Here is a 57,671-nt window from a genome sequence, read left to right on the forward strand (position 1 = left end):
ATGCCGTTGTTGGCGTGGGAATTACCTAAGACTGATCCTGTTTCTAAGGATTTGGTGGTAACTCAGCAGGAAAAAGCGGGTGAACATCTTAATATGGGTTATATCCGTTTAAGTCCGTTCTCAGCCGATGCACGTCAAACGGTTCGTGAAATTTATCAGGACTTGGCTAAGTCAGCTTCGTTCAATGGAATCTTATTCCATGACGATGTCACTTTATCTGATTATGAAGATGCAAGCCCTGATGCTTTAAAAGCCTACGCAAAACAAGGTTTGCCAACAGATTTAGCAAAAATTCGTGAGAACGATCAAGACTTGCAGAAATGGACTGCGTATAAGACAAAATATTTAGATGATTTTGCAATGCAACTCGTTGATGACGTGAGACAATATGAGCCGTTCTTGGTGACTGCACGTAACTTATATGCGCAGGTGGCTTTAAAACCATATGCAGAAAACTGGTATTCACAATCGCTTGAAGAGTCATTAAAGCATTATGATTTTACAGCTATTATGGCAATGCCTTATATGGAGCAGGTCGATAATTCAGATCAGTTCTATAAAGACATGATTGATCGCGTGAAACAATATCCTAATGGCCTCAAGAAAACTGTTTTTGAATTACAGGCCACCGACTGGCGTAAAAATGAAAAGGTACCTTCAACTGAAATGGCAGCAACAATTCATTCACTGTATCAGCAAGGTGTAATGCATGTCGGATATTACCCTGATGACCCAATCAAAGATCACCCGGATGTTGACGTAATGCATAAAGCATTTGCTGAAAAATCATCTCGTCTTGTGCCGTAGTCGAGGCTGAAACATGACAATCTTTGCTGCAATATGGTCGCATGCCTTAAAATTCGTTTTTTACTATCCATTATTCATGTCGTATTTATGGATGATGGGTGCGATCATTTTCTATTGGAGAGAACGTCAGGCTCCGCCTTATGATCAACCCGCTCCATTGGAAAGTTATCCAAAAGTCGCTGTATTAGTTCCTTGTTTTAATGAAGGGGATAATGCAGAGGAAACCATTAGTCATGCTTTAAAACTGGACTATCCTCATTTTGAAGTCATCGCGATTAATGATGGTAGCTCAGATAATACAGGTGAAGTACTTGATCGTTTAGCAGAACAACATGAAAAATTACGTGTTGTTCATTTGGCGCAAAACCAAGGTAAAGCCATGGGGTTGCAAGCCGGAAGCTTAATGACCGATGCCGAGTTTTTAATTGGTATTGATGGTGATGCTTTACTTGATCCACATGCAGCAAAGTGGATGATTCGTCATTTCCTTGAAAATCCAACGGTTGCAGCTGTTACTGGAAACCCGCGTATCCGTACTCGCTCAACTTTATTAGGGCGTATTCAGGTCGGTGAGTTTTCTTCAATTGTGGGCATGATTAAACGTGCACAGCGTACTTTTGGTCGTTTGTTTACCGTGTCGGGTGTAATTACGGCTTTTCGTAAAAGTGCTGTTCACCAAGTCGATTATTGGTCACCAAATATGTTGACTGAAGATATCGATATTACTTGGAAGTTACAGCGTGCAGGTTGGGATATTGAGTTTGAACCGAATGCTTTGGTTTGGATTTTAATGCCTGAAACCCTCAATGGGTTGTGGAAACAACGTTTACGTTGGGCAATGGGTGGTGCACAAGTATTAATTAAAAATATTGATGTGTTCACTAAACCAAAATTGAATTTTTTATGGCCGTTAATGTTTGAGCTTTGCTTAACTTTAGTCTGGTCATATTTAATGCTAGCGATGGCTTTGTTGTGGTTGGTACATTTTATTTTACCAGTCCCTGCATTAGCTGTTGTGAGCTCCCCATTTTTACCGTATGGTACCGGTATTTTATTGGGGGCAACCTGTCTAATTCAGTTTGCTTTAAGCAAATGGATGGATAGTCGTTATGAACCGCATCTAGGAAAAAACTATTTCTGGATGATCTGGTATCCATTGGTCTTTTGGCTAATCACTATTTCAGCAACCATTGTGGCATTTCCAAAAGTCTTACGACGTGGAGATGAGAAACGAGCACGTTGGGTGAGCCCGGATCGGGGCATTCGCTAGAATGAAATGCAAGAGTCATGAGATTTTAAAGATCGTGCTGTATTGATGTCTGGGGAAAAACCACAGCACTTCGTTAGGTAAAGAGAGAAATGAAGACAGATTCGTTGATTATTGATTTACGCCGTCAATTACCATGGCATAAACGCTATGCTTCTACAACAAGCACAGCCATGATGTGGGCGGTTTGGTTGTTGTTGTGGCGTCCGTTCGTGTTTGTATGGCTATTGGTTGAACTACAAAAAACTCATTTGGTACACCGTTTATTTAGTGCCTTTGGTGTAGGAATTGAACATGGCCTTACCGCATTAATTGCTTGTGCAATTTGCTTATTGTTATGGAGCCATTTGCTACCAGAGCGCCGTGTGGGTGGCTGTGCACTTAAAGCAAAACAGACTGATGATTATGCGCGCTATTTTGATTTACCTGAACATGAAATTGAGCAGGGGCGTAGCCAAAAAATTACAGTCGTTCACCACGATGAATTAGGCAAAATCGTGAGAGTTGAATAACGATTAGCCATAAAATAAAGCCCACTTTAAGTGGGCTTTATTTTTTTCTAGGCTCATTTAGGTGTAACTATAGGTTTTAAGCTGTAGAGCGCAAAGTTTGAAAAGGTATTATTTACCTTTAAAAACCGGAGGCCTTTTTTGCAACATAGCAAAGACTCCTTCTTGTACATCTTCTGTGGTGAGTAAAGGCTGAAGATGGCCCTGTAATTGGCTAAATGAAGTTTGATAACCTTCATTCATAGCTTCACGGGCAGAGGCGAGAGTGGCTTTTACAGCAAGTGGGGCAGCTTGAGCAATATGTTCAGCCAGTTCTATTGCACGGTTGATTTGAGTACCTTCTGGGCATATCTCTGTAATCAGGTTCATATCAAAGGCAGCTTTTGCATCAAAAGAGTCACCGGTGAGTAAATAGCGCATGGCTTTGGCCCAACCCGCAGTTTGAGTAAAGCGTGCAGTTGCTCCACCAAAAGGTAAGATGCCACGTTGAACTTCCATTTGCGCAAACTGAGTATTTTCACTTGCTAAAGCAATGTCTGCGTTAAGAAATAGTTCTATACCAGCGGTATAACAATAGCCTTGTACTGCAACAATCAAAGGTTTACTCAGTTTTTGCCCAACTGTACCCCATGGGTTAATCTCATCATCTTTAAAATCAAAAACACCCGTAGCAAGTTTAGACTGTAACTCAACTAAATCTAAACCAGCCGTAAAATGGTCGCCATGAGCAAAGACAATTGCACAGCGTAGGGCATCATTATTTTCATATTCTGTCAGGGCTTGAGATAGGTCTTTGATCATGTGACTGTCAAAAGCATTGCGTTTTACTGCTCGATCTAGACCAATTAAAAAAATATGACCGCGAGTCTCACGGCTGACTTTTCCTGCTTGATTTGACATTTTTCCGATGTCCTTTATTTATCTTTAATAAGTTTTTAAACGATCGTTTAAAAACTATCAAATACAATTTATTGAATACTTAGTAAGCAAAAAATAAGGGATGATAGAAATAAAAAATAAGTTCTTACTTTATGGTGAATGTTGCCAATAATACTTAAAAGTAAAACCTGACAAATAAATTGTCAGGTTTTAAAAAATTATGCAGAGCGCCGTGAATACATCACTAGTCCTATGCATAACATGGTTAAACCTAAAATGAGATGTGAGCTGAGCTGTTCATGGTTGAACCATGTTCCCCAAAATGTAGCTAAGACTGGGGTGATAATGGTAATAAGGAGCACAGTAGTCGGTTGTAGTATCTTAATGAGTTGATAATAAAAAATCATGGCAAGCACCGATGAAAAAACTGCGCTGTAGAGTACTGCTAGCGAAATTTTCAGACTTGGAAATTCAGTGGGAAGATGTGACCAAAAGAAAGGTAACAAGCATACATAACCTAACCATGAGACAAGGGTAGCACCTGTCATTTGTGTAATGGGTGGGATATGTGCTCCGACAGATTTCACGGCGAACGTCGACAAGACATAAAACAGCATCGCAATCAGTTCTAACATAATACCGATGCGGTTGAGCTGAAAACCTGATGAAGACAGTCCTAAAGTAAAACTCATTCCGACAAGAGCAATACCGAGTCCGAGCCATTGCCATACTGAAAATCGTTCGCGTCCTAATAAAAAGGAGCTAATCAGTCCAGATACCAACGGAGAGGTGCCGTAAATAATTGAAATAATGGCAGAGGGAACTTTATCTGCACCCATGTAGCAAAAGGCCATAGAGCCAAATAAGCCAATGGCTCCAGCACAGTAACTTAAAACAGCTTTTTTACTAAAGATGAGCTTTAAGCGAAAAAATCTTAGACACAGCAAGGCGATTGGAATGGCCAAACTGAATCGAATAAATAATCCCCATGCCCAGTGAATTTCTTGTACTGTCCAGACAGCCGCGAGTGGAGTAAGCGACCAAATAATGACGACAGCAATAAATTGGCCGGCTGTAGCAAGGCGAGTCGGAGATGAAGATAATGCTACAGCCGGCTGAATCTGCGGGGTGGATATACTCTGTTGTTCAAATAATGGCTTCATATAAAGCTCCAGAAAGTTTGTTCTTTGGTGTTTTAAAAGGGCATAAAAAAAGCCGCGTTTTATGGCGGCTTGTTATGAAAATCAGTGGATATATTACAAATTAAATATCTCGATTTTCGCATCCAAAGCGCCAATTTGTCCAAAATAAGGACGTCGCCAATCGGCCATAGAGACATTGACCTCTAAGGCATATAATTGGTGAACCAGACATAGATGGGCTTTAGATAAAAACATGATAAGTATATTAAAATATAGATGATATTTTTATAACACAGAAATAGAAAAGTACAAATTATATTCAAGCATGAACTATAGATTTTTTGATTTCAAATTAGCAGTTTGCTTAAATTGATATTTTTCTCATAATACCCCGTCGAATTGATCTCTATAAGAAGCTGTTCTTATGTCACCTTTAGAAATTTTTGCAGTCTTGATTAGCCTAATTGGAGTTGGATTAACTGTTATTAGGAACATGTGGTGTTGGCTGTTTAATTTCTTTGCCTTTGTTTTATATGCTTATTTGTTCTACGAATTTAAGCTTTATGGTGAAACGATTTTGCAGTTCTTTTTCATGGTCGTAAATTTTTATGGTTTTTACTACTGGTTTAAGGGAAAGCAGCAAGATCATGACATTCGTATTGAACCGATTGCAGTTCAAAAAGCAATTTTTCAAATGATTATTGCAGCGGTAGGTGGCTTGCTCTTTGGATTGATTCTTAAAAACTTTACCGATGCAGCGGTGCCAATGCTCGACTCGCAGCTTGCCGCATTTAGTTTGCTCGCAACCTATTGGACCAGTCGCAAGCATATTGCGACTTGGGTACTTTGGGTTTTTGTCGATATTATTTACGTGGGCATGTTTATCTATAAAGATTTATTTTTAACAGCTGCGTTATATGCAGCATTTGTTTTAATGGCAGCTTATGGTTGGTATCAATGGGAAAAGGTTAAAAAGAAACAAAGTTTATCTTCTGAGCCGATTTAGTTTTGAGAATGGTCATGTTGTTGAGCTTAGATGGTTATAAACAGCAACAGTTTGATCAAATTGCTGCAAAAATAATGGCAGAGCCAGAAAAGTATTGTGAATTTAATTCAGTGTCAGATTTCTATAATGCTGAATGGCTCAAGGATTTTCCACAAGGCACTCAGGTGTCTGCTACAGGGTTAGATGACGGTGCTGAAGAGTTTTATGCGGTTGTACAATTTAAACAGCAGTATTTAAAGTTTGATATTAAAGAAAACCATTCGATAGTTATTTTTCAAGATATGAATGGGAACGTATTTAAGCGTAATTTTTAATTTGTGAAATAAAATTGCAAAAAAAAGCGACTTAACGTCGCTTTTTTTAATAAATAAATTTTGAAATTTTATTCGCTGTTTCAACGACTAGGCTTGCGATATCTTCTTTAAATGTTCTTTCATCATAGGTTGTAATTGGGCAACTCACAGAGATAACCGCGACCATTTTACCATTTGACTGTTTAAAGATAGGTGCCGCGCAGGCTGCCATATCATGATTATAATGACCCCAGCTCACCATCGTTTTTTGTGTTTTTACATAAACTAATCTTTGCAATAAGGTTTTTAAATTGGTTGGAGTCAGTTCAGAGAAACTGTCCCAATCGCTAAAATTGCGGTAACGCTGACGTACTTCTGTTTCAGGTAAATCAGATAAAAGCATTTGACCAATGACGGTTGCATGAGCAGGCCAGCGAGTTCCTAAACTAATGTTGCTCGTAAAGGTTCCCATCGACTGGATATTATTTACAAAGACAATATGAGTGCCTTCTAAAATTGAAAGATGTACCGCGAGTTTGGTTTGGTCACGTAGTTCTTTCATTAAAGGTGTCGATAAATCGAGTAATGAAAGTTTAGATAAACTGTTAAAACCAAGTTCCATAACTTTTGAATCGAGAGCGTAAGTTTTTTGAGATGCTTTTCTTAAATAGCCACAAGATTCGAGTGTATAGATCAGACGAAATGCACTAGAACGGTTCACTTCTAAAATTTCAGCAATTTCTGTAATGGTCATTTCTTGCGCTTGTTGGTTAAATGCTTGCAAGATAGCTAAACCCCGTACAAGTCCGGGAACTAAATATCGATCATCATTTTTTGTTGTTTCCGATTCTTGCGAATCTTCATCAATTGCTATGCTCATTCGTGTCATTTTCCTATAAATAAAACAAGGTTCAATTTGGGGCATGCTGCTTTATTTTATAACTATTGTAATTGTTAAAAATGCATAAAACAATTTTTATATTTAAAACTTTGTTTCCTTCTTGAAACGTAACAAAATATTTAAAATTTACTAAATAAATGAATTTTATATTTATTTTTACTTTGACAAAAAATGATCAAGGGGATTATGCTTAGCTTGTGTTTTGAAAATCAAATTATGTTTTGTATATAAAACAAAATGAGGACGCAAGGTATGAGTTGGATCTCAGTTTGTCAGCAGGGTGACATTAGCGAAGATGAGCCGAAAGCCATCGAAATTGAAGGAAAGAAAATAGGCGTATTTTTCGTCGATGAAAATTACTTTGCTATCGAAAATGTTTGCCCTCATGCATATGCCTTATTAACCGAAGGATTTATCGAAGATCAAACTGTTGAATGTCCATTGCACGAAGCAATTTTTGACATTCAGACAGGTGAGCTCAAAAGTGGACCCGGGTGTAGAAACCTATGTACTTACCCAGTTCGTGTTGAAGGACAGGATATTCAAATTCAACTCTAGTCCTCTCATGTACAAGGAAGCAGAACAATGAAGACATTTAATGAAAAGTTGGCAAGCTGGATTCATGCAATGCCAGCAACCGAAGCAGGCATCAACAATATTCAAGTTCCAGGTCAATCTGAATTGTTGGTTTGGCAAACACGTTATAAAGAACCAACCTTATACGAACAAGATTTTGTAAAGAACTTGATTCAGGCATTTTCTGCGGGCGCAACAGAGTTAGGTGACGTTGTTTCTGCACTTAATCAGCAGGGTTTCCGCTGTGAATCTGGTGATGAATGGACTTCTGCAAGCTTTACAGAAGAAATGCAACGTTTAGGTTATTGATTCAGGGAAGAATAAAATGAACGCAATCGTATCAACTTCACAAAGCGCTGAAGAATATTTAGAACTTGGTTTACGTGACCAATGGCATCCGGTTTTAGCAAGTTGGGAAGTCGCTGCTAATCCAGTCGGAATTACTCGTTTAGGCGAAAATATTGTGGTTTGGCGTGATGCCGAAGGTCAGGTTCATGCGCTTGAAGATCGCTGTCCACACCGCGGGGCTCGTCTTTCACTGGGTTGGAACTTGGGTGACCGAGTGGCTTGTTGGTATCACGGTGTTGAAGTTCGTGCTGACGGTGTAGTTGCTGATGTACCAGCGGTTCATGAATGTCCAATGACTGGTACTAAATGTTTAAAGAATTATCCGGTCATTGAGCAACATGGCGCGATCTTTATCTGGTTTGGTATTGATGTAAATGAACAGCCAAAACCGCTTGAGTTCCCAGAGCAACTTGCAAGTGAAGAGTGGAGTTCATTCCTTTGCCAAGCAGATTGGAAAGTAAACCATCAATACGCGATTGATAACGTGATGGATCCAATGCACGGGACCTATTTGCACTGTACTTCACACTCTATGGCAGATGGTGAGCGTACTGCAGAGATGAAGCATCGTACAACCGATAATGGCTTTGTTTTTGAAAAAGAAGGCCAAACAGGTGTGAACTTCGACTGGGTTGAATATGGTTCAACTGGTGCAAGCTGGTTACGTCTTTCTATCCCATACCGCAAACAATTTGGTCCGGGTGGTGAATTCTGGATTGTGGGTTATGCAACCCCAATTGATGCCAACAATACCCGTGTATTTTTCTGGCGCTGCCGTAAGGTGAGTGGCTGGCAACGTAATGTATGGCGCTTCTTATATCGCAATCATTTAGAACAGTTGCATTGGGATGTATTGGAACAAGATCGCATTATTTTAGAAAACCTTGCGCCAAATGCGCGTGAAAAAGAGTTCCTCTATCAACACGATGTGGGTCTTGCACGTTTACGCCGTTTAATGAAGAAAGAAGCTGAGAAGCAATTAAAGAAAATTGCTGCGCTAAATGCATCAAACCGTATCGAGATGCAGGAAGAAGCTCATGGCTAATGTAGCGTTGTTGCAAGGCAAAAAAGTTTTAGTGACTGGTGCTGCGCGTGGTTTAGGCCGAGATTTCGCTCAAGCCATTGCTGAGGCAGGTGCTGAAGTTGTGATGGCAGATATTTTGTCTGACTTGGTACAACAAGAAGCACAAGCTCTACAGAAACAAGGGCTAAATGTTCATGCAGTAACAGTTGACCTTGCCAATGCAGACTCTATTGAAAATGCGGTTGCAAAAAGTGTGGACATTTTACAAGGACTAGATGGCCTTGTGAACTGTGCAGCGCTGGCAACCAATGTCGGTGGAAAAAATATGATTGATTATGATCCTGAACTTTGGGATCGGGTCATGAATATTAATGTGAAAGGCACATGGCTCATCAGTAAGGCATGCGTTCCCCATCTAAAACAATCGGCTGCGGGCAAGATTATTAATGTTGCTTCCGATACAGCACTTTGGGGCGCACCGAACTTGATGGCTTATGTGGCAAGTAAAGGTGCAATTCTTGCCATGACACGTTCAATGGCAAGAGAGTTGGGGCAGTTCAATATCTGTGTCAACACATTGTCGCCGGGGTTAACTTTGGTTGAAGCAACCGAGTACGTGCCACAGGAACGTCACGATTTATATGTGAACGGAAGAGCGATTCAACGTCAGCAACTTCCACAAGATTTAAATGGAACAGCATTGTATCTACTGTCGGATTTGTCCTCTTTTGTGACAGGTCAAAATATTCCGGTCAATGGCGGTTTTGTCTTTAACTAAGGAGTAGTCAAATGATTACAGGGATCGAGATTTTAAAGTTTGGAGTTGAAGATAGAGCCGCTTCAAACAAGTTTTTGGCAGATTTTGGTTTAAGCCAAAGTACTTCGGATATTGAAGGCGCTGATCTTTACCAGACTCAAAACGGTAGCAAAATTTATTTATTTAATTGTGATGATGACCGTTTGCCTGCTGCCATTGAACAAGGTTCAACTTTACGTGAAGTCACGTGGGGCGTTGAAAGCACACAAGACCTCGAAGACTTAGCAGTACGTTTGGCTGATGTAGAAGGTTTTAAACGTTCTGAAAATACAGTTCAGTGTCTTGACCCAAATGGCATGACCATTCGTTTTGAACAAAGTTTTGTAAAAGAAGTACCAGAACTTAAAACGGAAGGTATTAACCAATACGGCAACATTCAACGTGTCAATGCAGCAAGTCCTGTCTATGAAAAAGGTCAGCCTGTTGCGATTGGGCATGTAGTGTTCTTCACACCAGATTTGGCAACAACTGAAAACTTCTATATTGAAAAAGTAGGCTTTCATTTATCGGATGCCTATAAAAATCGTGGTGCATTCTTGCGTTGCCGCGGTGAAGGTTATCACCATGATTTATTCTTGCTCAGTGTTCCAAATAAACCTGCTGGTTTAAATCACGTTGCGTTTGTCGTTCGTGATATTCATGAGGTGATTGGGGGCGGTTTAAATATGAATCGCTCGGAATGGTCAACTTTCATTGGGCCGGGACGTCATCCAATTTCTTCTGCTTATTTCTGGTACGTCAACTCACCATTAGGTGGTGCATTTGAATATTACACCAACGATGATTATTTGACCGAAGAATGGCAACCACGTGTAGAAGAACATCGTCTAGAGCTTTTCACCGAATGGGCGATTGAAGGTGGTCTTGATGACACAACCCGCCGTCAGGTGAAGCCTGTTTAACAGGGATTGCTTTACAAGGAAGATGGCTATGGAAAAGATCGTAATTGTAGGTGCCGGACAGGCAGCGGGTTGGGCAGTAAGTACCTTACGTCAAAATGGGTATGTGGGCGAAATTCACGTGGTTTCAAATGAAGATCAAGTGTTTTATGAGCGTCCGCCACTGTCTAAGCAAGTACTTTCAAAAGAAGCAACTTATGAAAGTTTGAATCTGTTCTCTCCTGAACAGGTTCAAGAGTTTAACGTTCAATGGCATAAACCGGAAATTGCAACAAAAGTCGACCGTGAGCAAAAACAGGTTCATTTAGAGAGTGGCCAGATTTTGCCATATGACAAATTGCTAATTGCAACCGGAAGCCGTGCACGTGTACCGGTCAATACATGGCAGTTTATTCCAAATGTTGTGACCTTACGCAATGTGCATGACTGTGAACGTTTGGCTGAAATTTTAAAGAATGCAAAAAATGTCGCTGTGATCGGCGGTGGCTGGATTGGTTTAGAAATTGCTGCAACTGCACGTAAGCAAGGTAAAGATGTTCATATTTTTGAATATGGCGATCGTTTATGCGCAAGAAGCGTGAGTCTGGAAGTTTCTGCATTTTTAAAAAATATGCATGAAACTCAAGGTACAAAAATTCACTTAGACAGCAAGAGTCTTCATTTAGTTGAAGCGCCTAACCAAAAAGTTGAAGTGGTGAACCATCCTCAAAATAGTCAGTTATTTGACTGTGTTGTAGTAGGTGCAGGCGCTGACATTGCCAAAGAGTTAGGTGTACACGCTGGTCTCGATGTGAAAGATGGCATTGTGGTGAATTGTTTTGGACAAACCTCAGATCAAAACATTTATGCCGCAGGCGATGTCGCGATTCATCCGGGTTTGGGCTACTGCATTCAGTCTTGGGCAAATGCACAAAATCAGGCGATTGCCGCAGCGAAATCGATGCTCGGAATTGAAACTGAATATAGTGATATTCCATGGCTTTGGTCTGATCAATATCACTTTAATATCCAGATTTTAGGAACGTATCAACCTGAAAAAACTAAAGAATTGGTCATTCGCCAAGGCGGTGAAGATCAGGTGAGCTATTTATATCTGGACCATGAAAATCGTTTGCTCAACATGATTGCCATTAATGACTCGAAGCTAGTCAAACTGGCAAAACGTTGGATGCAAGCCAATACCGTTTTAGATCCAAAACTGTTAGCAGATTCTGAATTTAATGTCATGAAGTTAAAACCGTAAACATTAAATCTGGTTCTCATTACCAAATCGAAGGAATGACACATGAGTAATGAAGAAAAAAGTGGATTAAAGCATTGGGTACCTGCTTTTGTCCTTATGGTGTGTGTGGTACTGGCGTTTTTCGACAAGATTAGTATTGCGGTTTTATTTTCAGATCCACATTTTCAAAGTGCAATGGGAATTGCTGAAGATAAGGCCAAGCTTGGATGGCTCATGACAAGTTTCTTACTTGCTTATGGTTTTTCATCAGTTTTTCTAAGCTTTTTGGGTGACATCTTTAACCCAAAGAAAATGCTGTTCTGGAGTGTGACCTCTTGGGGTTTACTCATGTTTTGCATGGGCTTCACCACCAGTTATTCAGGCATGTTGATTTTACGTGTACTGCTCGGTTTAGCAGAAGGTCCGCTATTTGCCTTGGCGTATACCATTGTTAAGCAGACTTATACAGACCATCAGCAGGCACGTGCTTCTACCATGTTCTTACTTGGAACGCCGATTGGTGCATTCCTTGGGTTCCCGATCACTGCCAATGTTTTAGCGCACCATGACTGGCATACCACGTTTTTTGTGATGGCTGGATTAACACTAATCGCGATTTTCAGCATTGTTTTCGGTTTACGTAACTTGCAGCTCAAGAAAACTGTCGAAATTGATGGTGAGAGTAAACGTACCAATTTCAAAGGTCATATTGCCAATACTAAATTGCTCTTAAGCAACAGCGCATTCTGGTTGGTGTGTCTATTTAACATTGCATTGATGACGTATTTGTGGGGCTTAAACAGTTGGGTTCCTTCTTATCTTATGCAAGACAAAGGATTCAATCTCAAAGAGTTTGGGATGTATTCAAGCTTTCCATTCATTGCCATGTTAATTGGCGAAATCATCGGTGCGTTCTTATCTGACAAGTTAGGCCGTCGAGCAATTCAAGTATTTAGCGGTTTATTACTCGCGGGCATCTTCATGTATGTGATGGTCATTATGACTGAGCCATTATTGATTATTGCTGCCATGTCTTTAAGCGCGATGGCGTGGGGCTTTGGAGTGGCCGCTGTATTTGCTCTTCTTGCAAAAGTAACGACCTCAAATGTAGGGGCGACTGCGGGTGGAATATTTAACGGGTTAGGTAATTTTGCAAGTGCAATTGCGCCTGTTCTTATCGGTTACATCGTGATGCAAACACACAGTTTTAATTTAGGAATTACCTTCTTGGCTGCTGTCGCTGTCATTGGGTCGTTGTTCTTGGTTCCTCTTTTAAAACGTTATTAATTCACTGTATAGGAGTTTAAGAAATGACTACACAACAATTCGAATCGTGGGCACAACCAGAAAATGCTTCATTAGAAGAGTGGTTAAACACGCGTATTGCTCGCTTTGAGACACGTAAATATGACTTTGATGCTTTGAAGTTCCAAGCAGATTACGACCCGAAATATCGCCGTGCACAAATGCGTTACATGGGTACGGGTGCAACAGGTGTTGCAAATGACGGTAACACCGTTCCGGCAGAAAACTTCACATTTTCAACCATGGTTCTGCCACCACAGTGTGAAGGCCCTTTGCATATTCACCACGATGTTGAAGAAGTGTTCTTTATGCTTCGCGGCGAAATTGATTTGTTCATTGAGCACAACGGCGAAAAATTTGAGACCCGTTTAAAAGAGCGTGACCTGATTTCAATTCCACCGGGAATTTACCGTGGTTTATTTAACCCAGGTCAAGAAGATGCCTTGATGTGTGTGATGTTGGGAACAGGTAAACCAACCATTCCGAACTATCCACCAGAGCATCCATTGTCTCAAATCAAACGTTAATAGTTTGATGAAGTGAATGAAAGGAAAGAATTGAAAATGATGACACTCATTGAAAAGTTAGCAGAATTTCCGGTGAAAATCGTGACTGTTCAAGGTCAGCAACAAGCTTATCGGGAAGCTGGTCAGGGCGAGTACCTTGTGCTGTTGCATGGCATTAGTTCAGGTTCTGCTTCATGGGTAAACCAACTTGAACTGTTGTCTCATCATTTTCATGTCATTGCCTGGGACGCACCAGGCTATGGCAAATCAGATGAACTTTTAACTGATCAACCCAATGCGATCGACTACGCAAAGCGTTTAGCTGCATTGTTTGATGTTTTAAAAATTGAAAAAGCAATTGTGGTCGGACACTCATTAGGTGCCTTACAGGCGAGTGCATTTGCTGCACTTTACCCAGAGCGAGTGGAACACTTGGTTGTCGCTAACTTAGCTCAAGGCTACCAACGCCACGATGAACAAACACAAATTCAGGTTTTTGAAAAAAGACCAAAAATGTTGAAAGAGTTAGGTGCTAAAGGCATGGCTGAAAGCCGTGGACCTCATTTGATTTATAGACAGGAACCACAAGCCTTAGCTTTAGTTTCAGAGGTGATGCAGCAGTTGACTCTACAGGGTTTTACCCATGCATCGTACTTACTGGCATATGACGAAATACGTAATTATTTAACCGATTTAAAAGTCCCGTGCACAGTGATTGCTGGGCAGCAAGATCAAATCACTCCTGCGTTAGGTATACAAGCGCTTGCTCAGGAATTGCAGTTGGAACAGCGCTTTGTCATAGAAGACGCAGGACATTTAAGTTATGTCGACCAACCGCAAGCATTTAACCAAATTATGTTGACGATTCAGGAACAATCGTAAGAGAGATTAAGGATTATGAGCTTCCAAGTTGAAGGAAAAGTTGCAGTTGTTACCGGTGGCTCATCTGGGATTGGGCTGGCTGCTGTTGAAATACTGGTTGCAGAGGGTGCAAAAGTAGCGTGGTGTGGTCGCGATGAAGAACGTTTAAATGCGTCTAAACACTATATTTTAGAAAAATTTCCGCATGCCAATATTTTTACTAAAGCATGTAATGTGTTGAAAAAAGAAGAAGTTCAGCAATTTGCCAAAGAGGTCAAACTCAATTTGGGCAATGTGGACATGCTCATTAACAATGCTGGGCAAGGGCGTGTTTCAAATTTTGAAAATACGCAAGATGAAGACTGGATGAAAGAAATCGAGCTGAAATATTTCAGTGTATTACATCCGGTACGGGCTTTTCTTGATGACTTAAAACAGTCGGCAAATGCCTCAATTACCAATGTGAACTCATTACTGGCATTGCAACCGGAACCGCACATGATTGCGACTTCATCTGCACGCGCTGCTTTATTGAATTTAACCCACTCTTTGGCCCATGAGTTTACGCAGTATGGCGTTCGTGTGAACTCGATTTTACTTGGAATGGTCGAATCTGCGCAGTGGAAACGACGTTATGAAACTCGCTCAGATTTAAATATGTCTTGGGAAGAGTGGACAGGCAATATCGCAAAAAATCGCGGTATCCCAATGCAACGTTTAGGTCGTCCAGAAGAACCTGCACTTGCTTTAGTTTTCTTGGCATCACCATTGGCATCTTACACCACAGGTTCGGCAATAGATGTCTCGGGTGGTTTTAATAAACATTTATAAATATCAGGTGCTGTCATGAAAAAGTTGATGATGATTGGTTTTGGCGCAATGGCAGCAGAAGTGTATGCCCACTTGCCTCAAGATCTGCAACTCAAATGGATTGTCGTGCCATCTCGCAGCATTGAAAAAGTGCAGTCACAAGTCTCTTCCGAGATTCAGGTGATTTCAGATATTGAGCAATGTGATGGTACGCCAGACTATGTCATTGAGGTGGCAGGTCAAGCAGCTGTGAAAGAGCATGCTCAAAAAGTTTTAGCGAAAGGCTGGACCCTTGGTTTGATCTCGGTGGGTACTTTAGCTGATAACGAGTTTTTGGTTCAGCTTAAGCAAACTGCCGAAAAAAATGATGCCCATCTGCATTTACTGGCAGGGGCTATTGCAGGTATTGACGGTATTTCTGCGGCTAAAGAAGGTGGCTTGCAAAAAGTCACTTACAAAGGCTGTAAAAGTCCAAAAAGCTGGAAGGGTAGTTATGCAGAGCAATTGGTGGATTTAGATCACGTTGCTGAACCTACGGTCTTTTTCACAGGAACTGCGCGTGAAGCCGCGACCAAATTTCCAGCCAATGCCAACGTTGCAGCAACCATTGCGCTTGCAGGGCTTGGAATGGATGAAACCATGGTTGAGTTAACTGTTGATCCAACCATCAACAAAAACAAACACACCATTGTGGCAGAAGGTGGCTTTGGACAAATGACCATTGAACTGGTGGGCGTGCCGTTACTAAGTAACCCAAAAACATCAACTTTGGCTGCGCTGAGCGTGATTCGTGCCTGTCGCAACAGTGTAGAAGCAATACAGATTTAAGAAGGATTTGATCATGGCAAAGGAAATTTATATTGCAGGTGAATGGCGATTAGGCCGTGGTGCAGTCATTCAGAGCCTGTTTCCGGCAGATCAGTCGGTAAACGCTGAGCTTTCAACAGCAACGCTTGAAGATGTAAATGAAGCAATTGAAAAAGCGGATCAGGCTTGGCGTCAACCGAACTGGAGAAACAGCTTGCCGCATGAGCGCGCATGTATTCTCTACAAAGTTGCAGACATTATTGAAGCGCGTGTCGATGAATTAGCAAAATTACAAACACGCGATAATGGTAAGCCTTTAACCGAAACTCGTGGTTTGGTGATGAGCGCTGCGGCGACTGCACGTTATGTTGCAGCGGCATGTGAAACAATGAATGATGAGCTCACCACTCAGCGTGCTTCAGACTTCATGACCATGAGTGTGCATGAACCTGTAGGCGTAGTAGCAGCTATTACGCCTTGGAACTCTCCAATTGCGAGTGAAGTTCAAAAGCTTGCTCCAGCTTTGGCAGCAGGAAATGCCGTGGTTTTAAAACCAGCTGAAGCGACTTCACTGATTGCTTTAGAGCTTGCCAAAATTTTTGAAGAGGCAGGTTTACCAAAAGGTCTACTCAGTGTGTTAGTGGGGCGTGGTTCTATAATTGGTGATGCAATTGCTCAACATCCATTGGTTCGTAAAATCTCTTTTACAGGTGGAACAACCACAGGGCGTCATTTGGCACATATTGCTGCAGATAAACTGATTACCACTTCACTTGAGTTGGGTGGAAAGTCACCAACCATCGTTTTGCCAGATGCAGACGTTGAACTGGCAGCTAAAGGTGTCGCGTACGGTATTTTTAGCTCGGCAGGCCAAGCGTGTATCGCAGGTTCTCGCTTGTTTATTCATAGCAGTCTTTACGATCAGTTTTTAACGCGTTTGGTTGAAATTACCAAAGGCTTACGTGTGGGCCATCCTGAACAGGCTGGTGTGCATTTAGGGCCACTAGTGAATGACAAGCATTTGCAGTCAGTTGACCGCTATGTGCAGCTTGCCAAAAGCGAAGGCGGTCAAGTTGTGATTGGTGGTGAGGCACTTACGACTGGTGACTATGCCAAAGGAAGTTATTACTTACCGACCATTATTACGGGCTTAAATAACAGTGCTCAAACTTGTCAGGAAGAAATTTTTGGCCCTGTTTTAGTCGTTATGAAATATGACAATGAGCAAGATTTAATTACCCAAGCCAATGACAGTTGTTTTGGTCTTGCCGCAGGTATCTGGACTGAAAGCTATCGTAAAGCTTGGCGCATCGCACGTGCATTAGAAGTAGGGACGGTATGGATTAATACCTACAAAAAGTTCTCGATTAGTGCGCCGTTTGGTGGCTTTAAAGACAGTGGTATCGGGCGCGAAAAAGGCCGTTTGGGCATTTTATCGTACATGCAACAAAAGAGTATTTATATGGGGCTGAATGAACAGCCTAACCCTTGGTGCGATTAATAAATTCAAGGACTGAAAACAAATTTTGAGGAATAGACATGACTGAACGTGTAAATGTAGGCGAAGCAATCGCAAGAGTTTTAGAAGCGCACCAAGTTGATAGTATGTATGGTGTTATTTCCATCCACAATTTACCTATTGCCGATGCAGTAGGACGCCGTGAAAAAATGCGCTTTGTCGCAGCCCGTGGTGAGGCTGGTGCGGTCACTATGGCAGATGCGCACTCGCGTTTTAAAGGCATAGGTGTAGCGTTGACTAGTACCGGTGCTGGTGCTGGTAATGCGGTGGGTTCATTGATTGAAGCAATGAATGCGGGTAGCCCTGTATTGCATTTAACAGGTCAGGTTGAGCGTGAATATCTCGATCGTGATGCAAGTTTCATCCATGAAACTAAAGACCAACTTACGTTTTTACGTGCATCAAGCAAAGCGGCATTTCGCATTACCAGTCCAGACAATGCTGTTGGTGTGATTCGTGAAGCCATCCGTGTTGCAACGACTGTTCCAATGGGACCTGTCAGTGTCGAGCTACCAATTGATGTGCAGGCAGCAGAAATTGATTTACCACTTAACTTGGGGCCAGTGAAAGCACTTGAATTGCCTCAGGCGGAACAAGCTGAAATTGATCTTCTTGTGAATGAAATCAAAAAAGCAAAACGTCCAATTTTCTGGATTGGTGGTGGAACTTTAAACAGTGTTGCTGAAGTTAAAGCAATTGCAGATTTAGGTATTCCGGTTGTGTCGTCTACGCACGGCCGCGGTGTTTTGGCAGATGATCACCCACGTAGTTTAGGTGCTTTCCATAACTCGGTAGGTGTTGAGCAGTTATTAAAAGATGCTGACTTAATGGTTGTTGTGGGTTCCCGTTTACGTAGTAATGAAACTAAAACCTATTCGGTTGAGTTTCCTGAAAATATTATTCAGGTTGATGCTAACCCTGTGGCTCAGCAACGTAATTACAAAATCCGCAACTTCATTTGTGGCGATGCTAAAGATGTCTTAACACGTGTGTTAGAACAGCTCCAAGGAACTTCAAAAGTTGATGCTGACTACGATGCTGCTGTAGTGGCTGCTAAACAAGCTGCAATTGATGCACTGCGTAAACAAATCGACCAATACGCTTTGATTTGTGATCACTTGCGTGCAGCTTTACCGCAAGACGGTATTTTTGTACGAGACATCACCATGTCGGGCAGTACATGGGGCAGCCGTTTATTCCCTGTACAAGCACCAAACCAAAATATCCATTCACTTGCGGGGGCAATTGGTTTAGGTCTTGCAACAGCAATCGGTGCCTCAGTTGCTAACCCTGACAAAAAAGTAATTGGTTTGGTCGGCGATGGCGGCTTAATGCTTGGCATTGGTGAGATTGCAACCATGGTGCAAGAAAACACCAACATGGTTCTCATGATTATGAATGATGGTGGTTATGGCGTAATGCGTGGCATTCAAAATAACTACTTTGGTGGTCGTCAATATTTTAATGAATTGCATACACCTGACTATAAACTTCTTGGCGAATCAATGGGTGTGAAGAGCTGGAAAGTGGGTAGTGCAGATGAGTTTAAAACGGTTATTCAAGAGGCTGTCGCTTTTGAAGGACCAACTGTGATTGAGCTCGATATGAACTCGATTGGACCATTAAACTTCGCGGGTCCACCACAAAAGAAACTGTATTAACTAGTTTGGATGGTTTAGTACATATGCGATGGGAGCTGCTAAGCCATCCTTTTTTTAGATAAAATTTTTTGTCTAAAAAACAATAAAAACTAAGTTTTACAGGTAAAACAAATAAAGTTCCAGCAGGACGCTGGAACTCAATCAAGGATGTAGAGATGAAAAAGACTTCATTGATCATGGCATTCATTGCACCGCTTACGCTGGGGGTAAGCGTCAATGCATTTGCAAAAGACTCATTGCTTGAATGGAAAAGTGATGACGGCACCGACTCATTAAAATTAGGTGGGGTGGTTCGGTTAAATCAACGCTATGAAGATTGGGAAGGGCCAAACCGTGGTTTTGGTAAGCTCCATTTTGATATTTTCAGGGTAGATCTCAAAGGAAAGTTTGATGATGCCTACATCAATGCCAGTTATATGTTTCAAGACCAACAGAAAACGTCCATTGAGAAAGCATATGTTGGATATAACCTAGATGCGAATAACAGCATTGAAGCGGGTCTGGTTTATAAGCCTTTCACGATTTATCCATACCCACAAAATGGCTGGACCTATCACATTCCATTCTTTTTAGGTTATGGCAATAACATTGCACCGGGGATTAACTGGAATTATCACGACAAAGATTGGGATTTAAAACTCGGTTATTACCCGCAAATGTTAGAGACGAATTTGCGTTATTCACCTGAAAGTGCAACTTATGATGACTTGGCAGGAAATGCATTTCCATCTCAAAAAGCCTATCAAAATGAAAAGCGTAATCAGGTGAATACCCGCATTGTTCGCAAGTTAGAAACTGATTTCGGTAAGCAAGAGTTTGGTGTTTCTGGGGCGATTGCACAGTTACATAACAAAGTGACCGATAAAGACGGCAAATATTATGCAGTTGGTTTGCACACCGAAAACAACTACAAACGCTTTAATTTACAAAGCTCGGTCATTCACTATCAGTACGATGCTAAAAATCCAGATGGTGTAAATAGTGATATGACTTTGATGGGAGCAAACGGCCTTACACCTGCTTATTTCATTGCTTCAGAAGGTACGATTGCCAGTTTAAACCTTGCCTATACTTTGCCTGTCACCAATATGGGTAAGCTAAAATCCATTAAGTTTTATAATGACTATAGTTACCTCGATAAAAAACGTGATGATTGGTCCGACTCGCAAATGAACACCACAGGTATGATGTTTATTGCTTCACCATTTATGGTTTGGGCAGATTATACGTGGGGTAAAAACTCCAACATCATTGGTGGCTCTACAAACTCAACAGGTTATACCTCTGCAACTTCGCCAAACAGCGATAAATGGTTATACCGTATTAACTTTAATATCGGCTTTACTTTCTAAAGTAAGCAGCAATAAAAAACCACGCAATCGGCGTGGTTTTTTATTTAATAATTTAAAGCGTTTAATATCTGTTTTTTTCAAACTTATTCCAAAATATAAAAGCAGTCACAAAGGCTAAAATAGTCAGCGCGAAAATATAATACATCGCACCAATATCACTATATTGACTGAGCCAATGAACTAAAGGCAGGGTCATACCACCAACAATTGCATACGATAAATTATAAGAAAATGAAATGCCCGAGAAGCGCACAGGCGCGGGAAACATTTTAACCATACTGCTCGATACCATGCCGACAGTACCAGAGCATAGACCTAACAACATATATAAACCAAAAATGGTTGAATGTGCGGCATGTCCTAAACTGTTATAAAAAACTGCTGCTGTGAGTGCTACTGCAAGCGCACCGACCATCATCACTTTGCCACAGCCAAAACGGTCAGCAAAATAGCCTGCCAAAATACAGCCAACCATTTGCATGACAATGGCTGCACTTTGCATTTCAAAAGTCTGTGCGCGCTCAAAGCCAAATGAACCAATCAATAAATTCGGCATGGCTAAAATCACCACCACCACACAGCCAGTTAAAAACCACGTAAATAACATACCAATCGCAACGGCTGTTTTATGCGTTTTTAAGACTTGTTTTACAGGCATTTCTTTTGAAATTTCTTTACGTGCCTGCATGGCTTTAAACACTGGGGTTTCTTTTAAATAGGTCCTTAAATAAAGTGCAACCAGACCAAAAATACCGCCTGCAATAAAGGGTATACGCCAAGCCCAGTCATGGATTTGTCCTTCACTAAAATTCAGTGAAATCCATAAAGACATCAGTGCACCTAGTAAAATTCCTAAAGACAGTCCAGCGGTGAGTAAACCATTTGCCAGACCAATTTTTCTTTCAGGGACGTGTTCAGATACAAAGGTCCATGCAGCTGGAATTTCACCTCCAATTGCAATCCCTTGTACCACTCGCATAAGCAATAAAAGTAGCGGTGCCAAATACCCAATATTTTCAAAGGTGGGCAAAATCCCTATAAATAGGGTAGGCAGCGCCATCAGCAAAATAGAAAGCGAAAATAGTTTTTTGCGCCCGACCAGATCACCAAAATGGGCCATGACAACCCCGCCTAAGGGCCTAAAAAAGTAACCTGCTGCGAAAATGCCGTAAGTGTTAAGCATGGCCCAAAAAGGACTAAGCGTACTTGGGAAAAACAGGTCAGAAATGATTTTGGCGTAAAACACATAAATCACGAAGTCGTAAAACTCTAAAGCACCGCCCAATGAAGAAAGGGCAAGGGTTCGTTTATCTTCTTTATTAAGATAGTTCGCATCCTGCAAAGTTAAGTCCTGATCCATTTTTTACTTAATTGTTGTAATTGAAGTTTGGATATTAATGGAAAAGTGAAGTAAAAGTAAATGGAGGAAATTTGTTCTATTGTTCAAGTACGGACTAGGCTAAGTAATATAAAAGCTTTAAAACAAAAAATGCATTAGATGAAACAAAAACAGATGTAGGAATGACTTTTCTTTTGGGCTATTCAGCGACACAATAAAACTTGTCATATCGAGCTTAATGAGAGATTCAAAGGATGAGTGTAGTTTTACCAGTCGCAAAGCGTGGTGAAGATATCTTAAAACTGATTGCGGCTCCTGTCTCGGCAAATGAGTTAAACAGTGATTGGCTTTATCAGTTGGCAGCCGCTATGCAAGCAACAATGCTTGAGCGTAATGGAGTAGGGATTGCCGCACCGCAAGTTTATATCTCTAAACGAGTCATTATTGTGGCATCTCGACCAAATCCACGTTATCCCGATGCACTTGAAATGGATGCTGTGGTGATGGTAAATCCTGAAATTTTAGAATTTTCGAGTGAAACGCTTTTGGGTGAAGAAGGTTGTTTAAGTGTGCCAGATGAGCGTGGACAAGTTGAACGTGCAGAAATGGTCAAGGTTAAATATCTAACACTTAAAGGGGAGATGGTTGAAACAATTTTTCATGGTTTTCCAGCTCGCATTGTTCAACATGAAGTCGATCATTTAAATGGAATCTTGTTTGTAGAAAGAATAAGCTAATCTTCAGTTTAAAGTTTTGAAAAACCTATAATGAGCTTGAAATGAATAAGACATAGCAATTACAATACTTATATCGTGATTTTTATTTCACTAAAAAATTATAATTTTAATATTATCAGCAGGTTGTGCTGAAAAAATGATCGAAAGTGTAAATCTCCTCATTTAAGGTTACTGACCATGAAAACCCCTCTCCCAGATTATTTGGCAAATGTGATAGAAGCCTGTGAGGTAGATAATAGCGGACATCTAGCTGACTATATTCCAGAGTTAGCAAATGCAAATCCAGATCGATTAGCTTTAGCCATGTCTACAGTAGATGGTGAAATTTATTCGATTGGAGATGATAATGTTGAATTCACCATCCAGTCGATTTCTAAACCATTCGTATACGCCTATGTTTTACAACAGCTTGGCATTGATGCAGTACTTGCGAAAGTAGGGGTAGAGCCTTCGGGGGAAGCCTTCAATGAAATTTCATTGGGTAAAGATGGTCGTCCGAAAAACCCGATGATTAACTCTGGCGCAATTACTGTACATTCCTTGATTCAGGTCAAGCATGGTTTACATAGTGCAGAAATTCTACGCCGTTTTATGAGCGAGCTTGCAGGCCGCGAATTAAGTTTTGATGAGTCTGTTTATGATTCGGAAGTCAAAACAGCCTACCGTAATCTTTCGATCGGTTATATGTTGCGGACTGTCGGAATTTTAGAAACTGACCCTGTAGATATCGTGAATGGTTACATTCGTCAATGTGCGATCATGGTTACGGTTAAAGATCTAGTCCGTATGGGCAGTGTACTTGCCAATGGCGGGGTCGACCCTAAAACTGGAAAGCGTTTGTTAAACCGATCTGTGGTTAGACAAGTACTCAGTGTCATGATGAGCTGTGGCATGTATGATGCCGCGGGTGACTGGCTGTCGACTGTAGGTATTCCTGCTAAGAGTGGCGTAGCAGGTGGTATTTTGGGTGTTCTACCAGGGCAGGTCAGTATTGCTGCTTTCTCTCCTCGTTTAGATGAGCATGGTCATAGTATTCGAGGTATCGATATTTTAGAGCGATTATCTCGTGACATGGGATTACATCTCATGGAAGGTACACCTTCTGCACAAACCATTGTACAAAGTCATTACCGCACAGGAAAAGACGCATCATTAAGTGTGTATGTACTTCGAGGTGTATTGAAATTTACCGAAGCTGAAATGTTGTTGCGCATTTTACAAGATGAGACAACTGATCAAAGCACAATCGTTATTGATTTAACTCAGATTTCACTGATCCACGATGTGGGTAAACGTATGTTCTTAGAAGGTGTAGATCGTCTGATTGATGATGGCCATACCCTTGTTTTAGTGGACCCTGAACAACGATTAGATCATGCCAGAACAGCGAAAGATCGTGAGTTGCATGTCTACCACGATTTTGATGATTTGCTCGAAAAGCATGAGATTCGCACTAAAAAAAAGACTTATAGCGACATCGCGGCACTTCTAAATTGCTGAGGTGTTTTTCCTAGGTGTCGCTTAAACATCGCACTGAACGCGCTGGGGTTTGTGTACCCCAGCGACTCTGAAACTTGAGCAATAGATTCACCATTCGCAATTTTACTTAACGCAAGTGCAATATGCATTTGCTGGACCCATGCCCGATACGATAGCCCTGTTTCTTTTTGGAACATGCGCATTAGGGTTCTAGAACTCGCACCAATCTCGTCAGCCCAATCTGTTAAGTCTTTTGAATGGTCAGGAGTATGTAATAACTCTTGGCAAATTTTTAATAACCGTTTGTCTTTCGGCCAAGGAATCTGGATAGGCAATAAATTGGCACGATGAATTTCTTCAAAAATCAAAATTTGTAAAGAACGGGAAAGTTCTTGAGATGTCGCTGTATTTGGCGTGTTTTCTCGCTCAATTTCATTTAAACGAATCAAAAGCTCATGCAACAGGTTGCTTACCCGAATAATAAAGCAATTCTGACCCATTAGAGCGGCTGCATTTACTTCAACCAACGCCGTATTTAACTTCACGTGACTTAGTGAAATCACACTGTGCTCGACATGAGCAGGAATCCATAAGGCACACATGGGCGGCACAATCCAGACATTGTTGGGTGTAAACACCTGAATGTTTCCTGTGGATGCATACAAAAACTGCGCACGTGTATGTGTATGGGTAGGGGTGATTTCTCGGTAAGAATGCTCAGAAGATAGTCCAATCACAAGTTCAGACAAATCAGACTGAATAAGAGAATCGGACATAAACTATCCTAAAAATTGTCACTTATACAATGATTATTGGAAGATAACTTTATAAGCGACAATTTACAATAAGCATCTTACTTAGAATATTGGAGTTTTTCAGGTATGACGTCTTCAATACAATTGAAAGATGGTATTGCCAATACCGTTGCAAATGATCAGCCTCAAGGAATGATTATTAAAATTGTAGGCGCCGTGGCGGTCGCACATTTACTGAATGATTTGATTCAAGCTGTGCTACCCGCTATTTATCCAATGCTAAAAGCAAACTTTTCGCTGAGTTTTGCTCAAGTTGGCCTGATTTCGTTTGTATATCAAATTACAGGTTCACTGCTTCAGCCTTGGATTGGACTTTATACCGATAAACATCCAAAACCGTATCTTCTACCACTCGGAATGATGGTCACATTCTGTGGCATTATCTTGTTGGCATTTTCACCAAGCTTTGCAGTGTTGTTGTGTGCATCTGCACTTATTGGGGTAGGCTCGGCAACTTTTCACCCTGAAGCTTCGCGGGTGGCACGAATGGCATCGGGTGGGCGCTTTGGTACGGCGCAGTCGACTTTTCAGGTGGGCGGAAATACGGGTACTGCCATTGGCCCGTTATTAGCAGCGTTACTAATTGTACCGTTTGGACAGCATGCAGTTGCGGGCTTAGTGATATTTGCACTTTTAGCGATTTGGGTTTTATTTGGGGTAAGCCGTTGGACGGTGAATCATGCTAAAAATCAGGTAGCTGCACGTGCAACTCAAGCACATACTAAATTGCATGGCCGTAAGCTGATCATTGCTTTGAGCACAATTAGTTTATTGATGTTTGCTAAATTTACCTACATTGCCAGCATTAGTAACTACTTTACTTTTTATCTTATTCAAAAGTTCCATATCAGCATCCAGACCGCCCAATTGCATTTATTTGCCTTTTTAGCAGCTGTTGCTTTAGGTACATTTGCTGGTGGCCCAATTGGTGACAAAATTGGCCGTAAAGCTGTTATCTGGGTTTCATTTGTTGGTATGGCGCCGTTTGCATTAATGATGCCGTATGCAAACTTATTTTGGACAACAGTTTTCTCAATTATTGCAGGTTTGGTGTTGTCGTCTGCTTTTGCTGCAATGGTGGTTTACGCACAAGAAGCTGTTCCGGGCCGTGTGGGTATGATTGCAGGTTTAATGTTTGGTCTTATGTTTGGGGTAAGTGGTATTGCCGCAGCAGGGTTAGGGCATTTAGCAGATGTTAATGGTATTGAGTGGGTATTTGGTTTATGTTCATTCTTGCCATTACTTGGGTTTGCCACCGCATTTTTACCAAACACAAAAGTTAAATAAATGAAAAGACTCTCAGTCATATTCGGCTGAGAGTCTTTTTAGATAACTATAGTTCCAAGTAAAAAGACTATTTCTGAATACCAAACTTAAATACGGTGACACTGTTATAAGTTTGATTTGGGTTCAAACGTGTAGAAGGGAAAGTTGGTTGATTCGGGCTATCTGGAAAGTGCTGCGTTTCTAATGCCAGCGCGTCTGCCTGTCGATAAAGCACCCCATTTGCGCCAACAATATTTCCTAATAAATGATTCGCTGTATACATTTGAATACTTGGTTCAGTGGTTAAGACTTGCATTGTTCGTTTAGATTTTGGATCAACCACATGAGCTGCAAGATTTAATTTCCCTTGAGACTTTTGATTAATTACCCAAGTTTGGTCATAGCCATATCCATAGGCCAATTGCTGATTATTCGCTCGAATATCTTTCACAATCGCCTTAGGCGTCCGAAAATCAAAAGGTGTACCTGCAACCGAAGCTATTTCACCTGTTGGTAAAGAGTTTTGATCGGTTACCAATATACGGTCTGCATTGAGTTGTACCACATGATCTAGTACACCATAAGGGTTATTGCCAGCGCCTGACAAATTGAAATAACTGTGGTTGGTTAGATTGACGACTGTAGGCTGATCAGTTTTGGCCTTATATTCAATTTGGAATTCATTTCGATCTGAAAGACTGTAGATCACTTCTACATCTAATTTTCCGGGAAAACCTTGATCTCCATTTGGACTAGTTAACTTCAGAGAAGCTTTAACGGTTTCACCTTTAGAAACGAGGGGCTTAACTTGCCAAATACGTTTATCAAAACCCGGATTACCGCTATGCAATGAATTCGGTCCATTATTCTTTTCAAGATTATACGTTTTTCCATCTAAGCTAAATTTAGCATTACCAATACGGTTAGCATAACGACCAATTAATCCGCCAAAATGAATCCCTTCCTTGGTATCAGTGACTTCATAGCCTTTTAGATCATCAAAGCCCAAAACGATATTGTTTTTTTTACCTTGTGCATCGGGAGTCAAAATCTGTGTAATTACACCACCGAAACTGATAAATGATACGGAGATACCATTGTTATTACTCATGGTGTATAGATCAACTTTTTGACCGTCTTGAGTTGTACCATATGGCTTTACATTTAATGTTGCTGCATTTGCAAGTTGTGCAAAGCTATAAATCGTAACACCTAAAATTGCTAATTTTTTCATGCTTATACTCTATTTTTTAATAGTAAGACTGGATGAATATAAGATTGATTTTTCATCTTTTTAAAGAAGTTTTTATTATAGATAGTGTTAATAACAATGGAGCTGTTAATGCTAAATATTGAAAAAACTGGTTCAATTTACGCTTATAAAGAAATTAATCTTATGAGCAAAATTCGACGGTAAGTTATTTTTATGAATCATCCCGACTCGGTTTTAAAATTTTCGCTTGGTCTTAATGGCTTATCATTTGATATAAACAACCAACACGTTCAACTCCAACAAGGCTTAGGGTTTATTAATTCAAAAAGTATTCGTCATGGCATTGTTGATGAGCTTGCTATCGAAAAGATGATTTATCTTATTGAGGAAATCATCGAGTCTCAGCCACTTAGAAATTTAAATATAAGTAGTGTAGCTGTTACGTCTGATGCTGCTATGACACAACTCAGTGATTTATTTTTTAGTACTAGAAAGCAAATCAGCCGTATCGAGCTTGAGCATGGATTCAATGATTTTATTGAGCGTTTAAGCTACTACACAAGCCAAGTAGCTCCAGATCAGCTTTATGTTTTTACCTACTTTGTATTTGTTCGAGAGATGATGCATCACTTAAGAGTTAAGGAAATTCAAATCGTTTAAGAAATGACTTTCTCAATCTGCCAACTCATCATGAATCCAGTTTAAAAATAGCTCAATTTTAGGAATAAATTGATGTGTTCGCGGATACACCAAATGATGAGCAGAAATAGGAATTGATAGCTCATCTGCGAAAACTCTAACCAACTTTCCAGATTCTAAGTAATTTTGAGTGAGTAAATTACTTTCCAAAACAAATCCTAGTCCGTGTGTGGCTGCCTCAAGTGACATATAAGAGCGGTCAAAACTCAAAGTGTAGGGAAACTCAGGAATACTTAGACCCTGATGGGCAAACCATTGTGGCCAAGTAACCAAGGTTGAGCGCGATAAAATCAGTTCTTTTTTTAATAAATCTTGAGGTTTATTTACTGGACTACGTTCAAGTAGTTTGGGGGATGCAAGTACTTCTAGCTTTTCATTACGAATCGTTCTGATTTCTACGCCTGTCCAGTTGGGCAAACCATGACGGATATCAATGTCAATCTTGTCACGGGTAAAGTGCAAATTTTCATATGAACATGACAAGTTGACCTGAATCATTGGGAACTTTTCTTTAAATGATTCAAGGCGTGGCAATAACCAAAGCAAACCAAAACTTGGAGATGAATGAATGTATAAACTGTCTTTCGGGCTTTTATCGGCAGCTTTTTCAGTGGCTAACATCAGGTTATGCAAAATGGTCGTGACATCTTGAAAATAGCGTTCGCCAGAAGGAGTCAGCGTCACACCACGGGCACCACGAATAAATAAACTCTGCCCAATCATTTCTTCAAGCTTAGCAATTTGGTGACTCACTGCTGATGGCGTGAGATTTAAATTCTCGGCTGCCTTGGCAACATTGCCGAAACGGGCGGTTTGTTCAAAAGCCTGTAATGTTTTAATTGAAGGCATCTGATTGAAATTGTTTTCACTGCTATCCATGAAATGATCCGTTTTTATCCCTAAAAGTTATTTAAAAATAGCATAGGCATGAATTTTTTTCATGCCTTGTTGAATTCGAGCTGATTGCTGGTCTTGGTAAAAAAAGAGATTCTAAGTCAGAACTCAGGATATAAAGCGTAAAAGAGGATTGAACATGTTACTACAAGGAAAAGTGGCATTAATTACCGGTGCAGCATCAGAACGTGGAATTGGGCGAGCAACTGCAGAAATCTTTGCACAACAAGGTGCTAAAGTCATTATTGTTGATTTAGATCTTACTCAAAGCCAAAACGCGGCAAAGGCAATTGGTGAAGGACATTTAGGTCTTGCTGCAAATGTTGCAAATGAAGAACAGGTCAAAGCAGCTGTTGAACAAGCACTACAGCACTACGGCAAGATTGATATTTTAATTAACAATGCAGGGATTACTCAGCCAGTTAAAACACTCGATATTCAGCGCAATGACTATGACCGTATTTTAGATGTTAGCCTGCGCGGAACACTGATTATGTCTCAAGCTGTTATTCCATCCATGAAAGCAAATGGTGGTGGAAGCATTGTGTGCTTATCTTCAGTTTCAGCGCAACGCGGCGGTGGTATTTTTGGCGGGCCACATTATAGCGCTGCCAAAGCAGGGGTATTAGGTCTGGCAAAAGCGATGGCTCGTGAGTTTGGTCCCGACCAAATTCGTGTAAATTCACTTACTCCGGGTCTAATCCATACTGATATTACTGGCGGTTTAATGAATGATGACCGCCGTCACGACATTCTTGCTGGTATTCCACTAGGGCGTTTAGGCAAAGCGCAAGACGTTGCAAATGCAGCATTATTTTTGGCAAGTGATCTGTCAGCTTACTTAACTGGCGTAACACTCGATGTAAATGGTGGCATGCTGATTCATTAAGGCTTGTCATTTAAAAACTAAAAATAGAATGATGGTCACAAGAGGATACTGTGGCCAAATGTAAAGGGATTCGCATGATGGATACAGTATTTTCATCTGAAGTAGATACGGTGGTTCGTAAATCTGCCTATCGAAAAATTGCATTTCGGCTCATGCCATTTTTAATGCTTTGTTATTTTTGTGCCTATTTAGATCGAGTAAATGTGGGTTTTGCCAAGCTCCAGATGATGAGCGATTTACAGTTTAGTGAAGCTGTATATGGGTTAGGCGCAGGGATTTTCTTTATTGGTTATTTTCTTTGTGAAGTACCAAGCAACATCGTACTCCATAAGGTAGGGGCAAGACGTTGGATTGCCCGTATCATGATTACTTGGGGCATTTTGTCAGGTTGTTTTGCCTTTGTTCAAACCGAATGGCAATTTTACACCTTACGTTTTCTGCTCGGTGTTGCTGAAGCTGGTTTGGCTCCGGGCTTGTTGCTTTACCTCACTTATTGGTTCCCGTCTTACCGCCGTGCACGTATGACAGTTCTTTGGTTTATCGCGATTCCAATTTCGGGAATGATTGGTGGGCCACTTTCAGGCTTAATCATGGACCGAATGAGCGGTGTACATGGTTGGTTTGGCTGGCAGTGGATGTTTCTTATTGAAGCCATTCCTACTGTACTTGTTGGCCTATTGGTACTCGCTGTTTTAAAAGATTCAGTTCAAGACGCCAACTGGTTAACCCAAGATGAAAAAAACTTGGTGAAGCAAGAGCTTGCTCAAGATAACCAGCACAAAGAAGGTCATGCGAGCGTTAAAGAGTTTGTCGCAGATAAACGCTTATGGTTACTGGCGGGCATCTATTTTTGTGTAGTGATGGGCCAATACGCTATTACCTTTTGGCTACCAACTCTTATTCGCAACTCAGGCATTAGTGACAACTGGCATATCGGTTTGCTCACCAGCCTGCCTTATATGTGTGCCATTGTGGTAATGATTTTGGCAGGGCGTAGCGGTGATCATTTTCAAGAACGCCGCTGGCACTTAATTATCCCGATGTGTGCAGGCGCTATAGCACTCACATTTGCGACCTTATTCGCTTCAAATCTAACGCTCTCTTTAATTTGCCTTTGCATCGCAGCTTCAGGTGTGCTGACGGCATCTTCTTTATTCTGGATGTTACCGACCAACTTTTTAGGTGGTGTTTCCGCAGCGGCAGGTATTGCCGCAGTTAATAGCTTCGCCAACCTCGCAGGCTTCTGCTCGCCTTATTTAATTGGTTGGATCACCACCAACACTGGTTCAAATGCAATCGGCATGTTCTTAATCACAGCAGTATTAATTTTCGGTGCCAGTCTGGTTCTGCGTGTTCCAGCAAAACTGGTCAATCGTTAATAAGGAAATAGTAAATGACAATGTTAAATGTTGATAAAGCAGGCCAAATTGCCGAGTTGCAACAACGTGCCTACCACATTCGCCAACATGCTTTACGTATGGGGCAAGTACAAGGTCAAGGTTATGTCGGACAAGCTTTAGGTGCCGCAGATCTACTGGCCGTATCTTATTTCCATGCAATGAAATATCAGCCAGAAAACCCTGAGTGGGAAGGCCGTGACCGTTTTTATCTTTCTATTGGGCACTATGCGATTGCACTTTATGCAGCCTTAATTGAAGCAAAAATTATCCCGCTTGAAGAACTTGAAACTTATGGAGCTGATGACAGTCGTCTACCAATGTCGGGCATGGCTTCATATACACCGGGCATGGAAATTACAGGTGGCTCATTGGGTCATGGTCTTGGAATTGCAGTCGGTGCATGTCTAGGGCTGAAACAGAAAAAGTCGGATGCTTTTGTCTATAACTTACTGTCCGATGGAGAGCTAAATGAAGGCTCAACATGGGAAGCCGTGATGTCTGCTTCGCATTGGAAACTAGATAACTTGATTGCGATTATTGATGTGAATAATCAGCAGGCAGATGGGCACTCAAGCGAAATTTTAGCGTTTGAGCCGATTGTAGACCGTTGGCAGTCTTTTGGTTGGTACACGCAGCGCGTAGATGGCAACGATATGGAAGCTTTGCTTGAGGCATTTGATCAAGCACGAAACCATGAGGGAGTATGCCCACGCGTCATTATTTGTGACACCAAAATGGGTAAAGGCGTGTCGTTTTTAGAAAGCCGCGAAAAAACACACTTCATTCGTGTTGATGAACATGAATGGGATGACGCTTTAAATATTTTGACCCACTACGGACAGTAAGGAATACACCATGAGCCAGTTAGCCAATCCTCCTAAGAAAAAACTAACCACTTCGGCAATGATTGCTTCTATTGCTGCCGAGGGACAACCGACCAAACCTGCACCATTTGGACATGCACTGAATGCCTTGGCAAACGAGCGTGACGATATTGTGGGGTTGTCAGCAGATTTATCCAAATACACTGACCTACATATTTTTGCTAAAGAAAATCCAGACAAATTTTTCCAAATGGGTATGGCAGAACAACTTTTGATGAGTGCAGCAGCAGGACTTGCTCGTGAAGGATTTGTTCCTTTTGCAACAACTTATGCCGTATTTGCATCACGCCGTGCCTACGATTTTATTTGTATGGCAATTGCGGAAGATAACCTGAATGTCAAAATTGTAGCAGCTCTTCCGGGATTAACCACAGGCTACGGCCCAAGTCATCAGGCAACGGATGATATTGCGATTTTTCGTGCAATGCCGAACCTCATGATCATTGACCCTTGTGATGCCTTGGAAATCGAACAAGCGATTCCTCAAATTGCCGCTCATAATGGTCCTGTATATATGCGTCTATTGCGTGGGCAGGTTCCATTAGTACTCGATAAATACAATTACCAGTTTAAATTGGGTAAGGCACAGGTGATTAAGCCGGGTAAAGACTTACTCATCATTTCGACTGGCTTATTGACCATGCGTGCACTTGAGGCAGCCGAAGAGCTTGAAAAAGAGGGCATTGAGGTTTCAGTGTTGCATGTGCCTACAATTAAACCTTTAGATGAACAAACTATTTTGGATGAAGTCGCTAAAGGTGGCCGACCTGTTTTAACTGCTGAAAATCACTCAGTCATTGGTGGGTTAGGGGAAGCTGTCGGGTCATTACTTCTAAGAAATGGACAACATCTCCGTTTTGACATGATTGGTTTACCAGATGCATTTTTAGATGCAGGAGCATTACCAACTTTGCATGATCGCTATGGTATTTCAACTCAAGCAGTTAAAGATAAGATTAAGGCACATTTGAAGTAAAAAGATTAAATTTTCAAATTGAAAAGGGCGTGATGGAATTTCCTTCACGCCCTCTTTTTTAAACAGGGTTATTTAAAAACTTAAACAATCGAATCATCTAAATTCGGCCCTAACCAGCGTTTTGCCTCATCAAGTGTCCAACCTTTACGTTTTGCATAATCTTCAAGTTGGTCTTGAGAGATTTTGCCCACGTTAAAATATTCACTTTGTGGATGAGAATAATAAAAACCACTGACTGAAGATGGTGGCATCATTGCAAAGTGTTCAGTCAGTTTAGTGCCGATTTTGTCGGTAGAGCCTAACCAGTCAAACAACACTGCTTTTTCAGAGTGCTCTGGGCAAGCTGGGTAACCCGGTGCAGGGCGAATACCGACATATTTCTCTTTAATCAGCTCTTCATTGCTAAGCTGTTCATCAGCTTTATAGCCCCAGAACTCTTTACGAATGCGTTCATGTAAGTGTTCTGCAAAAGCTTCAGCAAAACGGTCAGCTAATGATTGAACTAAAATTGCAGAGTAGTCATCACCTTTGGCTTTGTATTCATTTGCCAATTCTTCTGCACCAAAAATCGATACAGTGAATCCGCCTAAGTAATCTTGTTGCTCACGGTCAGCGCGAATGTAATCTGCCAAAGACAAGTTTGGTTTACCTGTGACTTTGTCAGATTGTTGACGTAAGTGTTCAAAAGTATGTGTAACATTTTGACCCGCTTCATCAAATACACTCACTGTGTCAGCATCTGTGCGCTGAGCAGGGAACATACCAAATACAGCACGTGCATCAAAAAGGTTGTTGTCGATAATATCTTTCAACATTGCTTGAGCTTGGTTGTACAAATCTGTTGCAGCTTCACCAACCACTTCATCTTCTAAAATTTTCGGGAACTTACCTGCCAAGCTCCAAGAAATGAAGAATGGTGTCCAGTCAAAATATTCTACAAGTGTTGCAAGTGGGTAATTGGTTAAGACCTGTGTTCCCAAAAGATTTGGTTTTGCGGGAACATAACTCTCATCAATTTTAAAGCCATTTTTAACAGACTCTGCATAAGTCAGCTTGGCAGCTTTAGGCTGTTTGTTAGCTAAGCGTTCACGAATTTTGACATATTCAGCACGGTGCTCTGCAATAAAGTTTCCACGCATTTCTTTTGAAAGCAGGGTAGTTGCAACACCCACCGCACGTGATGCATCGGCAACATAAATCACCGCATCGTTTTGGTACTGAGGATCAATTTTTACTGCTGTATGTGCTTTTGAAGTTGTTGCACCACCAATCAATAAAGGAATGTTAAAACCTTTACGTTGCATCTCTTTTGCAACAAATACCATTTCATCTAAAGATGGGGTAATCAGACCTGATAACCCGATGATGTCACATTTTTCATCAATTGCAGTTTGTAAGATTTTCTCGCAAGGCACCATCACGCCAAGGTCAACAATGTCGTAACCATTACAGCCCAGTACAACACCCACAATATTTTTACCAATATCGTGCACGTCGCCCTTAACCGTTGCCATCAGGACTTTACCTTTAGATTGGCTACCTGTTTTTTCAGCTTCAATGTACGGGTTGAGCCAAGCCACAGCTTGCTTCATAACACGTGCAGATTTCACAACCTGTGGTAAGAACATTTTGCCTGAACCGAACAAGTCACCAACAACGTTCATACCGTCCATCAAAGCGCCTTCGATTACATCTAAAGGACGTTTGGCTTTTAGACGGGCTTCTTCGGTATCTTCATCGATGTATGTGGTAATACCTTTGACTAATGCGTATTCAAGACGTTTTTCTACAGGTTCGTTACGCCATTCAAGGTTTTCTGCTTCGCGTTGAGCACCACTATGTCCACGGAACTTTTCAGCCACTTCAAGTAGTTTTTCGGTCGCAAGTTGACCAGATTCACCTTGGTTCTGGTTTAAAACAACATCTTCAACTGCATCTTTGAGTTCTTTTGGAATATCGTCATAAATGGCCATTTGACCAGCATTTACAATACCCATAGTCATGCCTTGTTTAATGGCATGGTACAAGAACACAGAGTGAATCGCTTCACGAACAGGCTCATTTCCACGGAACGAGAACGAAACGTTCGATACACCGCCAGAAATCATGGCATGAGGTAAGTTCTGTTTAATCCAACCTGTGGCTTCAATAAAATCGACGCCATAGTTATTGTGTTCTTCAATACCAGTTGCCACCGCAAACACGTTCGGGTCAAAAATAATATCTTCAGCAGGGAAGCCTACATCGTTAACCAAAACGTCATAAGAACGTTTACAGATTTCGCGTTTACGCTCAGCAGTGTCGGCCTGACCAGTTTCATCAAAGGCCATCACAATAATTGCAGCACCATATTGGCGACACAGGCGAGCTTTTTCGACAAACTCGTCATAACCTTCTTTTAACGAAATCGAGTTAACAACAGGTTTACCTTGTACACATTTTAAGCCTGCTTCAATGATTTCCCATTTTGATGAGTCAATCATGATTGGCACACGTGAAATATCTGGCTCAGAGGCCACAAGGTTTAGGAAATGTACCATCGCATTTTGCGAATCGAGCATCCCTTCATCCATATTAATGTCGATAATCTGAGCACCAGCTTCCACTTGTTGCTGTGCAACTTCTAAAGCTTCGGCAAAGTTTTCTTCACGAATTAAGCGTAAGAATTTTTTTGAACCAGTAACGTTAGTACGTTCACCCACGTTAACGAACAATGAGTCATCATAAATATTAAATGGTTCTAAACCACTTAAGCGGCAAGCTGGCTTAGTTTCAGGAATTTGACGTGGTGCAATGTCTTTTACAGCATTTGCAATAGCACGAATATGGTCTGGTGTCGTACCACAGCAACCGCCGGTAATATTGATTAAACCACTTTCTGCAAATTCTTTTAAGAAAGCAGCAGTTTGTTCTGGTGTTTCATCATATTCACCAAAAGCATTTGGTAAGCCAGCATTTGGATGAGCAGAAATAAATGTATCAGCAACATCAGACACGGTTTTAACATGAGGACGCATGGCATCTGCACCAAGGGCACAGTTGAAGCCAATTGAAAGTAAGTCACCATGGCGTACAGAGTTCCAAAACGCTTCAGCAGTTTGACCTGTTAAGGTACGACCTGAGGCATCGGTAATGGTCCCTGAAATCATGAGTGGTAATTCATGACCAATTTGCTTAAAGACTTCTTTCACCGCAAAAATTGCAGCTTTACAGTTTAATGTATCAAAAACGGTTTCAATCAGAATGATATCTGCACCGCCTTCAATCAGCGCATGAGTTGCCTCAATATAGTTTTCTTTTAGCTCATCAAAAGTGATGTTACGAAAGGCAGGGTCATTTACATTAGGCGAAATTGAACAGGTACGCGATGTTGGACCGAGTACACCTGCTACAAAACGCGGTTTATCTGGAGTCGAATATTTTTCACAAGCTGCTTTAGCTAAACGTGCTGCTTCACGGTTAATCTCTGGAACAAGATCTTCCATGTGGTAGTCAGACATTGAAACACGCGTGCCGTTAAAGCTGTTGGTTTCAATAATGTCTGCGCCTGCATCAAGATAAGCTTCATGAATACCTTGAATGATTTCGGGTTGAGTTAGCACAAGAAGGTCATTGTTACCTTTTAAGTCATGTGCCCAATCAGCAAAACGCTCACCACGGTAGTCGGCTTCTTCTAATTTATGGCGTTGAATCATGGTACCCATTGCACCATCAATAATTAGAATGCGTTTAGCAAGAAGCGCTTTTAGGGTGGCAAGCGTAGACATAGAAAACCCCGATCTTTTATATGAATTTAAAAATGCGGCGCTATTGTAACAGAATAGTTGCGCATTTGATGAGCTATAACGACCCGTCATTCACTTGTAATAGATTCATTAAAAAACGGCTTTTATGACAAATGAAGACTGTTTTTTCATCAAATATTCATAAAATGATCATGATATTGAAATATTTCATCTCCAATATTCCGTTTTATGACAATTGTGCTGTTTAAAAAACAAGCATTCGAGTGATTTTTTATATATTTTTGCTTTAAAAATAGTCATAAATAAGGAAGATGTAAATTGATTTAAATTATTGTATTTTAATAAAAAAATAAATTTTATAGAGGAAAGGTGCATCAAATGAGGTCAAAATATGAAAAATTGACTTCATCAGGCGCTGCTTTGTCATATAATTGTCATAATTTAATTTAAGAATACAGAGGATTTTTTTATCCTCTTACCGTCTGCATGAATTCTAATCTACCCCCTGTTTCGGATTCAAAACTTGCGGCAAACCTGCAAGTCAAATCGACGAATGTGCATGTCCCGACACCTAAGTTTTTTATGCCGGTGTTTCTGACGATTATTGTTGCAACACTTATTTATATTGGATTTCAGGTGAGTGCTGATTTAGCACATGTACCACCTTTGAGTCTTTATTCGGTTATCCTTTTATCTACTGCACTCTTGATTGCTTTAGGCTTTGAGTTTGTAAATGGCTTCCACGATACTGCAAATGCAGTAGCAACAGTGATTTACACCAATGCTTTACCTGCACCAGTTGCAGTCATGTGGGCAGGTTTTTGTAATTTTCTTGGGGTAATGGTTGCAAGCGGCGCAGTCGCTTACGGCATTATTGCATTGTTGCCTGTTGAACTGATTATGAACATGGGTAGCGGTGCAGGTTTCGCAATGGTTTTTGCGCTCCTTATTGCTGCAATTCTCTGGAACTTAGGTACTTGGTTCTTGGGTATTCCTGCTTCTAGTTCTCATACCTTGATTGGTTCAATCTTGGGTGTGGGCATTATGAACCATCTGTTGAGTGCATCGACTGGCGTAACCACCAGTGGTGTTGATATGGATCAGGTGATTAAAGTCGGTAAGGCATTATTATTTTCGCCTTTAATTGGTTTTGCTTTTGCAGCGATTGTTTTCTTGTTGGTTAAAACTGTTTTTAAACGCCAATTAGAATTATTCCAACCGCCAGAAGGTAATAAACCACCACCAGCAATCATTCGTGCAATTTTAATCTTTACCTGTACAGGTGTAAGTTTTGCACATGGTTCTAATGACGGTCAAAAAGGTATGGGTCTCATCATGCTGATTTTGGTTGGTCTGGTGCCGTTGGCTTATTCATTAAATAAAAACCTTGATACACAACAAGTTCAATCATTCCATCAGCTTTCTTCTCAAACTGCCGTATTTTTGAATCAAAATCAGCCAGAATTAACCGATGAAAAAGCGCGTGTTATTCTGACTAAATATATTCAAACTAAAGAGCAAACTCCAGAAGTAGTGCCTGCATTGGCAAGCATGACTGACCACTTGGGTGAGCGAGTTTCTAGCTATAACAACTTAAAAGACATTCCAGAAGCTGCAATTAGCGAAATTCGTAATGACATGTATTTAAGTACAACCTCGTTTAAGCGTTTGGATAAAGCGAATGCATTACCAAAAATGGATCAGTCACAAGAAAAACTTGTGAAAGAATACCGTAGTAGCTTAGATTCATTCTTACAATACATTCCAACTTGGGTGAAAGTAGCAGTTGCTTTGGCACTTGGCTTAGGCACCATGGTAGGTTGGAAACGTATTGTTGTGACTGTAGGTGAGCGTATTGGTAAGCATCATATGACTTATGGTCAGGGGATGTCTGCTGAGCTTGTAGCAATGAGTACAATTGCAGCTGCTGACGGTTTAGGTATGCCTGTTTCAACAACACACGTTTTAAATAGTGCTGTTGCAGGTACCATGGTCGCGAATAGATCAGGCTTAAACTTCAATACAGTTAAAACAATTTTATCTGCATGGGTATTTACACTTCCTGCAACAATCTGTTTATCAGGCGGTTTGTACTGGTTATTCTTACAGTTTGTATAAAAGCATTTAAAACATTAAAGCCACTGTACACAGTGGCTTTTTTATTTGTTTCTTTTTTAAGTTCAGTCTATTTTCATGTACATTCAATTATAAATTAACAAGTCGTTATAAGGCGTCAAACAGCTTTAAAAGCTGGGCTTAAAACTTTGATATCAGGATAGATTATGGATGCTGTTAAAATAGATCAGCTAAAACAACAATTCCCACTTATTGAGACACTGCAAGCCTATCAAGAGATATTTTGGTTTACACCTCATCGCTATCCTTTAATAGAGGCTTTAGAAAAAGTTGGACTCACAGCAGACGATGTAAGTGACGCGGAAGCAAGACTAGCGCGTTTCGCACCTTATTTAGCAAAAGTGTTTCCTGAAACTCAAGCACAACATGGAAAAATTGAATCAGATATCGTTGAAATTGCGAACATGAAACAAGCACTTTCTTCAACACAAAAAGTGCAACTGAGTGGAGCATTCTGGCTAAAAAAAGATAGTCATTTACCTATTTCTGGTTCAATTAAAGCGCGTGGTGGTATTTATGAAGTCTTGGCTCACGCTGAAAAATTGGCGATTGAGGCAGGGCTTCTCAAGTTTGAAGACGATTACACTAAACTCGACCAAGACGCATTTCGAACGTTTTTTTCTAAGTATCAAATTGCAGTAGGTTCTACAGGTAACTTAGGGCTTTCTATCGGCATTATGAGCGCCAAACTGGGTTTTAGAGTCACAGTCCATATGTCTGCCGATGCGAGACAGTGGAAGAAAGACAAACTACGTTCACTAGGCGTCAATGTTGTGGAATATGCCAGTGACTATGGCGTAGCGGTTGAAGAGGGAAGAAAAGCCGCAGAGCAAGACCCACACTGTTTTTTCATTGATGATGAAAACTCAAAAACATTATTTTTAGGCTATGCAGTTGCAGGAATACGCCTAAAACAGCAATTTAAGCAAAAACAGATTAAAGTTGATGCTGAACAACCATTATTTGTTTATTTGCCGTGCGGCGTCGGTGGTGGCCCAGGTGGCGTGAGTTTTGGGTTGAAACTGGCTTTTGGTGAGCACGTACATTGTATTTTTGCTGAACCCACACATTCGCCTTGCATGTTACTTGGTGTACACACTGGTTTGCATGATCAAATTTCCGTGAATGATATTGGCCTCGATAACGTAACTGCCGCAGATGGGCTTGCAGTAGGACGTGCTTCAGGTTTTGTTGGACGTGCTATGCAACAGTTAATTGATGGCTATTACACCATTAACGATGAACGTTTGTATGAACTAATAGCACTTCTAAATCAAACTGAAAATATTCAGCTTGAGCCTTCTGCTGTGGCAGGAATGATGGGTCCATATTATGTTCAGACGAGTCCTGATTATTTGGCTTTACATCAACTATCAGCTGATAAATTAAAACAGGCAAATCATGTGGTATGGGCGACAGGAGGCGGTATGGTTCCACCTGTTGAAATGCAAAAATATCTATCACACTTTCAAAATAAATAGAAAAACTCAGAAAAAAGCCCAATTCTAGAATTGGGCTTTAATTAAATTATTTTCTAGATGATTTTCCAAAAGGTAGTTTTTCGGTTGCAAAGCCATAGATTGCAGCAAAAGGCAGGGCAGTTCTTGCTAAATAAGCAACACGCCATAAGCCGCCGTGATTAGCACCTTCCATCATGAGTTCAAGCGGATGGTCTAGTTCAGTTTCAGGATTTGCCACAGAAGACTCATTTCTTAAGTCATGAATCCAGAGTGCCGCCATAATGGCATTGGTCGTTTCAGGGCTAAATGCTTCTACATCAAAAAGCTCTGCACCATTAAAAGCTGCTTTCAATAATGGATTTTTAGTCACAGAGTGAGTCGTTGTAGATGGAGCAATATTAATACTTACGTGTTGCCCTTGATGACGGGCCAAAATAGCACGCCATTGTTGAATGCGTTTTGCCAAAGCATAGTTTGGGCCTTGTTCAACCACTAGACAGTCGGCAATACCATAAGTTTTTCCATTTTCACAATCAATCAGGTCTTGATATGGCGCTTGGAAAAAACGATTTAAGGAAAGTGTAGAAACACCTTTCACCGCCATTTTTTGTAGTTTTGTGCGTGATTTAAATTTTTGTTGTGCAGCTTTTGCTACTTCTTTAGGAACTGCATAAACATCGGTTGGCGTACACATAAACATAAGGCTCGTATCAGACTTATGCTCGCTCACATATTGCATAATGCTATCCATTGCCATGGATACACGAACATGCTTTTCACCATCTAAATAGGCGATTGCGGCCAAATCTAACTTTTGTGGAAACTGAACTAGCCACTGTGCAATTTCTGGTAATTGAGTCAATAAATTTGCACCCAATTTATCTCTTAATTCAGAAACTTTTGCTGATGAATCAACTTGTTCAACGCTTGGAGCAATCAGAGTTGCGTTTCCTTTTTGAATCGTATGTAAAATTTTGCCCCAGACACGTGGGTTTGGTAAGTCGACAGCAATAATATTCGCTTTCCACTTCGCTAACCAAGGTAGAGGACCAGCTTCTGAAGCCGCACCAAACAACACCATGGTACGGTCAGATAAATCAAACCATTCTGGGTGTGCAGTAGCTTCACGCAAAGCTTTTGCATGACTTGGTTCAATAATACCGGCCTCTTCCCAACTTTGAATTTGGTCTAGTAAGCTTTGTCCACTGAGCTTTTGCCCTTTGTAAGGAACATACCATTCTGGAGCTGCATCACTTTCACCTTTAAGTTTTACTGTATGAAGGGGTGTAGATGAAGCAATATGAACTGCATCTTTTAAAAGATAATGTTTACTATCACGGTAATAGTCAAAAATATGGTGAGCTTTATGCAAACCTTGCTTAGCAATAGTAATTGGGTTGCTACTATTTGAAATTCCTTGCTTAACAAGCGCTTTAAAATAAATAGGGTAGTTTTTTCGCCAGTTTTTTTCATTCAACACTTGTTGCGCGGTTTTATTATCTACAACAGATAAAGCCTCTGACAAAATCTCTTGGCCTGTAAGAGATGTGCTTTGTTTTTTTGTTGAGGCATGTACTGGAAATTGTAGACCTTCGACTTGACTTGTGCTGGACATAAAATATCTCGTTATAAGACTGGGTTAATATACAGATGTATACATTATCTATGCCAATGAAAGGAAACGAGTGGCAATAACTGACAAAATAATATTGAATATTTATGTGATGAAACTTGAAAGAGCGATTTATTATGATAAATCCATCTCATTTTGGCCTTAATTTTTTTCACATTTTTAGAACATTTTTATAGACTTACGTTACATAAATGATTATTTTGTATTAAGCAAATACATCAGTTTTAACCTGAAGGTAAAATGTTCAAAATGTATCAATAATACAGATGCAGAAATGATTAAAAACTAGACTTTTTTCTTAAAGGATAAGAGAAGTCAGACGGAATAAGAAAGAATTGGGGTGAAACTAGATAGAAGACAACGTAAGATTGTCTTTTAAAAATCTTGGGGATATGGTGATTTTTTTACACCATAATTTTCTAGTTTCATCCCATCTATTTTTGGGTTGGAACCCACTATTTTTGTACTCAGCTTATCATTCAATCAAACTCTATTTCTTTAACGTAACTTCAAAATTACTTTAAGAATGGAGTGATTCTAACAGCGTCCTTTTTTAGCTTGTCCTGGTGGGCAAAAGTCTCCCGGATGATTGTGATAAGGTGAATCTGGATCAATCACAATACTACCTTCAGGTGTATGGACTGCACAGGCTGATAGTGACATTGTGAAAATTGCTGCTGCACAAAGAAGTAAAGTTTTCATCTTGTTCTCACTTTTTTATCATTCTCACTTGTACTATAAAAACATTTTGATTATTTTTCGATCTAATTTTGGTTAAAAAACATCTTTAATAAATCTAATTAAGAAGAAATTAAGGAGACCGTAAAATAGTTCGAAATCCAACATGCGTTGCAGCTAAATCAAAATCCTGAGGGTAGCGGCTACTGCTACGATAACGGGAACAATAATTTTGTGCACAAAGAAAAGATCCGCCTTTAATTACATACTCAGTACTCGCAATTTGTTGTTGTCTTAAATCAGAATAATTTCCCATATGTTGGTCATGAGCACCTTGATACGGAGAAGATGTCCATTCCCATACATTTCCAATCGTATCAAATAGTTTGAAATTATTTGCCGCAAAACATCCAACGGGTGCTACATCTTTAAAGTGATCTTGATTTAGGTTTTGAAAAGGGAATTCACCTTGCCAGTAATTTGCTTGTGGATGTTGGTGTTCATCGGTAGGCGCTTGATGTAAGGGCGTATCAGTTTTTGAGTTGGCTTTAGCTGCATATTCCCATTCTAGTTCCGTTGGTAAATCATGTCCGAGCCAGACTGCATAATGTTCAGCATCATTTTTACTCACATATCGCACAGGCTCATTCGAATTGGCTACAGCACCATTACTGCCATTGGGGGTTTTCCATGTATACCCTGATTTTAACTGCCACCATTGCTGTGGATGTTGAGGGTCTGGTGAAAAAACAGCAGCCTGCTTTTGTTTTTCGGCATCGGTAATGTAACCCGTTGCTTTTACGAAACTTGCAAATTGAGCAACGGTAACTTCAGTCTGATCAATCCAGAATCCTTTGACTTCTCGTTGTTTTTTTCCAAAATTAAGTTCATCGGGATAGGCTTTCTCAGAACCAAAATTAAAATTCCCATCGGCAATTAAAACCATTCCAGCTGTAGGCAGTTTGAGCCAACCTTGAGGTAGTCCAGAGTAGTTTTTACACTTTTCAATAGAACCTAGGTCAGCTAAAGACGTCGGCTGTTGATGCGAGGGTGCTGATTCAGAAACTTTTGAAGATTGGCTACAGCCTGTCATAAAAGACAGGCTGATTGCGGTAACTAAAAATAGTTTTAATCTCATTTGGCGTTATATTCCTGCACACCATTTTTCTCAGTATATTTTTGATAAACTGATAATAGTTCTTGAACTTTTGCTGGGTAAAGCTGTGCAACATTGTGATTTTCTCCACGATCAGTGGCAATGTTATACAACTCCCAAGTGCCTGTGCCTAACTCAGGGCGTCCTTGAACTGCAATTTTCCATTCACCTTGTTTTGCATATTTGCTGCCATGTAATTCATCGGCAAAACTAAAATTAACAGGGCGAATAGTAGTGGTTTTATTTTCAAGTAAAGGCTTCCATGAAATCCCTGATGGCGTATTAATGGTTCGACCATTGTATTGGCCTTGAGGTACTGGAATATGAGCATATTCTAATAAGGTTGGGAAAACATCGAGTACAGATGCAAAGCTATTATTGGTTTCTTCTGCTTTTTTCTGGTTCGGTAATTTCACAATAGCAGGAGCAGTAGTTGCACCTTCACCAGCTGTATCTTTCCATAAGTGGAAAGGTGCCGCACTGACCTCGGCCCAACGTGGTCCAATATAGTGATATGAAGATGGTGTTCCCACATTTGCTACAGAGTTATCAAAACCAGATTCACTACCATATCCGCCACGTACAAAACCTTCAGCACCGTTATCGGAAACAAAGAAAATTAAAGTGTTGTCATAAAGATTATTTTGTTTGAGGTATTGAATAATGCGGCCGACGTTAGCATCGAGGTTTTCTACCATGCCTGCGTAGATTTCCATTTTACGGGCTTCGAGTGCCTTTTGCTCGGCTGTTAACTCATACCATTTTCCATATTTTTGTGGGGCATTTTGTGTTGCAATGGGTTCCGCTGCCTCAAAGTTTGCAGGGATAATTCCAAGCTGTTTTTGCTTAGCAATACGTGCGTTACGTATAGCATCGTAACCGACATCATAAATTCCGCGATATTTTTCACGGTATTCAGTAGGTGCTTGAATTGGCCAGTGGGGCGCCGTATAGGCAGCATAAGCAAAGAACGGTTTGCCACTATTTTTGCCTGAGTCTAAGTAGCTTAGTAATTTATCGGTAAAATAATTTGTCGAGAAAAAGTCATCAGGCAAAGTTGAAACAGGAATAACCTGACCATCTTCTGTATAAGTTGAATTTCGTTTAAACGCACTTGGCGCTTGCTTAAAGTGGTGATCTAAACCTTGTAATAAAGTAAATGAATGATCGAAACCTTTTGCATATGCATTGGTTTCTGGAGTTAGCCCTAAATGCCATTTACCACTAATGTACGTGCGGTAACCATTATCTTTAAGTACTTGTGCGATAGATAGAGAGTGTTCATTTAAATATCCCTCGTAGCCTGGTTGTCCTTTCAAATGTTCTGGTGTGAGTTCAGCCATTGCTCCAATACCAGCTAAATGATGATCAGTACCAGAAATGAGTTGAGAGCGTGTCGGAGAACAGGTCGGGGCAGTATGATAATCTGTTAAAAGGCGGCCTTCTTGAGCCAAACTATCAATATTAGGCGTGTGAATTTCACCACCAAAAGCCCCTAAATCTGAATAGCCTAAGTCATCAGCCATAATAAATAAGATATTCGGTTGCTTAGGTGTGCTTACAACATTTTCTTGATTATCGTTGTCATTACATCCAGCTAAAGATAAGCTAAATAAAGCAATGGAAAGGCTAGATAAAATTGCTTTGTACTTCATTGTATCATCTGAATTATTAAAAGAATTGGCATGAGTTTAATCAGATGGTTTTTGCAATCAAAACAACGAATTGATCAAAGAAAATCAGAAAAAAGACTGAGAATTTATAGTGATAAATTAATGAGAAAAAAAGAAAAGCCCACAACGGGCCTTTCTTTAATTTATTTTGTTTAGAAAGGAAGGCGAGTAAGTTGGTCTAAGAAATGCGGAATCACTTTTGGTTCAAGTAAAATTGTTACGATGATTCCGTAAGCCGCACCCCATAAATGAGCACTATGATTAATATGGCTATTACCACGTTTACCAGCCCAAATACTGTATGCCACATATAAAATTGCAAAAATAATAGCGGGTACAGGAATGAAAAATACGAAAATCAGCTTCCACGGCTGGAATAGGATATAAGCAAATAACACTGCCGAAACAGCACCTGAGGCTCCTAGGCTTGCCCAGTTCGCATCATTTTTATGCTGTAAATAGCTCGGTAAAATCGCGAAGATTAGGCCCCCTAAGTAAAACAACACAAAACCCATGTCGTAGAAATATTGGCGATAAAAACTTTCAATAATACTGCCAAAGAAAAACAGGGTAATCATGTTGAAAAGTAGATGTGTTCCATCGGCATGGATAAAGCCATGAGTAATGAAGCGATCAATCTGTCCACGTTGCATTGCAGGTGGCCAAAAAATCAGCCGGTTCATCACGTTTTGGTTGCTAAAAGCAATTAAAGAGATAATGACCGTAATAATAATAAGAGTAACTGTATGGTTAAATGGCAAATGCAACATAAGAAATATTTAAAAAATGATCAATACTGGCTCAATAATGCCATTAAAAACTTAAGTTGAAACCCTGTTGTGTATAAATCCGACAAATTTAGTTGATTTTTTTTAAATCCACCTCATCTTCGGTTAATATAAAGGCATCAGCTTGAGGAATATTGTTATGTCGACTGAGAACACCAACACTGCTGTTGCAGAAGAAATTCCAAACCTTTTGATTACACCATCTGCACAAGAGTATTTGCACGATTTATTAACGAAGCAAAATACTCCGGGAATTGGCGTTCGAGTTTTTGTTGAACATCCGGGTACGCCACGTGCAGAATGTTGTATGGCATATAGTGCACCAGAAGAAGTGATCCCAACGGATTATAAACAGGACTATCCTGATTTTCCTGCGTATATTGATGCGCCATCTATTCCTTATCTTTTAGATGCTGTAATCGATTACAACAAGGACCGTTTTGGTGGTCAGCTTACCTTCCGTGCTCCAAATTCTAAAGTTCCACGTGTTGGTCCAGATGCTTCGATTGAAGAACGTATTACTTACATTCTTCAAGCAGAAATTAACCCAGGTCTTGCAGGACATGGCGGAAATTGTAGTTTGGTAGAAGTACAAGATGACCCAGAACACGGTTTAACTGCTGTATTAAAATTTGGTGGTGGTTGCCAAGGCTGTTCGGCAATTGACGTTACCTTGAAACAGGGCGTTGAAACTACTTTAAGAGAGCAGATTCCTGAGCTTCAACGTGTGGTCGACCAAACAGACCATACACAAGCTGAAGGTGCTTATTTCAAATAATCGAATTGTTTGAAAAGTAAAATAAAAAAGCCTCGCAATGAGGTTTTTTTATTATTCAATATAAATAATGATAATTATTATCAATATCATTTGTAATTTTATTTATGTTTGTTACAATACCGAACTTAAAATGAGAGATGTTTAATAAATCAATATATTGGGAATACTTATGTCGAAGCGTATTATCCAGTCAGTGCTTTCTGTTTCAGTACTGGCAAGTATGATGTCTATGGCTTATGCTGCACAAAATGAGCAAGAACAAGCTGAACAAGCATTAGAAAAGCCTGCTGAACCTGTGAAATTGGAAACAATTTTCGTAACTGCTGAAGAGCAAGTGAAGCAATCGCTCGGTGTGTCGGTTATTACCAAAGAAGATTTAGAAAAACTACCAGTTCGCAATGATATTTCTGACTATGTACGCCGTATGCCGGGTGTTAATTTAACAGGCAATAGTGCAACGGGGCAGCGTGGTAATAATAGACAAATTGATATTCGTGGAATGGGGCCTGAAAACACGCTCATTTTAGTGGATGGAAAACCAATTAACTCTCGTAATTCAGTTCGTTATGGCTGGAAAGGAGAGCGTGATACACGAGGTGATTCAAACTGGGTGCCCGCAGAAGCAATCGAATCGATTGAAGTTTTACGTGGACCTGCCGCAGCTCGCTATGGCTCGGGGGCAGCAGGTGGTGTGGTTAACATAGTTACTAAAAAAGTGACGAATGAAACCCATGGTTCAGTAGAGTTTTATACTTCACAACCTGAAGATTCTAAAGAAGGTGCATCAAATCGTGTTGGCTTTAACGTAAGTGGGCCATTGATTAAAGACGTTTTGTCTTATCGTTTATATGGTAATTACAATAAAACAGAAGCTGACGATGTCGATATTAATAAATCAATAGGCAGTACCGCAGCTGGCCGTGAAGGCGTTAAAAATAAAGATATTTCAGGCCGTTTAGCTTGGCAAGCAACAGACCAACAAACTGTCTTGCTCGATGTCTCTTCTAGTAAACAGGGTAATATTTATTCTGGTGATTCTCAGTTAAATGCAAATGCTGAAGCAGATGCGATTCTTTCTGAACTTATTGGTAAAGAAACCAATACCATGTACCGTGATAGTTATGCATTGACGCATGAAGGGGATTGGTCTTGGGGTAAAAGTAAGTTAGTTGCTCAATATGATAAAACTCACAATAAACGTCTTCCTGAAGGTCTGGGCGGCAGCACAGAAGGAAAAATTAATAATCTGGATGACAAAGCCACTTCACGCTTAGAAACTCTTCGGTTAAATGGTGAAGCCAATATTCCTTTTGAATATTATGTACCACATGTATTAACACTTGGTACTGAATGGGTTGAAGATAGATTTAAAGATAATATTTCGACAAATCAGGGAGCAGACAGCAGCGGTTCAGGTTATGGCGATCAATTAGCTAAAGGCAATCGCAGTAAAATGGAATCACGTATTGCTTCTGCATATATCGAAGATAACTTAAAACTTACCGACAGTACCGATGCCGTATTAGGCTTGCGTTTCGATGATCACAGTAAATCTGGTTCTAATTGGAGCCCAAGCTTAAACGTTACCCAAAGGCTCAATGATTATTTAACTTTAAAAGGTGGGGTAGCAAAAGCGTATAAAGCGCCAAACATGTATCAAAATGCCGAAGGATACTTGCTCAGTACGAACGGCAATGGTTGCCCGGCCAATATTGAGTCACGGTGCTTGTTGCAAGGTAATGGTGATTTAAAACCAGAAACTTCGGTAAACAAAGAGCTTGGTATCCAGTTCCAAAAAGATATTGTAAATGCGAGCTTGACTTGGTTCCGCAATGACTATAAAGATAAGATTGTGGCTGGTACAAATGTTGTTGGAACAGTTGATGGTTCAAGCACCAATGCAAATACAGGAGCAGTGACCAATACCAAGTGGAATATCTTACGCTGGGAAAATACGCCTAAAGCATTAATTCAAGGTTTTGAAGGAAGTTTGGGATTAGACTTTGGCGATATTCGTTGGACCAATAACTTTACTTACATGATGGACTCGAAAGATAAGCAAACGGGTAACCCATTATCTTTAGTTCCAAACTATACGATTAACTCAATTTTTGATTACGACATTACAGATCAGTTAGATGTGAATTTTGTATTCACTCAATATGGCCGTCAAAAATCTCGTCAGTTTGCTGAAAATAGACTCGAATCGGGCATTGGTTCAGGTGGGACAAATTCTGCGATTAAGCCAAGTACTGTAAAAAGCTATAGTACTGCTGGAATTAATGTTGGTTATAAAATTTCAGACAATATAAGTACGCGTGTTGGCGTAAGTAACTTGTTTGATAAACAAATTTTAAGAGACAGTAATTCGATCAGCCAAACCTACAATGAGCCAGGTCGAGCTTATTACGCTTCTTTAAAATATTCTTTCTAATCAAGACAAATAACAAAGGCGCTTTAAGCGCCTTTGTTATTTATAATATTTAATGCTTTTTCAGAATAATAAAATTTCTCTAGATACACGCGAGCACGACGTCTTAAATGTCCTGTTGTAACGAGTTGTTGTAATACGGGTACAAGCAACTGAGTGAGTTCATGTTGAATTAAACTTTCATTAATATTGAGATCACGAAGTAGCAAGTCAAAATTACGTTCCTGATTTCGAACATACCACGTATAAACACCATCATAGACTTGTTGTTTCAGGTAAGAAGTTTGGCGAATGTGATCCCAAATCTCGTGTCCTAAACCTACAGTTTTTGATAAATCTTGAACTTCTATATAGTTTTTTAAAACAGAAAGTGGCATAGATTTAACTTTATGCCAAATATTTGCCTGAAAATGATAGAGCTTATCATTGTCAAAATGTTGGTTTAAAACGCGCTCACTCATTTGACTCAATTTTAAAATATTCTTTTGCAAATAATGATTAATCGTGTCGTCTAGATTTGAATCAGTCACTGTTTCTAGAACAGATTTCCCCATTTTCATAAAACGGCCTACACCGGGCACACGCTTTGACATAGATTCATTTAAGTAATCATGCATTGTTTGTTGAATCAATTGAGTCAAGAGTGCTGAAAATGCAGGATTATTCACAATCGTTTTAATGATTTTTTTACGATGCTCTTCTTTACTTGCAACGTATTGTGCAATTCCATCAATTGTTAAAACAGGAATAACATCTTCAATTGTTGTATTTTCATTGGCTGGATGAATAAGTGCAAAGCGAATATGTTCTGCAATTTGTTCAAGCAGAAAATCAGAAGCAGAAGTTTCTAAAATCTGCTTTTGAATCAGTTGCTGGATTTGTTCAAAGGTCCAGATGTGTTGTAGTTGCCGACTACCCAACCAATGATAAAACTGCTCAAATTCTTGTTGAATGATTTGGGGCTGAGCAAATTCCTCATCTAAAAAATCAAGATGAGCTTCAATGAGTTTTTCTATAAGCGGTTGGGTAGACATAAGGTCTCACAAGTCCGAAGTTTTATTTAAGGTGTAGTCGTTTTTAAAGACTGATTTGTTTCTACTTTCAGTAAAAACGGTACATATTGTTGAATAACCAGCTGCTCGGCTTCCAATATTGGCATATGGCCAACATTCTCTAAAATAACTGGAAGCTGGGCATTCTTTAAAAGTCGTTTTAGTTCATTTGCTACTTCAACATTAATAATCTTATCTTGCTTGCCCCATAAAATCAGTGTCGGTGCATCGATTGTCTTGGTGAGTACTGCAAATGAATCTGGCGTATAGACTTTATTGAGTGCAATAAGCTGATCAACCAGTTTTTGTGTTTGAGGCGCCTGATTAATCATCAGCTTTTCTTGAGCTTGAAGGAACTCTTTAGGAATAAATGGAGGATTAAACATGGTTTGCTTTAACAAATAGTTAAAGTCACCTTTTTTAGATACTAAAAGTTGTTTTAAGTAGGCTGGATCTTTTAGGTAAATTGTATTTGCTGAACGGAAAATACCGCCACTATCAACCAAGAATAGACTTTTGGTTTCAAATGGATATTGTCCAGCATAGAGTAGGGCAATCGAACCACCAAGTGAGTGGCCAGCAATGTGAATTGGTCCTTTTAAATTGGCAGCTTCAACAAACCGACGTAACTTTTCGGCAAGATTAGGTACTGAGTAGTCGAAATCCTGTGCAACTATGGTTTCACCACTACCCGGTAAGTCTGGAATAATAACGTGGTAATTTGCTGTGAGATAACGCGCAACTCGGTTCCAGTTATCACGACTCCCTCCTAATCCATGAATAAGGAGCAACGTCGGTTTAGCGGTAGAACCACCTTCACTATATGACCATGTCACCTCACCGACTTTTAAACTTTTACTTTGTAAACCTGCCCAGCTACGCTCTTGCTGTAAAATATTCTGAAAGTTTATATCTATAGTATCAGCTGCTTGCGTCTGAAAAACACCTGTTATTGTTGTAAGGCTACAAGCCAAGGCAAGCGCCATAGCTGTTTTCTTTATGGTCGTTTTGGTTGATACAAACAGCGTCGTCATAAGATTTCATCCTTGAGGCATAAGCGAGTTTGAAAATTATTGAAAAACTTTGCCAATGAGTCATTTGCCAAATGATCAAAAGGAGAAAAATTATAGTCAATCCGAGAACCAAAGTATGTCTATTTTTTCGCTAAACAGTAAGGAATTTGCGATAAACATTCCATTCAAATAGAGAACGTATTTTTAAAATCTTTCATGGAAAAGGATTTAATTTTTTGTCAGTGACATTCAAATTTTGACACATTAAAATGATTTCCAACCTTGAAAAAACAATGGAAATATAAAATGCCTACCGCGCAAGAAGTTTTAGATCGTCTGAAAGCTGGTAATCAACGATTTGTAAATGGAAATAGTTCCCTTGCAAAAACCTTATCGCATCATGAACGCGCTGAAATGGCAAAGGATCAAAATCCGTTTGCGATTGTATTAGGTTGTTCAGATTCACGTGTTCCAGCAGAAATGGTATTTGATCAAGGTCTTGGTGACTTATTCGTAATCCGTGTTGCTGGTAATGTGGTTGCTCCTTCACAAGTCGGTAGTGTTGAGTTCGCGGCAGAACGCTATGACTGTCCGGTTGTTGTTGTATTGGGACATAGTCATTGTGGCGCTATTCAAGCCACAATTGATACGCTAATGAACCCTGATCACCCGCCGTCATCTAACTTAATGTCGATTGTGAACCGTGTTCGTCCGTCAGTTGAAATTTTAATGCAGACTGATTTAAAAAATGATTTGAAAAAACTTTCATGTCATGCGGTACGTTCAAACGTTTTTGCTTCGGTCAATCAATTACGTCATGGTTCGGCTGTGTTAGAGAGTCTGATCGCAAAAGGTGAGTTGATTGTTGTAGGTGCAGAGTATTCGCTAGAAACTGGTGAAGTAACCTTTTTTGATTTCTGATTATATTAAAAATAATGCTTAAAGATAAAAGGTGCCTACAGGGCACCTTTTATATATGGATAAGCTAAATTAAGTAACTTTGACTGCGCTTGAGCATTTGGATGAATCAAGTCATTTTGCATAAGCTGTTTTTGACCTGCGACTCCATCAAGAAAAAATGGTAGTAATTTCACCTGATATTTTTGGCTGACAACTTTATAGTTATTTTCAAAAGCTTTGCTATAAGCAGTCCCATAATTTGGTGGAATTTTCATGCCAAAAAGAATAACTTGGGCTTTTTGTTTCTGACTTAATTGAATGAGCTGATCTAGATTCTTTTGAATCATTTGAGGCGGTTGACCACGCAAGCCATCATTCCCGCCTAATTCAATCACGACCACATTTGGCTTATAAGTCTGTAATAACTTAGGTAATCGAGCTAAAGCGCCGCTGGTTGTTTCTCCACTAACACTTGCATTGACCACTTTGTGTTGTTTGGGATACTGTTGGTCTAAGCGTTTTTGCAGTAATTGTACCCAACCTTGTTTGGGATCAATTCCGTAACCGGCACTAATACTATCTCCTAAAATTAAAATAGTTTTCGCCGATACAAGCATAGGCAGCATACTTAATGAGATGAGCATGATGCTTTTAGAACCAATCAAAAAAGATTTATACATTTGTACTTCGACCCTGATTCTGAATACATAGGACTTTTTACATCATGCCACAACCCATCATTGCTGCCCATCAAGTTACACAAACTATTCAGATTAACCAAAATCAGTTTACGATTTTAAAAGATATCGATTTAGAGATTTTTGAAGGCGAGCAGGTAGCAATTACTGGACGTTCTGGCTCAGGTAAATCAACATTATTGGGAATTTTGGCAACTTTAGATCAACCATCTGAAGGCGAAGTTTGGTTGTACGGTCAAGCTGTTCATCAATTAACAGAGGAACAACGTGCCCAAATCAGAATGCAGCATATTGGTTTCGTATTTCAGTCTTTTCAACTTTTACCTCAGTTGAGTGCGCTTGAAAATGTAATGTTGCCCTTACGATTACGTAAAGATTTTGATTATAAAACCGCCGAGAAAAAAGCTTTAGATTGGTTGCATCGAGTAGGTCTTAGTCGTCAGGTTGAACAAACGCCTAAAGTCTTATCTGGAGGGGAGCAACAACGTGTGGCGATTGCACGAGCTCTTATTGCAGAACCACAAATTATTTTTGCGGATGAACCGACCGGAAACTTAGATGGTCAGACAGCACAAGAAATTGAAAGTTTGCTCTTTGATTTAAACCGAGAGTTAGGTACGACTCTGATCTTAGTGACCCATGATCGTAATTTGGCCGCTCTTTGTCAGCGTCATGTTGAGTTAGATGATGGCCGACTAAAGACAGTACAGGGTGGTTAAATTATGCGTAATCTTCTCAAACCCCTTTTGCTACAAAGTTTTCGTACGGGTGGATTATATCTACTCATTATTGCTTTATCGCTTGCGATTAGTGCAACCACAGCCCTGAAATTTAGTAATGACCAAGTTAAACAGGCAGTCAGTCTGCAAGCTTCGCAAATGCTAGGTGCTGATTTAGTTTTGTCGAATAACGAACCTATTGAGCAGCCATGGAAACAAAGAGCAGAGCAGCTTGGTTTAAAGCAAACCAATGTCACTCTATTTAGTTCTATGGCGCATACCCAAGATCAGTTTGTCATGGTCAATGTAAAAGCAATAGAACCTGCGTTTCCACTCAGAGGACAGCTTGAAATTGCTCCCAAAACTCAAGCGATTCAATCTGGAGAAGTTTGGCTAAGTCAGAGAGCAGCCGATTTGCTGAAAGTAAAATTAGGAGATATCGTTTCTATAGCAGATGGCACCTTCCGTTTTAGAGGCGTGATTGTGCGTGATTCAAATCAGGAACTCGGGTTTTCAGGCTTTTCTCCAACAGTTATTATTCATCAAGCCGATATTGCTAAAACACATGCAATTCAGACTGGAAGCAGAATTGATTATCGACTGTTAATGTCTGGTCAACCTGAACAGGTTCAGACTTTTTCTAAGCAGTTTAAACAGCAACATCAAACGACGAATAAAGAATTAGATGAAGCGGCGGGTCTACGTTTACGTGATGCGAGCGAATCAAATAGTCGGTTATTACGCCCGCTTGAAAACCTAGATACCTTTTTGCAACTGGCCAATATTTTAACGATTTTGTTGTGTGGGATTGCCATTGCTTTAACGAGTCAAAGATATGTTCAGCAAAACCAAGATCATATTGCACTTCTTAGATGCTTAGGAGCCAGTAAGTTCCAAATTTTATGGGCCTATATTGGAATGCTTTGTATTGTCAGTGCGATTTCAATTGTGATGGGCAGCCTTTTAGGGTTGATAATGGGTTATGGCCTGCTGCAACTTATGCTGCAATTGATTCCTCAATTAGAGTTAAGTTTTTCGCTAATACCACTTTTACTTGGGCCTTTACCAATCGCTATTTTTACGAGTGTGATTGTGCTGCTCGGTTTTATTTTGCCAAGCATTTGGGAGCTTTTAAATACACCTCCAATTCGGGTGATTCGGGAAGAAGCCAAATCTCGAAAATCTTTATTCTTTATGTTTTTTGCTGGCATTAGCAGTCTGATTGTTTTTAGTTTGGTGTTAAGTGAAAACTTGATGCTCAGCATTATGGTTTTGGCTGCGATTATCGTGCTTTGTATTTTGCTTTATACCGTTGTTTGGCTCTTACTTCGTAGTTTAAAAAAGATAAAAAATCGTTTGTCTTTTTATATTCGTTCACCCTCACAAAGTGCCTTACAAATTACTGCACTGGCTTTAGGCTTAAGCCTCATTACTGTATTAAGCGTATTAAGAACAGATTTATTACAGCGTTGGCAGCAACAGCTTCCTGAAGGAACCCCGAATCAATTTGTATATGGTTTACCTCCATTCGATTTAAAACCTTTTGAGCAACAATTAAAGCAACATGGTTGGCAAAGCACGCCTTTATATCCAAATATCCGAGGGCGACTGGTAGCAAAAAATGATGTACCTTTTTCAGAAGAAGCTATTAAACAAAATAACTCTTTGCGCCGTGAATTGAATTTAACGCAATCAAATCAATTGCCGAATGACAACGCAATTACAAAAGGACAAGCTCAGTTTAATGACGTGGGACAAGTTTCAGTCGAAAGTAAAACTGCCGAAAGTTTAGGAATCCAAATTGGAGACAAGCTGACCTTTAGCCTGCCTGAAGGTACATTACAAGCCAAAGTTGTGAATTTCCGGAGTGTAGAGTGGGAAAGCTTTAGCCCTAACTTTTTCTTTATTTTTTCACCTAAAACTTTAGATGAAAATGCTGGAAGTTATTTAGGGAGTTTTTATGTACCTAAGCAAGATCAACCTAAAATGATCAATATTATTCAGCAATTTTCCAATACCGTATTTATTGATGTTGACCGAATTTTAGATGAAGTAAAACGGTTAATGAATGTTTTGGTCAAAATTGTGACTGTACTGGCAGCATTAGTCGGTTTTTCTGGAATATTGGTATTGATTGCATGTTTAAACCTATTAATGGACGAGCGACGCCGTGAGGTTGCTTTACTACGCTCATTTGGGTTATCTAAAAATAAAATGAAGCAAATGCTCAGTTTTGAGATTGGGTTTCTTGGTCTGTTAGCAGGCATAGTTGCCTGCTGTTTTGCGGAAGTGATTAGTGCGATTGCTAGTTATAAAATGAATATGGCAATACAGTGGCATTTTGAAATATGGCTGATTTTACCTCTTGGCATGATGCTGATTTGTGCGTTGATAGGTCGTTATCGACTCGGTTATCTCTGTAATTTGCCGCCTTTACAAAGTTTAAGAGAGTTAAATCAGCTGTAACTTAAGGAATAATTCCAGGATTTTGGATGATGATTTCATGCCATAGCGGAAGTAAGGGTGAGTTGAGTTGTACACAGTACATATAAAAACCACCCGTAATGATTACTGCGCCTAATAAGCCTAAAATTTTGAGCACACTTTTAAATTTACTGGCATAGCTTAAGTACCACATCAGTGCAAGGAATGCTCCAATAACCATGCCGCCAATATGTGCGGCATTATTAATACCAGTTGCGACAAAACCAAAAATAAGGTTGATTGCCATAATCATTAATAATGCTTTTTTATCGAGTATGTAGGCTTGATGCGGAAGTGGTGGAAATAAGGAAAGTACTGTTAACGCAGCACCTAATCCCATTACAGCGCCTGAAGCACCTGCACTGACATGAGGAAGTAAGCTCTGATCAAAATGTTGCAGCAATTCATGTCCATTTTGAATGGTCATATAGCTACTTAAAAGGCTCCCAAATAAACCAGCAAGTAAATACATGCCTATAAAATAGAAGCGACCAAATAGGGACTCGGCAACATTACCGAAAATATAGAGGGCCCACATGTTGAGCATGAGATGGACTAAACCAAAATGAAAAAACATGCTGGTAAATAGACGTTCAGGCTGCCCAGAAAAAGTAAGTGGTGTAAAATCAGCTCCCCAATGAATAGCATCTTTCATGGCTGGATCGCTAATATCGACGCCAGATAGAATTTGCCAGACAAATAAACCTACATTGATTGCGATGAGCAGGGCAGTCAGCCACCAAGTTTGTACATTGAGTTTACGATTAATGTGCGGAGGCTGATATTGAGTCATGCTATGCTTTTGTTATATATGAACATGCTTTACAGCTTAACATGAAAAAAGTTGAATACAGGAGATCAGGACGAACATGAAAGCTTTTATTGTTCGCGTGTTGTTAATTTTTATTGGGGCGATTCTCCTTATTCAACTTTGGATTTTTTCGAGTTTGGTCTGGTGGCGGACACATGAAGTGGATACGACCATGTTCATGCGAATTGATTATTGGTCTGATACATCAGAGCCAATTGTCCATCAGTGGCTTGACTATGATGATATTAGCGATAATTTTAAACATGCAATTTTAGCAGGCGAAGACGCAAAATTTATCCATCATCATGGCTTTGACTGGCAAGGTATTCGTTTTGCTCTTGAGCGAAATAATGAAGAGGGTGAAGTAGTTGCGGGTGGTTCTACCGTGTCTCAACAGCTTGCAAAGAACTTGT

Annotated in this window: 52 protein-coding genes (2 of these 52 cut by a window edge); 35 read left to right on the top strand and 17 right to left on the bottom strand. The window is 40.1% G+C overall.

All coding sequences use genetic code 11. The features are described 5' to 3' along the window. The 3 genes from pgaB to pgaD all read left to right on the top strand — a co-directional run. Positions 1-807: the end of a poly-beta-1,6-N-acetyl-D-glucosamine N-deacetylase PgaB gene (gene pgaB / locus ACS125_RS08710; RefSeq protein ID WP_443271564.1), read on the top strand. Its footprint begins 1,188 nt before the window's first position; the window shows 807 of its 1,995 coding nt (coding positions 1,189-1,995); its start codon lies off the left edge, out of view; it ends in the stop codon at positions 805-807. 13 nt (positions 808-820) lie between these two features. Next, on the top strand, positions 821-2,077 hold the full coding sequence (gene pgaC, locus ACS125_RS08715) for a poly-beta-1,6-N-acetyl-D-glucosamine synthase (RefSeq protein WP_004794047.1): 1,257 nt from the start codon (positions 821-823) through the stop codon (positions 2,075-2,077). An 89-nt stretch (positions 2,078-2,166) separates the two neighbouring features. Then, positions 2,167-2,586, top strand: coding sequence for a poly-beta-1,6-N-acetyl-D-glucosamine biosynthesis protein PgaD (gene pgaD, locus ACS125_RS08720; RefSeq protein WP_443271566.1), 420 nt, complete (start codon positions 2,167-2,169; stop codon positions 2,584-2,586). A 108-nt stretch (positions 2,587-2,694) separates the two neighbouring features. Here the strand turns inward: pgaD and ACS125_RS08725 are convergent, their stop codons facing one another. Together ACS125_RS08725 and ACS125_RS08730 are read right to left on the bottom strand one after the other, a co-directional pair. After that, positions 2,695-3,483, bottom strand: a complete 789-nt coding sequence (locus ACS125_RS08725; protein WP_443271568.1) for a crotonase/enoyl-CoA hydratase family protein — start codon at positions 3,481-3,483, stop codon at positions 2,695-2,697. A 197-nt stretch (positions 3,484-3,680) separates the two neighbouring features. Next, positions 3,681-4,625: a DMT family transporter gene (locus tag ACS125_RS08730; RefSeq protein WP_151963384.1), complete on the bottom strand. Its 945-nt coding sequence runs from the start codon at positions 4,623-4,625 to the stop codon at positions 3,681-3,683. Positions 4,626-5,028: 403 nt separating this feature from the next. Here ACS125_RS08730 and pnuC point away from each other — a divergent pair, with 403 nt between their 5' ends. Together pnuC and ACS125_RS08740 are read left to right on the top strand one after the other, a co-directional pair. After that, on the top strand, positions 5,029-5,610 hold the full coding sequence (gene pnuC / locus ACS125_RS08735) for a nicotinamide riboside transporter PnuC (RefSeq protein ID WP_311086303.1): 582 nt from the start codon (positions 5,029-5,031) through the stop codon (positions 5,608-5,610). A gap of 14 nt (positions 5,611-5,624) precedes the next feature. Beyond that, positions 5,625-5,924 (top strand): hypothetical protein, encoded by a 300-nt coding sequence (locus tag ACS125_RS08740; protein ID WP_443271571.1) that lies wholly within the window; start codon positions 5,625-5,627, stop codon positions 5,922-5,924. 46 nt (positions 5,925-5,970) lie between these two features. Here ACS125_RS08740 and ACS125_RS08745 read toward each other — a convergent pair whose 3' ends face one another. After that, the gene (locus ACS125_RS08745; protein ID WP_238611947.1) at positions 5,971-6,783 is read right to left on the bottom strand and encodes an IclR family transcriptional regulator; all 813 of its coding nucleotides are present in this window, start codon (positions 6,781-6,783) and stop codon (positions 5,971-5,973) included. 273 nt (positions 6,784-7,056) lie between these two features. Between ACS125_RS08745 and ACS125_RS08750 the strand changes: the two genes are divergently transcribed. The 14 genes from ACS125_RS08750 to ACS125_RS08815 all read left to right on the top strand — a co-directional run bounded on the left by ACS125_RS08750 (position 7,057) and on the right by ACS125_RS08815 (position 20,511). Continuing rightward, positions 7,057-7,362: a non-heme iron oxygenase ferredoxin subunit gene (locus ACS125_RS08750; RefSeq protein ID WP_004794037.1), complete on the top strand. Its 306-nt coding sequence runs from the start codon at positions 7,057-7,059 to the stop codon at positions 7,360-7,362. A 27-nt stretch (positions 7,363-7,389) separates the two neighbouring features. Further along, positions 7,390-7,689 (top strand): recombinase-like helix-turn-helix domain-containing protein, encoded by a 300-nt coding sequence (locus ACS125_RS08755; protein WP_296519281.1) that lies wholly within the window; start codon positions 7,390-7,392, stop codon positions 7,687-7,689. Positions 7,690-7,705: 16 nt separating this feature from the next. Continuing rightward, entirely contained in the window at positions 7,706-8,773 is a 1,068-nt protein-coding gene (locus tag ACS125_RS08760) for an aromatic ring-hydroxylating dioxygenase subunit alpha (protein WP_312821502.1), read from the top strand. Next, positions 8,766-9,530: an SDR family oxidoreductase gene (locus ACS125_RS08765; protein ID WP_004794034.1), complete on the top strand. Its 765-nt coding sequence runs from the start codon at positions 8,766-8,768 to the stop codon at positions 9,528-9,530. The genes ACS125_RS08760 and ACS125_RS08765 overlap by 8 nt, the downstream gene beginning before the upstream one ends. 11 nt (positions 9,531-9,541) lie before the next feature. Beyond that, entirely contained in the window at positions 9,542-10,471 is a 930-nt protein-coding gene (locus ACS125_RS08770) for a VOC family protein (RefSeq protein ID WP_443271575.1), read from the top strand. 28 nt (positions 10,472-10,499) lie between these two features. Continuing rightward, positions 10,500-11,711: an NAD(P)/FAD-dependent oxidoreductase gene (locus ACS125_RS08775; RefSeq protein WP_174727728.1), complete on the top strand. Its 1,212-nt coding sequence runs from the start codon at positions 10,500-10,502 to the stop codon at positions 11,709-11,711. 42 nt (positions 11,712-11,753) lie between these two features. After that, the gene (locus ACS125_RS08780; RefSeq protein WP_238611950.1) at positions 11,754-12,977 is read left to right on the top strand and encodes an MFS transporter; all 1,224 of its coding nucleotides are present in this window, start codon (positions 11,754-11,756) and stop codon (positions 12,975-12,977) included. Positions 12,978-13,000: 23 nt separating this feature from the next. After that, on the top strand, positions 13,001-13,522 hold the full coding sequence (locus ACS125_RS08785; protein WP_004794027.1) for a cupin domain-containing protein: 522 nt from the start codon (positions 13,001-13,003) through the stop codon (positions 13,520-13,522). 36 nt (positions 13,523-13,558) lie between these two features. Next, positions 13,559-14,383, top strand: a complete 825-nt coding sequence (locus ACS125_RS08790; protein WP_443271578.1) for an alpha/beta fold hydrolase — start codon at positions 13,559-13,561, stop codon at positions 14,381-14,383. A 15-nt stretch (positions 14,384-14,398) separates the two neighbouring features. Then, positions 14,399-15,193, top strand: coding sequence for an SDR family oxidoreductase (locus ACS125_RS08795; RefSeq protein ID WP_174739935.1), 795 nt, complete (start codon positions 14,399-14,401; stop codon positions 15,191-15,193). A 15-nt stretch (positions 15,194-15,208) separates the two neighbouring features. Next, entirely contained in the window at positions 15,209-16,000 is a 792-nt protein-coding gene (locus ACS125_RS08800) for an aspartate dehydrogenase (RefSeq protein WP_443271580.1), read from the top strand. 13 nt (positions 16,001-16,013) lie between these two features. Beyond that, the gene (locus tag ACS125_RS08805; RefSeq protein ID WP_443271582.1) at positions 16,014-17,480 is read left to right on the top strand and encodes an aldehyde dehydrogenase; all 1,467 of its coding nucleotides are present in this window, start codon (positions 16,014-16,016) and stop codon (positions 17,478-17,480) included. Between the two features lie 38 nt (positions 17,481-17,518). Next, the gene (locus tag ACS125_RS08810) at positions 17,519-19,159 is read left to right on the top strand and encodes a thiamine pyrophosphate-binding protein (RefSeq protein ID WP_443271584.1); all 1,641 of its coding nucleotides are present in this window, start codon (positions 17,519-17,521) and stop codon (positions 19,157-19,159) included. Positions 19,160-19,314: 155 nt separating this feature from the next. Further along, positions 19,315-20,511 carry a hypothetical protein gene (locus ACS125_RS08815; RefSeq protein WP_443271586.1) on the top strand — a complete coding sequence of 399 codons (1,197 nt, stop codon included), beginning with the start codon at positions 19,315-19,317 and terminating at the stop codon, positions 20,509-20,511. 61 nt (positions 20,512-20,572) lie between these two features. Here the strand turns inward: ACS125_RS08815 and ACS125_RS08820 are convergent, their stop codons facing one another. Then, entirely contained in the window at positions 20,573-21,871 is a 1,299-nt protein-coding gene (locus ACS125_RS08820; RefSeq protein WP_443271588.1) for an MFS transporter, read from the bottom strand. A 233-nt stretch (positions 21,872-22,104) separates the two neighbouring features. Between ACS125_RS08820 and def the strand changes: the two genes are divergently transcribed. Further along, entirely contained in the window at positions 22,105-22,587 is a 483-nt protein-coding gene (gene def, locus ACS125_RS08825) for a peptide deformylase (RefSeq protein ID WP_443271590.1), read from the top strand. A 177-nt stretch (positions 22,588-22,764) separates the two neighbouring features. Further along, positions 22,765-24,087, top strand: a complete 1,323-nt coding sequence (locus ACS125_RS08830) for a glutaminase (RefSeq protein WP_174759344.1) — start codon at positions 22,765-22,767, stop codon at positions 24,085-24,087. Here the strand turns inward: ACS125_RS08830 and ACS125_RS08835 are convergent. Beyond that, positions 24,054-24,842, bottom strand: a complete 789-nt coding sequence (locus tag ACS125_RS08835; protein WP_443271592.1) for an AraC family transcriptional regulator — start codon at positions 24,840-24,842, stop codon at positions 24,054-24,056. The two genes, ACS125_RS08830 and ACS125_RS08835, sit on opposite strands and share 34 nt — an antisense overlap. Before the next feature lie 105 nt (positions 24,843-24,947). Between ACS125_RS08835 and ACS125_RS08840 the strand changes: the two genes are divergently transcribed. Continuing rightward, positions 24,948-26,168: an MFS transporter gene (locus tag ACS125_RS08840; RefSeq protein ID WP_443271594.1), complete on the top strand. Its 1,221-nt coding sequence runs from the start codon at positions 24,948-24,950 to the stop codon at positions 26,166-26,168. 67 nt (positions 26,169-26,235) lie between these two features. Here the strand turns inward: ACS125_RS08840 and ACS125_RS08845 are convergent, their stop codons facing one another. Continuing rightward, positions 26,236-27,381, bottom strand: a complete 1,146-nt coding sequence (locus ACS125_RS08845; RefSeq protein ID WP_443271596.1) for an aldose epimerase family protein — start codon at positions 27,379-27,381, stop codon at positions 26,236-26,238. Positions 27,382-27,573: 192 nt separating this feature from the next. On the opposite strand from ACS125_RS08845, the gene ACS125_RS08850 reads away from it, so the two are divergent. Continuing rightward, positions 27,574-28,020, top strand: coding sequence for a hypothetical protein (locus tag ACS125_RS08850; protein ID WP_443271598.1), 447 nt, complete (start codon positions 27,574-27,576; stop codon positions 28,018-28,020). 12 nt (positions 28,021-28,032) lie between these two features. Here ACS125_RS08850 and ACS125_RS08855 read toward each other — a convergent pair whose 3' ends face one another. Then, positions 28,033-28,908: a LysR substrate-binding domain-containing protein gene (locus ACS125_RS08855; RefSeq protein WP_081399678.1), complete on the bottom strand. Its 876-nt coding sequence runs from the start codon at positions 28,906-28,908 to the stop codon at positions 28,033-28,035. Between the two features lie 184 nt (positions 28,909-29,092). On the opposite strand from ACS125_RS08855, the gene ACS125_RS08860 reads away from it, so the two are divergent. From ACS125_RS08860 to ACS125_RS08875, 4 genes are all read left to right on the top strand, one after another. After that, a complete protein-coding gene (locus ACS125_RS08860) occupies positions 29,093-29,842 on the top strand; it encodes an SDR family NAD(P)-dependent oxidoreductase (RefSeq protein WP_004794009.1) in 750 nt (249 codons plus the stop codon). Between the two features lie 77 nt (positions 29,843-29,919). Beyond that, positions 29,920-31,221 (top strand): MFS transporter, encoded by a 1,302-nt coding sequence (locus ACS125_RS08865; RefSeq protein ID WP_034596344.1) that lies wholly within the window; start codon positions 29,920-29,922, stop codon positions 31,219-31,221. A gap of 20 nt (positions 31,222-31,241) precedes the next feature. Then, positions 31,242-32,087, top strand: coding sequence for a transketolase (locus ACS125_RS08870; RefSeq protein ID WP_443273946.1), 846 nt, complete (start codon positions 31,242-31,244; stop codon positions 32,085-32,087). Between the two features lie 10 nt (positions 32,088-32,097). Then, positions 32,098-33,102, top strand: a complete 1,005-nt coding sequence (locus ACS125_RS08875; RefSeq protein WP_443271601.1) for a transketolase family protein — start codon at positions 32,098-32,100, stop codon at positions 33,100-33,102. Positions 33,103-33,182: 80 nt separating this feature from the next. Here ACS125_RS08875 and metH read toward each other — a convergent pair whose 3' ends face one another. Then, entirely contained in the window at positions 33,183-36,869 is a 3,687-nt protein-coding gene (gene metH / locus ACS125_RS08880) for a methionine synthase (RefSeq protein ID WP_440202734.1), read from the bottom strand. A gap of 465 nt (positions 36,870-37,334) precedes the next feature. Between metH and ACS125_RS08885 the strand changes: the two genes are divergently transcribed. Together ACS125_RS08885 and ACS125_RS08890 are read left to right on the top strand one after the other, a co-directional pair. Next, positions 37,335-38,966 carry an inorganic phosphate transporter gene (locus ACS125_RS08885; protein ID WP_004794004.1) on the top strand — a complete coding sequence of 544 codons (1,632 nt, stop codon included), beginning with the start codon at positions 37,335-37,337 and terminating at the stop codon, positions 38,964-38,966. A 164-nt stretch (positions 38,967-39,130) separates the two neighbouring features. Further along, on the top strand, positions 39,131-40,465 hold the full coding sequence (locus ACS125_RS08890; protein WP_443271604.1) for a D-serine ammonia-lyase: 1,335 nt from the start codon (positions 39,131-39,133) through the stop codon (positions 40,463-40,465). Positions 40,466-40,511: 46 nt separating this feature from the next. Here the strand turns inward: ACS125_RS08890 and ACS125_RS08895 are convergent, their stop codons facing one another. The 5 genes from ACS125_RS08895 to ACS125_RS08915 all read right to left on the bottom strand — a co-directional run bounded on the left by ACS125_RS08895 (position 40,512) and on the right by ACS125_RS08915 (position 46,354). After that, positions 40,512-42,059 (bottom strand): hypothetical protein, encoded by a 1,548-nt coding sequence (locus ACS125_RS08895; RefSeq protein WP_174741456.1) that lies wholly within the window; start codon positions 42,057-42,059, stop codon positions 40,512-40,514. 555 nt (positions 42,060-42,614) lie between these two features. Next, positions 42,615-42,779, bottom strand: coding sequence for a hypothetical protein (locus tag ACS125_RS08900; RefSeq protein ID WP_004793999.1), 165 nt, complete (start codon positions 42,777-42,779; stop codon positions 42,615-42,617). A 109-nt stretch (positions 42,780-42,888) separates the two neighbouring features. Continuing rightward, positions 42,889-43,893: an SUMF1/EgtB/PvdO family nonheme iron enzyme gene (locus tag ACS125_RS08905; protein ID WP_443271607.1), complete on the bottom strand. Its 1,005-nt coding sequence runs from the start codon at positions 43,891-43,893 to the stop codon at positions 42,889-42,891. Continuing rightward, positions 43,890-45,566, bottom strand: a complete 1,677-nt coding sequence (locus ACS125_RS08910; protein ID WP_443271609.1) for an arylsulfatase — start codon at positions 45,564-45,566, stop codon at positions 43,890-43,892. Before ACS125_RS08910 ends, ACS125_RS08905 begins: the two co-directional genes overlap by 4 nt. A 170-nt stretch (positions 45,567-45,736) precedes the next feature. After that, entirely contained in the window at positions 45,737-46,354 is a 618-nt protein-coding gene (locus ACS125_RS08915; protein WP_013198625.1) for a rhomboid family intramembrane serine protease, read from the bottom strand. Positions 46,355-46,511: 157 nt separating this feature from the next. Here ACS125_RS08915 and nfuA point away from each other — a divergent pair, with 157 nt between their 5' ends. Together nfuA and ACS125_RS08925 are read left to right on the top strand one after the other, a co-directional pair. Further along, entirely contained in the window at positions 46,512-47,150 is a 639-nt protein-coding gene (nfuA, locus tag ACS125_RS08920; RefSeq protein ID WP_004793993.1) for a Fe-S biogenesis protein NfuA, read from the top strand. Positions 47,151-47,319: 169 nt separating this feature from the next. Then, positions 47,320-49,584, top strand: a complete 2,265-nt coding sequence (locus ACS125_RS08925) for a TonB-dependent siderophore receptor (protein ID WP_443271612.1) — start codon at positions 47,320-47,322, stop codon at positions 49,582-49,584. A gap of 23 nt (positions 49,585-49,607) precedes the next feature. Here ACS125_RS08925 and ACS125_RS08930 read toward each other — a convergent pair whose 3' ends face one another. Together ACS125_RS08930 and ACS125_RS08935 are read right to left on the bottom strand one after the other, a co-directional pair. Continuing rightward, positions 49,608-50,615, bottom strand: coding sequence for a hypothetical protein (locus ACS125_RS08930; RefSeq protein WP_443271614.1), 1,008 nt, complete (start codon positions 50,613-50,615; stop codon positions 49,608-49,610). A 26-nt stretch (positions 50,616-50,641) separates the two neighbouring features. After that, the gene (locus tag ACS125_RS08935; RefSeq protein WP_443271616.1) at positions 50,642-51,667 is read right to left on the bottom strand and encodes an alpha/beta fold hydrolase; all 1,026 of its coding nucleotides are present in this window, start codon (positions 51,665-51,667) and stop codon (positions 50,642-50,644) included. A gap of 285 nt (positions 51,668-51,952) precedes the next feature. On the opposite strand from ACS125_RS08935, the gene ACS125_RS08940 reads away from it, so the two are divergent. Continuing rightward, positions 51,953-52,567, top strand: coding sequence for a carbonic anhydrase (locus tag ACS125_RS08940; protein ID WP_004793989.1), 615 nt, complete (start codon positions 51,953-51,955; stop codon positions 52,565-52,567). 35 nt (positions 52,568-52,602) lie between these two features. On the opposite strand, the gene ACS125_RS08945 is transcribed toward ACS125_RS08940, so the two are convergent. Further along, positions 52,603-53,226 (bottom strand): arylesterase, encoded by a 624-nt coding sequence (locus ACS125_RS08945; RefSeq protein ID WP_151766854.1) that lies wholly within the window; start codon positions 53,224-53,226, stop codon positions 52,603-52,605. A 44-nt stretch (positions 53,227-53,270) separates the two neighbouring features. Here ACS125_RS08945 and ACS125_RS08950 point away from each other — a divergent pair, with 44 nt between their 5' ends. Together ACS125_RS08950 and ACS125_RS08955 are read left to right on the top strand one after the other, a co-directional pair. Further along, positions 53,271-53,963 (top strand): ABC transporter ATP-binding protein, encoded by a 693-nt coding sequence (locus ACS125_RS08950; protein WP_443271618.1) that lies wholly within the window; start codon positions 53,271-53,273, stop codon positions 53,961-53,963. 3 nt (positions 53,964-53,966) lie between these two features. Beyond that, positions 53,967-56,429 carry an ABC transporter permease gene (locus tag ACS125_RS08955; protein WP_443271621.1) on the top strand — a complete coding sequence of 821 codons (2,463 nt, stop codon included), beginning with the start codon at positions 53,967-53,969 and terminating at the stop codon, positions 56,427-56,429. A 1-nt stretch (position 56,430) separates the two neighbouring features. Here the strand turns inward: ACS125_RS08955 and ACS125_RS08960 are convergent, their stop codons facing one another. After that, positions 56,431-57,240, bottom strand: a complete 810-nt coding sequence (locus ACS125_RS08960; RefSeq protein WP_443271623.1) for a rhomboid family intramembrane serine protease — start codon at positions 57,238-57,240, stop codon at positions 56,431-56,433. 76 nt (positions 57,241-57,316) lie between these two features. Between ACS125_RS08960 and mtgA the strand changes: the two genes are divergently transcribed. Then, positions 57,317-57,671, top strand: the 5' portion of a protein-coding gene (gene mtgA, locus ACS125_RS08965; RefSeq protein ID WP_004793982.1) for a monofunctional biosynthetic peptidoglycan transglycosylase. Its footprint extends 323 nt past the window's final position; only the first 355 of its 678 coding nucleotides appear in the window; it begins with the start codon at positions 57,317-57,319; its stop codon lies off the right edge, out of view.

This window comes from Acinetobacter sp. PFS20 (assembly GCF_052261015.1).
Taxonomy (GTDB): domain Bacteria; phylum Pseudomonadota; class Gammaproteobacteria; order Pseudomonadales; family Moraxellaceae; genus Acinetobacter.

What these genes read in the sequence shown, in the direction of transcription:
- ACS125_RS08800 (WP_443271580.1), top strand. Translation starts at nt 15,209, where the DNA reads ATGAAAAAGTTGATGATGATTGGTTTTGGCGCAATGGCAGCAGAAGTG.
- ACS125_RS08790 (WP_443271578.1), top strand. Translation starts at nt 13,559, where the DNA reads ATGATGACACTCATTGAAAAGTTAGCAGAATTTCCGGTGAAAATCGTG.
- metH (WP_440202734.1), bottom strand. Translation starts at nt 36,869, where the DNA reads ATGTCTACGCTTGCCACCCTAAAAGCGCTTCTTGCTAAACGCATTCTA.
- nfuA (WP_004793993.1), top strand. Translation starts at nt 46,512, where the DNA reads ATGTCGACTGAGAACACCAACACTGCTGTTGCAGAAGAAATTCCAAAC.
- ACS125_RS08935 (WP_443271616.1), bottom strand. Translation starts at nt 51,667, where the DNA reads ATGACGACGCTGTTTGTATCAACCAAAACGACCATAAAGAAAACAGCT.
- ACS125_RS08830 (WP_174759344.1), top strand. Translation starts at nt 22,765, where the DNA reads ATGAAAACCCCTCTCCCAGATTATTTGGCAAATGTGATAGAAGCCTGT.
- pgaC (WP_004794047.1), top strand. Translation starts at nt 821, where the DNA reads ATGACAATCTTTGCTGCAATATGGTCGCATGCCTTAAAATTCGTTTTT.
- ACS125_RS08875 (WP_443271601.1), top strand. Translation starts at nt 32,098, where the DNA reads ATGAGCCAGTTAGCCAATCCTCCTAAGAAAAAACTAACCACTTCGGCA.
- ACS125_RS08810 (WP_443271584.1), top strand. Translation starts at nt 17,519, where the DNA reads ATGACTGAACGTGTAAATGTAGGCGAAGCAATCGCAAGAGTTTTAGAA.
- ACS125_RS08750 (WP_004794037.1), top strand. Translation starts at nt 7,057, where the DNA reads ATGAGTTGGATCTCAGTTTGTCAGCAGGGTGACATTAGCGAAGATGAG.
- ACS125_RS08785 (WP_004794027.1), top strand. Translation starts at nt 13,001, where the DNA reads ATGACTACACAACAATTCGAATCGTGGGCACAACCAGAAAATGCTTCA.
- ACS125_RS08770 (WP_443271575.1), top strand. Translation starts at nt 9,542, where the DNA reads ATGATTACAGGGATCGAGATTTTAAAGTTTGGAGTTGAAGATAGAGCC.
- ACS125_RS08905 (WP_443271607.1), bottom strand. Translation starts at nt 43,893, where the DNA reads ATGAGATTAAAACTATTTTTAGTTACCGCAATCAGCCTGTCTTTTATG.
- ACS125_RS08765 (WP_004794034.1), top strand. Translation starts at nt 8,766, where the DNA reads ATGGCTAATGTAGCGTTGTTGCAAGGCAAAAAAGTTTTAGTGACTGGT.
- ACS125_RS08845 (WP_443271596.1), bottom strand. Translation starts at nt 27,381, where the DNA reads ATGAAAAAATTAGCAATTTTAGGTGTTACGATTTATAGCTTTGCACAA.
- ACS125_RS08940 (WP_004793989.1), top strand. Translation starts at nt 51,953, where the DNA reads ATGCCTACCGCGCAAGAAGTTTTAGATCGTCTGAAAGCTGGTAATCAA.
- ACS125_RS08780 (WP_238611950.1), top strand. Translation starts at nt 11,754, where the DNA reads ATGAGTAATGAAGAAAAAAGTGGATTAAAGCATTGGGTACCTGCTTTT.
- ACS125_RS08870 (WP_443273946.1), top strand. Translation starts at nt 31,242, where the DNA reads ATGTTAAATGTTGATAAAGCAGGCCAAATTGCCGAGTTGCAACAACGT.
- ACS125_RS08725 (WP_443271568.1), bottom strand. Translation starts at nt 3,483, where the DNA reads ATGTCAAATCAAGCAGGAAAAGTCAGCCGTGAGACTCGCGGTCATATT.
- pgaD (WP_443271566.1), top strand. Translation starts at nt 2,167, where the DNA reads ATGAAGACAGATTCGTTGATTATTGATTTACGCCGTCAATTACCATGG.
- ACS125_RS08805 (WP_443271582.1), top strand. Translation starts at nt 16,014, where the DNA reads ATGGCAAAGGAAATTTATATTGCAGGTGAATGGCGATTAGGCCGTGGT.
- ACS125_RS08850 (WP_443271598.1), top strand. Translation starts at nt 27,574, where the DNA reads ATGAATCATCCCGACTCGGTTTTAAAATTTTCGCTTGGTCTTAATGGC.
- ACS125_RS08775 (WP_174727728.1), top strand. Translation starts at nt 10,500, where the DNA reads ATGGAAAAGATCGTAATTGTAGGTGCCGGACAGGCAGCGGGTTGGGCA.
- ACS125_RS08740 (WP_443271571.1), top strand. Translation starts at nt 5,625, where the DNA reads ATGTTGTTGAGCTTAGATGGTTATAAACAGCAACAGTTTGATCAAATT.
- ACS125_RS08745 (WP_238611947.1), bottom strand. Translation starts at nt 6,783, where the DNA reads ATGAGCATAGCAATTGATGAAGATTCGCAAGAATCGGAAACAACAAAA.
- ACS125_RS08930 (WP_443271614.1), bottom strand. Translation starts at nt 50,615, where the DNA reads ATGTCTACCCAACCGCTTATAGAAAAACTCATTGAAGCTCATCTTGAT.
- ACS125_RS08910 (WP_443271609.1), bottom strand. Translation starts at nt 45,566, where the DNA reads ATGAAGTACAAAGCAATTTTATCTAGCCTTTCCATTGCTTTATTTAGC.
- ACS125_RS08900 (WP_004793999.1), bottom strand. Translation starts at nt 42,779, where the DNA reads ATGAAAACTTTACTTCTTTGTGCAGCAGCAATTTTCACAATGTCACTA.
- ACS125_RS08835 (WP_443271592.1), bottom strand. Translation starts at nt 24,842, where the DNA reads ATGTCCGATTCTCTTATTCAGTCTGATTTGTCTGAACTTGTGATTGGA.
- ACS125_RS08925 (WP_443271612.1), top strand. Translation starts at nt 47,320, where the DNA reads ATGTCGAAGCGTATTATCCAGTCAGTGCTTTCTGTTTCAGTACTGGCA.
- ACS125_RS08865 (WP_034596344.1), top strand. Translation starts at nt 29,920, where the DNA reads ATGGATACAGTATTTTCATCTGAAGTAGATACGGTGGTTCGTAAATCT.
- ACS125_RS08840 (WP_443271594.1), top strand. Translation starts at nt 24,948, where the DNA reads ATGACGTCTTCAATACAATTGAAAGATGGTATTGCCAATACCGTTGCA.
- ACS125_RS08860 (WP_004794009.1), top strand. Translation starts at nt 29,093, where the DNA reads ATGTTACTACAAGGAAAAGTGGCATTAATTACCGGTGCAGCATCAGAA.
- def (WP_443271590.1), top strand. Translation starts at nt 22,105, where the DNA reads ATGAGTGTAGTTTTACCAGTCGCAAAGCGTGGTGAAGATATCTTAAAA.
- ACS125_RS08950 (WP_443271618.1), top strand. Translation starts at nt 53,271, where the DNA reads ATGCCACAACCCATCATTGCTGCCCATCAAGTTACACAAACTATTCAG.
- ACS125_RS08885 (WP_004794004.1), top strand. Translation starts at nt 37,335, where the DNA reads ATGAATTCTAATCTACCCCCTGTTTCGGATTCAAAACTTGCGGCAAAC.
- ACS125_RS08960 (WP_443271623.1), bottom strand. Translation starts at nt 57,240, where the DNA reads ATGACTCAATATCAGCCTCCGCACATTAATCGTAAACTCAATGTACAA.
- ACS125_RS08855 (WP_081399678.1), bottom strand. Translation starts at nt 28,908, where the DNA reads ATGCCTTCAATTAAAACATTACAGGCTTTTGAACAAACCGCCCGTTTC.
- ACS125_RS08755 (WP_296519281.1), top strand. Translation starts at nt 7,390, where the DNA reads ATGAAGACATTTAATGAAAAGTTGGCAAGCTGGATTCATGCAATGCCA.
- ACS125_RS08890 (WP_443271604.1), top strand. Translation starts at nt 39,131, where the DNA reads ATGGATGCTGTTAAAATAGATCAGCTAAAACAACAATTCCCACTTATT.
- ACS125_RS08815 (WP_443271586.1), top strand. Translation starts at nt 19,315, where the DNA reads ATGAAAAAGACTTCATTGATCATGGCATTCATTGCACCGCTTACGCTG.
- ACS125_RS08945 (WP_151766854.1), bottom strand. Translation starts at nt 53,226, where the DNA reads ATGTATAAATCTTTTTTGATTGGTTCTAAAAGCATCATGCTCATCTCA.
- ACS125_RS08955 (WP_443271621.1), top strand. Translation starts at nt 53,967, where the DNA reads ATGCGTAATCTTCTCAAACCCCTTTTGCTACAAAGTTTTCGTACGGGT.
- ACS125_RS08820 (WP_443271588.1), bottom strand. Translation starts at nt 21,871, where the DNA reads ATGGATCAGGACTTAACTTTGCAGGATGCGAACTATCTTAATAAAGAA.
- ACS125_RS08915 (WP_013198625.1), bottom strand. Translation starts at nt 46,354, where the DNA reads ATGTTGCATTTGCCATTTAACCATACAGTTACTCTTATTATTATTACG.
- ACS125_RS08895 (WP_174741456.1), bottom strand. Translation starts at nt 42,059, where the DNA reads ATGTCCAGCACAAGTCAAGTCGAAGGTCTACAATTTCCAGTACATGCC.
- ACS125_RS08760 (WP_312821502.1), top strand. Translation starts at nt 7,706, where the DNA reads ATGAACGCAATCGTATCAACTTCACAAAGCGCTGAAGAATATTTAGAA.
- ACS125_RS08795 (WP_174739935.1), top strand. Translation starts at nt 14,399, where the DNA reads ATGAGCTTCCAAGTTGAAGGAAAAGTTGCAGTTGTTACCGGTGGCTCA.
- ACS125_RS08730 (WP_151963384.1), bottom strand. Translation starts at nt 4,625, where the DNA reads ATGAAGCCATTATTTGAACAACAGAGTATATCCACCCCGCAGATTCAG.
- pnuC (WP_311086303.1), top strand. Translation starts at nt 5,029, where the DNA reads ATGTCACCTTTAGAAATTTTTGCAGTCTTGATTAGCCTAATTGGAGTT.